The sequence below is a fragment of the Thauera phenolivorans genome, from assembly GCF_001696715.1.
Lineage (GTDB): Bacteria > Pseudomonadota > Gammaproteobacteria > Burkholderiales > Rhodocyclaceae > Thauera > Thauera phenolivorans.
Genome location: NZ_MBFM01000005.1, coordinates 218,307 through 275,338 on the forward strand (window position 1 = coordinate 218,307; position 57,032 = coordinate 275,338).

The 57,032-nt window shown below is 71.5% G+C and carries 46 protein-coding genes (1 of these 46 only partly in view); 30 read left to right on the plus strand and 16 right to left on the minus strand.

Annotated features, from left to right (window positions below; genetic code table 11):
- The 3 genes from BB334_RS14100 to BB334_RS14110 form a co-directional block, all read left to right on the plus strand.
- Window positions 1-959: phospholipase D-like domain-containing protein (locus tag BB334_RS14100; RefSeq protein ID WP_232756744.1), on the plus strand; the 959-nt coding region annotated here is incomplete at its 5' end.
- A gap of 101 nt (window positions 960-1,060) precedes the next feature.
- Window positions 1,061-1,270 (plus strand): hypothetical protein, encoded by a 210-nt coding sequence (locus BB334_RS14105; protein ID WP_068809134.1) that lies wholly within the window; start codon window positions 1,061-1,063, stop codon window positions 1,268-1,270.
- Between the two features lie 95 nt (window positions 1,271-1,365).
- Window positions 1,366-2,466 carry a metal-dependent hydrolase gene (locus tag BB334_RS14110; RefSeq protein ID WP_068809135.1) on the plus strand — a complete coding sequence of 367 codons (1,101 nt, stop codon included), beginning with the start codon at window positions 1,366-1,368 and terminating at the stop codon, window positions 2,464-2,466.
- 9 nt (window positions 2,467-2,475) lie between these two features.
- On the opposite strand, the gene BB334_RS14115 is transcribed toward BB334_RS14110, so the two are convergent.
- Entirely contained in the window at window positions 2,476-3,147 is a 672-nt protein-coding gene (locus BB334_RS14115; RefSeq protein WP_068809136.1) for a DsbA family oxidoreductase, read from the minus strand.
- A 197-nt stretch (window positions 3,148-3,344) separates the two neighbouring features.
- On the opposite strand from BB334_RS14115, the gene BB334_RS14120 reads away from it, so the two are divergent.
- Window positions 3,345-3,908 (plus strand): phasin family protein, encoded by a 564-nt coding sequence (locus tag BB334_RS14120; RefSeq protein ID WP_068809137.1) that lies wholly within the window; start codon window positions 3,345-3,347, stop codon window positions 3,906-3,908.
- Between the two features lie 120 nt (window positions 3,909-4,028).
- Here the strand turns inward: BB334_RS14120 and BB334_RS14125 are convergent, their stop codons facing one another.
- Window positions 4,029-4,940, minus strand: a complete 912-nt coding sequence (locus BB334_RS14125) for a J domain-containing protein (RefSeq protein ID WP_068809138.1) — start codon at window positions 4,938-4,940, stop codon at window positions 4,029-4,031.
- Window positions 4,941-5,119: 179 nt separating this feature from the next.
- On the opposite strand from BB334_RS14125, the gene BB334_RS14130 reads away from it, so the two are divergent.
- From BB334_RS14130 to BB334_RS14160, 7 genes are all read left to right on the plus strand, one after another.
- Window positions 5,120-7,546 (plus strand): Lon protease family protein, encoded by a 2,427-nt coding sequence (locus tag BB334_RS14130; RefSeq protein WP_068809139.1) that lies wholly within the window; start codon window positions 5,120-5,122, stop codon window positions 7,544-7,546.
- A 93-nt stretch (window positions 7,547-7,639) separates the two neighbouring features.
- Window positions 7,640-8,194, plus strand: a complete 555-nt coding sequence (locus tag BB334_RS14135; protein ID WP_068809140.1) for a protein disulfide oxidoreductase — start codon at window positions 7,640-7,642, stop codon at window positions 8,192-8,194.
- Window positions 8,195-8,204: 10 nt separating this feature from the next.
- A complete protein-coding gene (locus tag BB334_RS14140) occupies window positions 8,205-9,107 on the plus strand; it encodes an alpha/beta hydrolase (RefSeq protein WP_068809141.1) in 903 nt (300 codons plus the stop codon).
- A gap of 81 nt (window positions 9,108-9,188) precedes the next feature.
- Complete coding sequence (locus tag BB334_RS14145; protein WP_068809142.1) at window positions 9,189-10,220, plus strand: DctP family TRAP transporter solute-binding subunit; 1,032 nt, start codon at window positions 9,189-9,191, stop codon at window positions 10,218-10,220.
- A 203-nt stretch (window positions 10,221-10,423) separates the two neighbouring features.
- Window positions 10,424-10,909, plus strand: coding sequence for a TRAP transporter small permease (locus tag BB334_RS14150; protein ID WP_068809143.1), 486 nt, complete (start codon window positions 10,424-10,426; stop codon window positions 10,907-10,909).
- Window positions 10,906-12,189 carry a TRAP transporter large permease gene (locus BB334_RS14155; RefSeq protein WP_068809144.1) on the plus strand — a complete coding sequence of 428 codons (1,284 nt, stop codon included), beginning with the start codon at window positions 10,906-10,908 and terminating at the stop codon, window positions 12,187-12,189. Before BB334_RS14150 ends, BB334_RS14155 begins: the two co-directional genes overlap by 4 nt.
- 130 nt (window positions 12,190-12,319) lie before the next feature.
- Entirely contained in the window at window positions 12,320-13,063 is a 744-nt protein-coding gene (locus BB334_RS14160; protein WP_158014416.1) for a YXWGXW repeat-containing protein, read from the plus strand.
- Between the two features lie 11 nt (window positions 13,064-13,074).
- On the opposite strand, the gene BB334_RS14165 is transcribed toward BB334_RS14160, so the two are convergent.
- The gene (locus tag BB334_RS14165; protein ID WP_068809146.1) at window positions 13,075-13,692 is read right to left on the minus strand and encodes a TetR/AcrR family transcriptional regulator; all 618 of its coding nucleotides are present in this window, start codon (window positions 13,690-13,692) and stop codon (window positions 13,075-13,077) included.
- 186 nt (window positions 13,693-13,878) lie between these two features.
- On the opposite strand from BB334_RS14165, the gene BB334_RS14170 reads away from it, so the two are divergent.
- The 4 genes from BB334_RS14170 to BB334_RS14185 are packed head-to-tail and all read left to right on the plus strand — an operon-like array spanning window position 13,879 to window position 20,814.
- On the plus strand, window positions 13,879-15,072 hold the full coding sequence (locus tag BB334_RS14170; protein ID WP_068809147.1) for an efflux RND transporter periplasmic adaptor subunit: 1,194 nt from the start codon (window positions 13,879-13,881) through the stop codon (window positions 15,070-15,072).
- 11 nt (window positions 15,073-15,083) lie between these two features.
- Window positions 15,084-18,245: an efflux RND transporter permease subunit gene (locus BB334_RS14175; protein WP_068809148.1), complete on the plus strand. Its 3,162-nt coding sequence runs from the start codon at window positions 15,084-15,086 to the stop codon at window positions 18,243-18,245.
- Window positions 18,245-19,654 carry an AdeC/AdeK/OprM family multidrug efflux complex outer membrane factor gene (gene adeC / locus BB334_RS14180; protein WP_068809149.1) on the plus strand — a complete coding sequence of 470 codons (1,410 nt, stop codon included), beginning with the start codon at window positions 18,245-18,247 and terminating at the stop codon, window positions 19,652-19,654. The genes BB334_RS14175 and adeC overlap by 1 nt, the downstream gene beginning before the upstream one ends.
- Before the next feature lie 26 nt (window positions 19,655-19,680).
- Window positions 19,681-20,814 carry a CobW family GTP-binding protein gene (locus tag BB334_RS14185; protein ID WP_068809150.1) on the plus strand — a complete coding sequence of 378 codons (1,134 nt, stop codon included), beginning with the start codon at window positions 19,681-19,683 and terminating at the stop codon, window positions 20,812-20,814.
- On the opposite strand, the gene BB334_RS14190 is transcribed toward BB334_RS14185, so the two are convergent.
- The 5 genes from BB334_RS14190 to BB334_RS14210 form a co-directional block, all read right to left on the minus strand.
- Window positions 20,811-21,782: an NAD(P)H-dependent flavin oxidoreductase gene (locus tag BB334_RS14190; RefSeq protein ID WP_068809151.1), complete on the minus strand. Its 972-nt coding sequence runs from the start codon at window positions 21,780-21,782 to the stop codon at window positions 20,811-20,813. The two genes, BB334_RS14185 and BB334_RS14190, sit on opposite strands and share 4 nt — an antisense overlap.
- Before the next feature lie 280 nt (window positions 21,783-22,062).
- Window positions 22,063-22,503, minus strand: a complete 441-nt coding sequence (locus BB334_RS14195) for a CBS domain-containing protein (RefSeq protein ID WP_068809152.1) — start codon at window positions 22,501-22,503, stop codon at window positions 22,063-22,065.
- 82 nt (window positions 22,504-22,585) lie between these two features.
- Window positions 22,586-23,590, minus strand: a complete 1,005-nt coding sequence (locus tag BB334_RS14200; RefSeq protein WP_068809153.1) for an adenosine deaminase — start codon at window positions 23,588-23,590, stop codon at window positions 22,586-22,588.
- Between the two features lie 89 nt (window positions 23,591-23,679).
- Window positions 23,680-24,945, minus strand: a complete 1,266-nt coding sequence (locus BB334_RS14205; RefSeq protein WP_088179196.1) for a surface lipoprotein assembly modifier — start codon at window positions 24,943-24,945, stop codon at window positions 23,680-23,682.
- A gap of 5 nt (window positions 24,946-24,950) precedes the next feature.
- Window positions 24,951-25,895, minus strand: a complete 945-nt coding sequence (locus tag BB334_RS14210; protein WP_158014418.1) for a transferrin-binding protein-like solute binding protein — start codon at window positions 25,893-25,895, stop codon at window positions 24,951-24,953.
- A 304-nt stretch (window positions 25,896-26,199) separates the two neighbouring features.
- Here BB334_RS14210 and BB334_RS14215 point away from each other — a divergent pair, with 304 nt between their 5' ends.
- Both BB334_RS14215 and BB334_RS14220 read left to right on the plus strand, forming a co-directional pair.
- Entirely contained in the window at window positions 26,200-27,660 is a 1,461-nt protein-coding gene (locus tag BB334_RS14215; RefSeq protein WP_068809156.1) for a DUF2868 domain-containing protein, read from the plus strand.
- Window positions 27,657-29,042 carry a GTPase/DUF3482 domain-containing protein gene (locus BB334_RS14220; protein ID WP_068809157.1) on the plus strand — a complete coding sequence of 462 codons (1,386 nt, stop codon included), beginning with the start codon at window positions 27,657-27,659 and terminating at the stop codon, window positions 29,040-29,042. Before BB334_RS14215 ends, BB334_RS14220 begins: the two co-directional genes overlap by 4 nt.
- A gap of 54 nt (window positions 29,043-29,096) precedes the next feature.
- Here BB334_RS14220 and BB334_RS14225 read toward each other — a convergent pair whose 3' ends face one another.
- Entirely contained in the window at window positions 29,097-30,803 is a 1,707-nt protein-coding gene (locus tag BB334_RS14225) for an ATP-binding domain-containing protein (RefSeq protein WP_068809158.1), read from the minus strand.
- Window positions 30,804-31,030: 227 nt separating this feature from the next.
- On the opposite strand from BB334_RS14225, the gene BB334_RS14230 reads away from it, so the two are divergent.
- The 11 genes from BB334_RS14230 to BB334_RS14280 all read left to right on the plus strand — a co-directional run bounded on the left by BB334_RS14230 (window position 31,031) and on the right by BB334_RS14280 (window position 39,805).
- Window positions 31,031-31,456, plus strand: coding sequence for a CBS domain-containing protein (locus BB334_RS14230; protein ID WP_068809159.1), 426 nt, complete (start codon window positions 31,031-31,033; stop codon window positions 31,454-31,456).
- Window positions 31,457-31,490: 34 nt separating this feature from the next.
- A complete protein-coding gene (locus tag BB334_RS18830) occupies window positions 31,491-31,895 on the plus strand; it encodes a septal ring lytic transglycosylase RlpA family protein (protein WP_068809160.1) in 405 nt (134 codons plus the stop codon).
- Between the two features lie 263 nt (window positions 31,896-32,158).
- Complete coding sequence (locus tag BB334_RS14240; RefSeq protein WP_068809161.1) at window positions 32,159-32,479, plus strand: SEL1-like repeat protein; 321 nt, start codon at window positions 32,159-32,161, stop codon at window positions 32,477-32,479.
- A 138-nt stretch (window positions 32,480-32,617) separates the two neighbouring features.
- Window positions 32,618-33,061, plus strand: coding sequence for a YaiI/YqxD family protein (locus tag BB334_RS14245; protein WP_068809162.1), 444 nt, complete (start codon window positions 32,618-32,620; stop codon window positions 33,059-33,061).
- On the plus strand, window positions 33,058-34,083 hold the full coding sequence (locus BB334_RS14250; protein WP_068809163.1) for an extracellular catalytic domain type 1 short-chain-length polyhydroxyalkanoate depolymerase: 1,026 nt from the start codon (window positions 33,058-33,060) through the stop codon (window positions 34,081-34,083). The genes BB334_RS14245 and BB334_RS14250 overlap by 4 nt, the downstream gene beginning before the upstream one ends.
- Before the next feature lie 11 nt (window positions 34,084-34,094).
- A complete protein-coding gene (modB, locus tag BB334_RS14255; RefSeq protein WP_068809164.1) occupies window positions 34,095-34,772 on the plus strand; it encodes a molybdate ABC transporter permease subunit in 678 nt (225 codons plus the stop codon).
- A gap of 1 nt (window position 34,773) precedes the next feature.
- The gene (modC, locus tag BB334_RS14260) at window positions 34,774-35,856 is read left to right on the plus strand and encodes a molybdenum ABC transporter ATP-binding protein (RefSeq protein WP_068809165.1); all 1,083 of its coding nucleotides are present in this window, start codon (window positions 34,774-34,776) and stop codon (window positions 35,854-35,856) included.
- 76 nt (window positions 35,857-35,932) lie between these two features.
- Window positions 35,933-36,832 carry an LOG family protein gene (locus BB334_RS14265; RefSeq protein WP_068809166.1) on the plus strand — a complete coding sequence of 300 codons (900 nt, stop codon included), beginning with the start codon at window positions 35,933-35,935 and terminating at the stop codon, window positions 36,830-36,832.
- Window positions 36,833-37,001: 169 nt separating this feature from the next.
- Window positions 37,002-38,012 (plus strand): TRAP transporter substrate-binding protein, encoded by a 1,011-nt coding sequence (locus tag BB334_RS14270; RefSeq protein WP_068809167.1) that lies wholly within the window; start codon window positions 37,002-37,004, stop codon window positions 38,010-38,012.
- A gap of 3 nt (window positions 38,013-38,015) precedes the next feature.
- Window positions 38,016-38,543, plus strand: a complete 528-nt coding sequence (locus BB334_RS14275) for a TRAP transporter small permease (RefSeq protein WP_068809168.1) — start codon at window positions 38,016-38,018, stop codon at window positions 38,541-38,543.
- Window positions 38,540-39,805 (plus strand): TRAP transporter large permease, encoded by a 1,266-nt coding sequence (locus tag BB334_RS14280; protein ID WP_068809169.1) that lies wholly within the window; start codon window positions 38,540-38,542, stop codon window positions 39,803-39,805. Before BB334_RS14275 ends, BB334_RS14280 begins: the two co-directional genes overlap by 4 nt.
- A gap of 86 nt (window positions 39,806-39,891) precedes the next feature.
- Here BB334_RS14280 and BB334_RS14285 read toward each other — a convergent pair whose 3' ends face one another.
- The 5 genes from BB334_RS14285 to BB334_RS14305 form a co-directional block, all read right to left on the minus strand.
- Complete coding sequence (locus BB334_RS14285) at window positions 39,892-45,441, minus strand: CHAT domain-containing protein (RefSeq protein ID WP_068809170.1); 5,550 nt, start codon at window positions 45,439-45,441, stop codon at window positions 39,892-39,894.
- 25 nt (window positions 45,442-45,466) lie between these two features.
- Entirely contained in the window at window positions 45,467-46,261 is a 795-nt protein-coding gene (locus BB334_RS14290; RefSeq protein WP_068809171.1) for a caspase family protein, read from the minus strand.
- 103 nt (window positions 46,262-46,364) lie between these two features.
- A complete protein-coding gene (locus tag BB334_RS14295; protein ID WP_068809172.1) occupies window positions 46,365-46,931 on the minus strand; it encodes a hypothetical protein in 567 nt (188 codons plus the stop codon).
- Window positions 46,932-46,973: 42 nt separating this feature from the next.
- Entirely contained in the window at window positions 46,974-47,777 is an 804-nt protein-coding gene (locus BB334_RS14300; RefSeq protein WP_068809173.1) for an alpha/beta fold hydrolase, read from the minus strand.
- A 72-nt stretch (window positions 47,778-47,849) separates the two neighbouring features.
- Window positions 47,850-48,809 (minus strand): AraC family transcriptional regulator, encoded by a 960-nt coding sequence (locus BB334_RS14305; protein ID WP_068809174.1) that lies wholly within the window; start codon window positions 48,807-48,809, stop codon window positions 47,850-47,852.
- Between the two features lie 162 nt (window positions 48,810-48,971).
- Between BB334_RS14305 and BB334_RS14310 the strand changes: the two genes are divergently transcribed.
- Complete coding sequence (locus BB334_RS14310) at window positions 48,972-50,300, plus strand: tetratricopeptide repeat protein (RefSeq protein ID WP_068809175.1); 1,329 nt, start codon at window positions 48,972-48,974, stop codon at window positions 50,298-50,300.
- An 82-nt stretch (window positions 50,301-50,382) separates the two neighbouring features.
- Window positions 50,383-52,473, plus strand: a complete 2,091-nt coding sequence (locus tag BB334_RS14315; protein ID WP_068809176.1) for an ATP-dependent helicase — start codon at window positions 50,383-50,385, stop codon at window positions 52,471-52,473.
- A 9-nt stretch (window positions 52,474-52,482) separates the two neighbouring features.
- On the opposite strand, the gene BB334_RS14320 is transcribed toward BB334_RS14315, so the two are convergent.
- Both BB334_RS14320 and BB334_RS14325 read right to left on the minus strand, forming a co-directional pair.
- On the minus strand, window positions 52,483-55,371 hold the full coding sequence (locus BB334_RS14320; protein ID WP_232756745.1) for an AMP-binding protein: 2,889 nt from the start codon (window positions 55,369-55,371) through the stop codon (window positions 52,483-52,485).
- A gap of 23 nt (window positions 55,372-55,394) precedes the next feature.
- On the minus strand, window positions 55,395-57,032 hold the 3' portion of the coding sequence (locus BB334_RS14325) for an EAL domain-containing protein (RefSeq protein ID WP_068809178.1). 1,029 nt of this gene lie beyond the right edge of the window; only the last 1,638 of its 2,667 coding nucleotides appear in the window; the start codon falls outside the window, past its right edge — the gene reads right to left on this strand; it ends in the stop codon at window positions 55,395-55,397.

A 57,032-nucleotide genomic window follows, 5' to 3' on the forward strand; every position in this document is an offset into this window, starting at 1 on the left:
ACAGCGTCGGCTCCTTCGCCACTCCGGCCGCCTTCTTCGACGAGCTGCGCGAAGGCGGCATCGAAGCCTGCGAGTTCAATCCGGTCAGCCCCCTGCGCCGCGCCACCGGAATTCTGCGCGTCAACAATCGCGATCACCGCAAGCTGCTGGCGATCGACGACCGCGTCGCCTTCACCGGCGGCGTCAATATCAGCAGCGTGTACTCCTCCGCCTCTTTCGGGTCGCGGGCCAGCAAGCTGAGATCACCCGAAGAGGACGGCTGGCGCGACACCCATGTGCGCATCGAGGGCCCGGCGGTGCGCCGCTTCATCGAGCTTTTCCAGGACACCTGGCGGCGCCAGGCCTGCGAGGGCGAACTCGCGGCCCTGCCCGATATCGACCCCGACTCGCTGAAGCCGCCGGAACAGGGCGAGCGCCTGGTCGCCGTCATCGAGAGTACCGCCGAGGAGGACTCGGGTCGCTTCCGGCGCGCCTTCCTGGGCGCGATCGAAGGCGCGACCGATTCGGTGCACATCACCATGGCCTATTTCGTCCCCGATCCCGGGATGCTCGCCGCTCTGACGCGGGCCGCGCAGCGCGGCGTCGAGGTGGTTCTCGTGCTGCCCGGGCGCAGCGACTCGTGGCTCACCCTGCACGCCGGCCAGTCGCACTACGACGAGCTGCTCCTGGCCGGGGTACGGATCCACGAGAAGCGCGACGCCCTGCTGCACGCGAAGACCGCGGTGATCGACGGCGTATGGTCGACCGTGGGCTCGTCAAATCTCGACTGGCGCAGCTTCGTGCACAACGACGAGGTGAATGCGGTGATCCTCGGGCGCGAGTTCGGCGCCGCGATGGAGCGTCTGTTCGCGCACGACGTCGAGCAGGCGGAGGCGGTCGATCCCGACGCCTGGGCGCAGCGCCCTGCCGGCCCTCGTCTGAAGGAGTGGCTCGCGCGGCGTTTCGAGTACTGGTTGTGAGCCGTGCGCGGGCAGCCGCGCGCAGACTTTTTCCTTGCACTGCAGCATGGTGCGTCTATGATGGTTCGGATCCGGCCTCCCGGCCGTAGCGAGGTTACCCGATGAGCAATCCCTGGATGAAAAGCAACCCCTTCATGAGCATGTGGCTGAGCGGCTTCAACGCGATGCTCGGTGCGTCGCGCGGAATCATGACCGCCGAGGCCAACCGGCAGGCGACCGCAATGATGAACGAGAGCATCAAGATGATGACCGACTTCTGGACGGCGATGCTGGTGCCGCCGGGCATGGGCGGCTCGCGCCGCCGCCGTTGAACACGGCGTCGCGCGCGCTGAAGTCGGTCTCGCGCGACGCACCTCAGATATAGGCGCGGCGGAACCGCAGCGCGGGCGGCGTGTTCTCAGTCCGCATGGATACGCTCACCCACGCCCTCTCCGGTGCCCTCGTCGGCCGTCTGCTGGCGCCGCGCCGGAGCGCCGCCGCCACGCCCGCCGTCGTTCCGCCTGCCGCTTGGCAGGCGGTGGCGACCGGCGCCGTCGCGGCGACCTTTCCCGACCTCGACTTCATCCTCGGTTACGTTTCCGAGCTCGCCTACCTGCGCGGCCACCGCGGCGTGACCCATTCGATCGTGCTGCTGCCGATCTGGGGCCTGCTGCTGGCGGCGCTGATGTCGAGGCTCTTCGCGCGCGACCGGACGACCCTTGCCGGGCACGGCTTCGGCGCCTTCTATCTGCTGGCCTGCGCCGCGCTGGCGATCCACATCGCCGGCGACCTGATCACCCAGTTCGGCACGATGATCCTCGCGCCCTTTTCCGATCGGCGCTTCGGTCTGGGCACCACCTTCATCATCGACCTGCCGTTCACCGGCATCATCCTCGCCGGCCTCGCGGCGAGCGTGCTCTGGCGCCACAGCCGGGTGCCGGCCGCGATTGCGCTGGTCGCGCTCGCGGGCTGGGTGGGCGTGGGGGCGGTGGGCCGCGGCGAGGCCATCGAGGCCGCGCACGCCTACGCCGCCGCGCACGGCATCGACGCGGTCGCGGTGGACGCCGCGCCGCGCCCGGCCTCGCCCTTCAACTGGACGGCGATCGTGTTCGACGGCGAGCGCTATCACTACGCCCACATCAACACCCGTCGCAGCGAGCCGCTGGTGGCCGCGCCGGACGACAGCTTCATCCGCCGCTTCTCCGCGCCCTACCAGCCGGTGGCGATGACGCGCTGGGAGGTGCAGGCGCAGTTCGGCGAGGGCGACGCGGGCGAGCTGGCGCGCAGCGTGTGGACGGCGGAGGACTTCGCCTTCTACCGCTGGTTCGCGATGTTTCCGCTGCTCGACCATGTCGACAACGGGAGCGAGCGCGTCTGCGCCGGCTTTCGCGATCTGCGCTTCGAGATGCCCGGTCGCGACGAGCTGCCCTTCCGCTACGGCCTGTGCAGCGAGGCGCGGACGGCCGGCGCCGGCTGGCGGCTGTACGAGCGGGTCAGCGGCGGCCGGCGCTGGATCGACGTAGACTGAGCGCGGCGCTCAGTCGGCGGGCGCGGCCTCGAGCGACTGCAGGAGCGCCGCGCCGAGCACGGCGACCGACTGGGCACCGGGCACTGCGAGCTTGCGGTTGAAGATGAAGAAGGGCACCCCCTCGATGCCCTGGCGGCGCAGCTGCTCGGCCATCCGCCGCACGTTGGCGGCGTCGTCGTCGCCGGCCTCGAGCTGGACGAGCACCGCGTCGCGGCGGTCGCCGCAGGCGGCGGCGATCTCGGCCAGCGTCTCGTTGTCGCCGATGTCGCGACCTTCCTGGAAGTGGGCGGCGAACAGCGCGCTGGCGAGCGCCTGTACCTTCTCGGGCGCCTGGCCGAGCGCCTGCGCGCGGTACATCAGGCGGTGCGCCTTGAGGGTGTTGGGGCGGGTGCGGATGCGCTCGAAGGCGAACCGGACGCCATCGGGTGCGGCGGCCTCGGAAAGCTGCGCGTGCAGCGCGTCCACCTTCGCCGGTCCGCCGAACTTCGCCTCCAAGAACCCGCGGTAGGGTTCGCCGGCGCTCGGCGTGTCGGGGTTCAGGAAGAAGGGCAGCCAGTTGATCCGCGGCACGACCTCGGGGCGATCGGCCTTCAACGCGGCGAGCGCCTTTTCCAGGCGGACCTTGCCCAGAAAGCACCACGGGCAAACGAAATCCGAAACGAGATCGATGTCGAGAATCATGGGGCAGGCGCGCGGTGATCGGGTAGGGACGACAAGGCTAGCGGATTTTTTGCGCATTGCACAAAAAAATGCTTGACGCACCGAAACGATGCTGTAGGATGCGCATCAATGCTGCAACGCAACAAAGGCGGGCCAGAGCCGGACGCCACCCTGCAGCGCACCCTTTCTATCATCCCATTCAATCGAGGATATTCATCATGACCAACTTCATCGCCCCCGAGCAGTTCATCGCCGCCCAGAAGGCCAACGTCGAGACCCTGCTGGGCCTGACCAATGCCAACTTCGCCCGTGTCGAGCGCCTGGTTGCCCTGAACCTGAACACTGCCCGTTCGGTGCTGGAAGACAGCGTCGCCAACACCAAGGCCCTGCTCGCCGCCAAGGACGCGCAGACCGCGCTGAACCTGCAGGCCGGCTTCGCCCAGCCGATGGTCGACAAGGCCGTGGCCTACGGCCGCAGCGTGTATGAGATCGCCGCCGAAGGCCAGCAGGAATTCGCCAAGCTGGTCGAAACCCAGGTCGCCGAGCTGAACAAGTCGATCAACGAAGTCGTCGAGAAGGCCGCCAAGTCCGCTCCGGCCGGCTCCGAAGCCGCCTTCGCCGCCGTCAAGTCGGCCATCGCCGTCGCCAACGACGCGTACGCCAACGTGACCAAGGTTGCGAAGCAGACCGCCGAGACCGCCGAAGCCAACATGACCGCCGCGACCGAAGCTGCCGTCAAGGCCGTCAGCGCCCCGAAGGCTGCCGCCAAGAAGGCTGCGTAATCGAAGGCGCCATGCGCTGAATCGAAGTACGCTGCACCGCGAGAACGCCGCCCGGACCTGGTCCGGGCGGCGTTCTCGCGTTTGCGCGCCGCCCGCGCGCACTGCAGGCGGGGCGGCCGATCAGTCCGCGCTGCCCCCGAGCGCCGCGATCTGCGCCCGCAACTGCGCGCATTCCGCTTCGAAGCTTTCGCGCGCGCTGCGGAACACGGTGTCGTCGTCGCCGGCCTGCAGGACCTCGCGGTAGTGGTCGCTGAGCTGAAGCGTCTGCACCGCGAGGATCAGGTCGGCGACCTCGATCTGCAGCCTGCTCACCCGATGGCGCAGGCGGTCGCCCACGGCATCGGCGGCCGGCATCGGCGCAGCCGGGACCGACTGCGCGTCGAGCTCGGCGAGCACCCGACGCAGGGCGGCGAGATCGTGCGTACGGTAGGCCTGCTGGACATGCAGGAAGGCGGTGTTGGCCGCCTGGCGCTCCGCTTCCCCGACGCGGTCGGGATGGCAGCGCATGACCGCCGCGCGATACAGCCGGCGAAGTTCGTGCTGCGCCTCCTCGTCCAGCTCGGGCGGCGGTGCGGCGGTGTCGGCCGTCGTCTGCCGATAGGCCTCGAACTCCGCGTCGGCCGCCTGCGCCCGCTCGCGATCGGTGGCCGCATTCGAGCGCGTCGCCAACAGACGCAGGTACTCCCGGCGCAGGCGCAGACATTCGCCGAGCAGCTCACCCAGCGCCCGGTACTGCCGGCGCTCGAAGTCGTGCACACGCGCTTCCATGTCCGCGAGGCGGGCGGCGAGGTCCTCCTGCTGGCCTTCCAGTTGGGCGGCGCGCCTCAGCAGGGGCTCGAGTTCGGGGTCTGGCACGGCGGCCAGCGGCCCGGCGGTGCGCGAATGCGGTCCGGGTTCGCTCGCGCGTGACTCGACAGCGGCCGTCGGCAGCTCGACTGCGGGCGCCGGCGGCCCGCTGGCGACGAGCGGCCCGCGCCCGAGGACCGCGGCGGCCAGGGTGCGCATGCGGGAGATGATGTCGTTCAGTTTCATCCGGGTTCTCTGGGAAATCGCCACCGCTGTGGCACCGGGATCGGCGCAGCCCGGCGGATAGTGCGCTGCAGCAAGGATACCCGAGCCAGGTCGCCGCCGCTTGGTGCGGCCGGCCCGCGGCTTGGCCCGCCCCTGGCGGAGGACTATGCTTGGCGGCAACAACGACAACAGGCTCCGCCATGTCCTCGCCCCTTCCGCTCTCGTCCGAGGCGCTGTACACCGCCTGCAATCCAGCCGATCTCGGTTTCGACAGCAGCGAGGAGGTCGCTCCGCCCGACGCCGACGCGATTCACCCGCGCGCACTCGAAGCGCTCCGCCTCGGCCTAGATATCCCGCACAAGGGTTACAACCTCTTCGTCCTCGGCGACAGCGGCAGCGGCCGCCACGCGATCACCCGGCAACTCCTCGAGACCGAGCGCCACAGGGACAGCCCGCCGGCGGACTGGTGTCATGTGCACAACTTCGTCGATCCCTTCCGCCCGGCGCTGCTGCGCCTGCCCTGCGGCCGCGGCGCACGCCTGCGCGACGACATGCAGCGTTTCGTCGACGAACTGATGACCGCGATCACCACGGTGTTCGAGAGCGACGACTACCGCGCCCGCATCGAGGCGATGCAGCAGGAGGAGAAGGAGCGCGAGGAGCGCGCGCTGCAGCGGCTCGGCCAGGACGCCTCGGAGCTCGGCGTCGCGCTGCTGCGCACGCCGCACGGCTTCGCCTTCGTGCCGGTAAAGGGTGAGGACGGGACCCTGACGCCGAAGGAGTTCGAGGCGCTGCCCGCGGAGCGCCAGGAGGAGCTCGGCCGTCACATCAAGCAGCTGCACGACCGCATGCACGCGCTGATGAACGAGTTTCCGCGCTGGCGTCGCGAGCTGCAGGCGCGCATCAAGGCCGCCGGTAGCGAGGCGCTGCGCGTCACCGTGACCCAGCTCACCGACGAGCTGCGCGAGCGCTACGCCGATCTCCCGGCGGTGGTCGCCTTCCTCGACGCGGTCACCCAGGACGTCATCGACAGCGGCGAGCAGCTGCGCGAATCGAGCCGTGCCGACGAGGACAGCGAGACGGTGCTCTACAAGGGCACGATCTCGGTGCAGCGTTACCTGATCAACCTGCTGGTGGAGAACGCACCCGAGGCGGGCCGGCCGGTGGTGTACGAGGACCATCCGACGCTGCAGAACCTGGTGGGACGGGTCGATCACATGGTGCACATGGGCACCCTGGTGAGCAACTTCACCCTGATCCGCGCCGGGGCGCTGCAACGCGCCAACGGCGGCTTCCTGATCCTCGACGCGCTCAAGGTGATCGCCCAGCCCTACGCGTGGGAAGGGCTCAAGCGCACCCTGCAGGCGGGCGAGGTCAGGATCGAGTCGCTCGCCGAGCTGATCGGCCTGTCGAGCACGCTGCAGCTCGAGCCCGAGCCGGTGCCGCTCGAGCTCAAGGTGGTGCTGATCGGCGAGCGCCTGGTCTACTACCTGCTGTGCCGGCTCGACCCCGAGTTCGAAGCACTGTTCAAGATCGGCGCCGACTTCGAGAGCGAGCTGCCGCGCAATCCGGCCAACACCGCGAGCTACGCGCGCCTGCTCGCGGGCCTCGCGCGCCAGGAGGGCCTGCGCCCGCTGGAGGCGCCTGCGGTGGCGCGGATGATCGAGCATGCGGCGCGGCTCGCGGGCGACGCCGAGCAGCTCAGCACCCGCACCCGGCCGCTGGAGGACCTGCTGCAGGAGGCGGACCACTTCGCCGCCGCGGCCGGCGCGGCGCGGATCGGGCGGGCGCAAGTCGAGACCGCACTCGCCGCCCGGCGGCGCCGCCACGACCGCATTCGCGAGCGCTTCCAGCGCGAGATCCTGCGCGGCCAGCTGCTGGTCGACACCGAGGGCAGCCAGACCGGCCAGATCAACGGCCTCGCGGTGGTGGCGCTCGGCGACAGCAGCTTCGCCCATCCGGTGCGGATCACCGCCACCGTGCGCATGGGCGAGGGCGAGGTGGTCGACATCGAGCGCGAGGTGGCGCTCGGCGGACCGATCCACTCCAAGGGGGTGCTGATCCTCTCCGCCTTCCTCAGCGCGCGCTTCGGCGCCCGCCTGCCGCTGTCACTGAAGGCGAGCCTGGTGTTCGAGCAGTCCTATGGCGGCGTCGAGGGCGACAGCGCTTCGCTCGCCGAGGCGGTCGCCCTGCTGTCGGCGCTCTCGGGGGTGCCGATCCGCCAGGGGCTCGCGGTCACCGGCTCGGTGAACCAGTTCGGTGTGGTGCAGGCGGTTGGCGGCATCAACGAGAAGATCGAGGGCTTCTTCGACATCTGCGCCCGACGCGGACTGAGCGGCGAGCAGGGCGTGCTGATCCCCGCCGCCAACGTCTGCCACCTGATGCTGCGCGCGGACGTGCGTGAAGCGGCGTCTGCGGGGCGCTTCCGCATCTGGGCGATACGCAGCGTGGACGAGGCGATCGAACTGCTCACCGGCGAGCCGGCCGGCGCGCCCGATGCCGACGGTCTCATGGCGCCGGGTTCGGTCAATGGCCGTGCCGCCGCGCGCCTCGCCGAACTCGCCCGCGCACGCCAGGAATTCGCCCACCCGCGCCAGGCCGGTGCAGGGCCGGACGCCGGACGATAGTGGGGGCCGGTTGCGCGCGGCCAGGATCTTTTTGCGCGGCGGGCGGGTCTTTCCTCCTTCATCCACTTTCGGCCGCAGCACGGCCCGCCGCCCATGACCTCTGAAGATCCTGCTTCCAGCGCTCCCGTCCCGTCCCCGAAAAAGCCGCGCTGGCGCCGCTGGGCGGTGGAGATCGGCGTCTTCCTGCTCGTCCTGCTCGCGATCCAGTGGTGGCAGGCGCGCGACGTACCGGCCGGGCCGGCGCCGGCGTTCGAGGCGCAGCTCGCCGATGGCGGCCGCACCAGCCTCGCCGCCTGGCGCGGCGCGCACCCCGGTGGACCCACCGCGATCTATTTCTGGGCCGACTGGTGTCCGATCTGCAAGGCGCAGGAGGGCAGCGTCGACAGCGTCGCCGACGACTGGCCGGTGCTGACGGTGGCGATGCAGTCGGGCGAGGCCGAGACCGTGTCACGCGTGCTCGCCGAGCGCGGGCTCGACTGGCCGACGGTGGTCGACGCCGACGGCGCCCTGGCGTCGCGCTACGGCCTGCATGGCGTGCCTGCGCTGGTGGTGCTCGACGCCGATGGCGACATCCGTTCGGTGTCGCTCGGCTACACCACCGGCTTCGGCCTGCGCGCGCGGCTGTGGTGGGCGGGCCTGATTTCGTGAGGAGCGGCGCATGGGCGCACCGGGACTGATCGCCGCCTTCACCGCCGGCGCCGCCACGCTCGCCGGCGGGCGGGCGCTGGTCCACTGGGGGATCCGCAAGGGGCTGGCGGCGCCGCGTCTGCCGCACCACACCGATCCGGGCGTGCTCGGGCTGGGCTTCGAGACGCTGCGCATCGCCACCGAGAATGGAAAGACCCTCCATGCGTGGTTCATTCCGGCGCCGAACGCCGCCGCGCTCAGCCCCGCGGTGATCGTGATGCACGGCTGGGGCGGCAATGCGGCGCTGATGCTGGGGCTCGCGCGCCCGCTGCACGAGGCGGGGTATGCCGCGCTGTTCGTCGATGCGCGCTGTCACGGCGCGAGCGACGACGATGCCTTCGCCTCGCTGCCACGCTTCGCCGAGGACGTCGAGCACGCCTTCGGCTGGCTGTCGGGCCGTGCCGGGGTCGATCCGCAGCGCATCGCACTGCTCGGCCACTCGGTGGGTGCGGGGGCAGTGCTGTTCGCGGCCTCGCGCACGCCACGGGTGGCGGCGGTGGTCAGCGTGGCGGCGTTCTCGCACCCGGCGGCGATGATGCGACGCTGGCTGGCGGCCAAGCGCATCCCGGAGAAGCCGGTCGGCCGCTACATCCTCGGCTACGTCGAGAAGACCATCGGTCACCGCTTCGACGACATCGCGCCGCTCGCCACCATTTCGCGCATCCGCCGTCCGGTGTTGCTGGTGCATGGCGAGGATGACGTGGTGGTGCCGATCGCGGAGGCTGAGCAGATCTTCGCCGCCCGCGGCGACACGCCGGTCGAGCGGATGACAGTGTCGGGCGATCACGAGTCCTTCGCCGATCTCGAGCACCACATGGGGCTGCTGGTCGATTTCCTGAATCGCGCGCTGGCCGCGGGGCGCCCTGGTTTGTAGAATCGGGCCTCCTTCCCACCCTCCGGAACGCACGCAGCGCGCGAGCTCGCCGGAATCACCCGCACACGACGGAGACGCCTCATGCAGAAACGCCGCTTCACCGCCCTCATCGCCGGCCTCGCCGCCTCGGCCGCGCTCGGCTTCTCGATGCCGGCCTCGGCCCAGCAGTACAAGGACGAATACAAGCTCTCCACCGTGCTCGGCGAAGCCTTCCCGTGGGGCTGGGGTGCCAAGCGCTGGGCCGACCTGGTCGCCGAGAAGACCGAAGGTCGCATCAAGATCAAGGTCTATCCAGGCACCTCGCTGGTGTCGGGCGACCAGACCAAGGAATTCACCGCGCTGCGCCAGGGCATCATCGACATGGCGGTGGGCTCGACCATCAACTGGTCGCCGCAGGTCAAGGAGCTCAACCTGTTCGCGCTGCCCTTCCTGATGCCGGACCACAAGGCGATCGACGCGCTGACGCAGGGCCGCGTCGGCACGAAGATGTTCGAGATCCTCGCCGAGCGCGACGTGGTGCCGCTGGCCTGGGGCGAGAACGGCTTCCGCGAGGTTTCCAACTCGAAGAAGCCGATCCGCACGCCGGACGACGTCAAGGGCATGAAGATGCGCGTGGTGGGCTCGCCGCTGTTCCTCGCCACCTTCAACGCGCTCGGCGCCAACCCCACGCAGATGAGCTGGGCCGACGCCCAGCCGGCGATGGCGACCGGCGCGGTCGACGGCCAGGAGAACCCGCTCGCGGTGTTCAACGCCGCCAAGCTGCACACCGTCGGCCAGAAGCACCTGACGCTGTGGGGCTACGTCGCCGATCCGCTGATCTTCGTGGTCAACGAGAAGGTGTGGAAGAGCTGGACGCCGGCCGACCAGCAGGCGGTGCGCGAGGCGGCGCTGCAGGCGGGCGAGGAGGAGATCGCCCGCGCCCGCGCCGGCATCTCTGCCGACGACGACAGTCTGCTGAAGGCGATCGCGGCCAACGGGGTCGAGGTCGTGAGCCTCACCGACGCCGAGCGTGACGCCTTCCGTCAGGCCACCGCCGGGGTCTACAAGGAGTGGGCCGAGAAGGTCGGCGGCGCGCTGGTGAAACAGGCCGAGGAAGACATCGCGGCGCGCTGAGCCTGGCTGGCGCGCACGCCGCGCCGGGATGCAGCGACCACCGCGCTTACGGCGGTGACGCGGCGATCGCCGCTGCGACCGTGGCAATGACGTTCGTTGCCGCCGGCCTCGAGCCACTGGCTTTTCCCCACTTCCCCCGGGCAGCGCCGCGAGCGGCCTGCCCGGTTTCGTTTTTCATCGAGCAAACGACAAAGAGCTTCAAGATGAGCACCGAACCGCTGCCGCCGGCAGTCGAGGCCGACGCGCCCCTTACCGTGGAACAGATCCTCAACGGGATCGCGATGGGCCTGATCGTACTGATCACCTTCGGCAACGTGCTGGCGCGCTACTTCACCTCGCAGTCCTTCGCCGCCACCGAGGAGTTCTCGATCGCGCTGCTGATCGTGGTGTCCTTCCTCGGCTCTTCCGCGGCCTTCGCCTTCGACCGCCACATCCGCGTGGGCTTCTTCGTCGACCGCATGCCGCCGCGCTGGCGGCGCGCCGCCGAGTGGCTGTCGTTCGCGGTCACCGCCAGCCTGTTCGCCTTCATCGCCTTCTACGCCGCGCGCCTGACCTTCGACCAGTACCGCTTCGAGGAGACCTCGCCCGCGCTCGGCGTGCCGCAGTGGTGGTACACGGTGTGGATGCCGGTGCTGTCGGTGGCGCTGGTGCTGCGCCTGATCGCCACCCGGCTGCGGAGGCGGACATGATCGGCGCGACCCTGATCGGCCTCTTCCTGCTCGCGCTGATCGCGGGCCTGCCGCTGGCGGTGGCGCTCGGCGTGGCGAGCGTGGCGGTGCTGGCGATGGCCGGCTTCGACCAGCTCGCGGTGCCCACCAACATCTACGCCGGCATCGCCAAGTATCCGCTGCTGGCGATCCCGATGTTCATCCTCGCCGGCATGATCTTCGAGCGTTCCGGGGTGGCGGTGCGCCTGGTGCGCTTCGTCACCGCGATCGTCGGCGAATGGACTGGCTCACTCGCGGTGGTGGCGGTACTGGTGTCGATGCTGCTGGGCGGCATCTCGGGCTCCGGTCCGGCCGACGCCGCGGCGGTGGCGGCGGTGATGCTGCCGTCGATGATCAAGCGCGGCTATCCCAAGGGCTTTTCCGCCGGCCTGATCGCGGCGTCGGGCTCGACCGCGATCGTCATCCCACCCTCGGTCGCCTTCATCGTGTATAGCGTGATGGTGCCGGCCGCGACCGTGCCGGCGCTGTTCGCCGCCGGCCTGTTCCCGGGTATCGTGGCCGCCGCCTGCCTGCTGTTGCCGGCGATCCTGATCAGCCGGCGGCACGGCTTCGGCCGCGACTACAAGGCGGAGCGCCCGCCGCTCGGAAGGACCTTCGTCGACGCGATCTGGGGCCTGATGGCGCCGGTGATCATCCTCGGCGGCCTGCGCACCGGCCTGTTCACCCCGACCGAGGCCGCGGTGATCGCGGTCGCCTACGGCATCTTCGTCGGCATGGCCGTGTATCGCACGATCGGCCTCAAGGATCTGTTCCGCATCCTGATCGACGCCGGCGAGCTGGCGGCGGTGGTGCTGATGATCATCGGCATCGCCTCGGTGTTCGCCTGGGCGGGCAATACGCTCGGCATCTTCGATGCGGCCGCGGCGACCCTGGTCGGCCTCCACTCGAGCGAATGGCTGATGCTGCTCTCGATCAACCTGCTGCTGCTGGTCGCCGGCATGTTCCTCGACGCGATCTCGGTGTTCCTGATCCTGCTGCCACTGCTGGTGCCGATCGCGATCGCGATGGACTGGGATCTGGTGTGGTTCGGGGTGATGATGACGATCAACCTCGCGATCGGCCAGTTCACTCCGCCGATGGCGATCTCGCTGATGATCACCTCGCGCATGGCCGGCATCGGCATGGAAGAGACCTTCCGCTGGGTGGTGTGGCTGGTGCTCGCGATGGCTGCCGGGCTGACCCTGATGATCGTGTTCCCGCCGCTCGCGCTGTGGCTGCCGGGGCGGCTCGGCTACCTGTAGTCGGTGAGCTTACAAGTCATTACCGGAGGTAACAGCCTTCTACATGCGGCCGCTCTATGGTGGCGGGGCGTGGGCGGATTCCGCCGCGCGCTCCGCCCGCGAGCCCGGCGGGCCGCATGAGGCCATGGCCATGAAAACGAAACCCGACCCCCGCGCCTGGCGCTTCCTCCTGGTCGCCTCGCTCGCGCTCGGCGGCTGTGTCGTCGCGCCGGTGGACGACGGCTACTACGAGGACGAGGTGGTCGTCGTCACGCCGCCGGCGCGCATCGAGTACCGCGGCTATCCGCCGCTGGCCGGCTACATCTGGATCGACGGCTTCTGGCGCTGGAGCGGCTACCGCCATGACTGGGTGCCCGGCTACTGGGCGCCGCCGCATCATCGCCATTTCCGCCCGCCGGTGCGGCGTGCCTATCCGGAGCCGCGGCACTTCGAGCGTGATCGCGGCCGCGACCGTGACCGCAGTCATGGTTGGACCGGGGGGGATGACCGGCGCCGCGACAGTGCGCGCGATCGCGACGCGCGCCGCGAGCCGGGACTCGCTCGGCCGCGCCAGGCGTCGAGGACGCCGCCGCGCGCGGCGCAGCGCGAGCGCCTCCGTCCCGAGCGTCGCGAGCAGCTCAGGCCGCAGCCGCGCCCCGGTTTCGGCGAGCGCATGCGCGACAACGCCGGCGCGGCGGTGCCCCGGGCGGTCCAGTCGAGGGAGCGCAGGCCGAATCCCGCCACGCTTCGCGAGCGCATCGATGCGCGCCGGCGCGCAACCGGGGGCGAACCGCGTGTCGGGCGTGCGACCGGCGAGGCGCGACCGCAGCGTGGCGATGGCGATCCGCGCGCACGACCATCGTGGCCGCGGCAGGAGCGCGACGGCGGCGGCTGAGCCGGGAGCGCTCAGGCCGGCTGGTCGAGCAGGTCGCGGATGGCGGCCTGGAACACCCTGCCGAGACGTTTGCGGTCGAGGCCGGGGTTGCGGATCGCGCGCACCAGCAGGCCGTCGAACATCGCCGCGAGCGCTTCGGCGAGCATCGCGAGGTGGGCCTCGTCATCCGCGCGGCCATCCTTCGTGCGGACGTGGCGCAGCGTTTCGATCAGGCTGGCGCGGCAGGCCTCGTCGGCGCGGCGTACGATCTCCGCCACCTGCGGGTTGCGCGCCGCTTCGGCGACGATCTCGACCTTGAGCCCGGCAGCGAGCGGATCGAGGTTGTCCCGGATGCCGTCGACGGCGCGGGCGACCATCGCTTCGCGCACGTCGCAGGCGGCGCGCAGTTCGGCGGTCAACGCGAGCAGGTATTCGAGGTCGCGCGCGACGATCGCCTCGATGATCGCTTCCTTGTTGTCGAAATAGTGGTAGATATGACCGGCACTCATGCCCGCCGTCTTGGAGATCAGCGAGATGCTGGCGCCGTGGAAACCGTGTCGGCGGAAGCAGTCGACCGCGGCGCACAGGATCTGCTCGCGGCGCGCTTCGGCGCGCGGCTGTTCGACGACGGGGGAGGAGGGAGCGGACATCGGTTCTGGGGCGAAGGAAGTCGGTGATGCGTAGTGAAAATCTTGCGGCGCAACAAACGCTAGCATAGAATGAACGTTCAATCTAGAACGTTCGTTCGGACGATACAACCCGCTTCTGCCATCGGGGATGCGGCCGCAACCATGGCTGCATCCCCGATGGCGGTTCAAATCCGCGAGAGGCAATTCATGCAGATCAACGGCTCCCTGTTGTCCAACCCGCTGGGTCTCGCCCTGGCGAGCGTCCTCGTTCTGGCCGCCTGCGGCGGCGAGCAGCAGCCCGCCGGGCCGGCGGCCGCGCCCCCGCCGACGGTCACCGTGCTCGAGGTGCAGACCGAGTCCGTGCCGCTGGTGACCGAGCTGCCCGGGCGGACCGCGCCCTATCTGATCGCCGAGGTGCGCCCCCAGGTCACCGGCATCGTCCAGCAGCGCGCCTTCACCGAAGGCAGCGCGGTCAAGACCGGCGAGCTGCTCTACCGCATCGACCCGGCGACCTACCAGGCGGCCTACGACAGCGCCAAAGCCACGGTGGCGCGCGCCGAGGCCAACCTCTACGCGGCCCGGGTGAAGGCCGAGCGCTACGCCGGCCTGGTGAAGATCGAGGCGGTCAGCAAGCAGGCCAACGACGACGCCGCGGCCGCGCTGAAACAGGCCCAGGCCGAGGTGAGCGCGGCGAAGGCGGCGCTCGACAGGGCGAAGATCGACCTCGGCTACACCCGCGTGAGCGCGCCGATCGCCGGCCGCATCGGCCGCTCGGCGGTGACGCAGGGCGCGCTGGTGACCGCCAACCAGGCCGCGCCGCTGGCGACCGTGCAGCAGCTCGATCCGATCTATGTCGACCTCACCCAGTCGAGCACCGAGATGCTCGGCCTCCGCCGCCAGCTCGAGAGCGGCAGCCTCACCCGCGTCGGCGGCGATTCGGTGCCGGTCAAGCTGGTGCTCGAGGACGGCAGCGAATACGGGCACGAGGGCAAGCTGGCCTTCTCCGAGGTGACGGTCGACGAGGCCACCGGCAGCGTCACCCTGCGCGCGCTCTTCCCCAATCCGGACGGCGAGCTGTTGCCGGGCATGTATGTCCGCGCCCGTCTGGCTCAGGGGGTCAATGACGCTGCCATCCTGGTGCCGCACGCGGCGGTGAGCCGCGATCAGCGCGGCAGGCCCTTCGTGATGGTGGTCGACGCCGAGAACAAGGTCGAGAACCGCAACATCGAGACCGGTCAGGCGCTCGGCACCGACTGGGTGGTCAGCGGCGGCCTCGCCGCCGGCGAGCGCGTCATCCTCGACGGGCTGCAGAAGGTCAGGCCGGGCGCGCAGGTACAGGTCGAGCCCGCGGGCACGCCGCCCGCGGCCGCCCCCGCCGCAGACGCCGCCGCGGCCGAGTGAGGTAGCCCATCATGGCCCGTTTCTTCATCGACCGTCCCATTTTCGCCTGGGTCATCTCGATCGTCATCATGCTGTTCGGCGCGCTGTCGATCATGACCCTGCCGGTGTCGCAGTATCCCGCGATCGCGCCGCCCGCCGTCGTCATCAACGCCACCTATCCCGGCGCCTCGGCAAAGACGGTGGAAGACTCCGTCACCCAGATCATCGAGCAGAAGATGACCGGCCTCGACGGCCTGCTGTACATGAAGTCGTCCTCCGACTCCTACGGCCGCGGCTCGATCACGCTCACCTTCGACGCCGGCACCGACCCCGACATCGCCCAGGTGCAGGTGCAGAACAAGCTCCAGCTGGCGATGCCGCTGCTGCCGCAGGCGGTGCAGCAGCAGGGCGTGCAGGTGGCCAAGTCGACCGCCAACTTCCTGATGGTGCTCGGCTTCGTCTCCGCTGACGGCAGCATGGCGCGCGAAGACCTCTCCGACTTCCTCGTCTCCAACGTGCAGGACACCCTGTCGCGCGTCACCGGCGTCGGCGAGGTCCAGGTGTTCGGCTCGCAGTACGCGATGCGGATCTGGCTCGATCCCGCCAAGCTGACCAATTTCGGCCTCACCCCGGGCGACGTCCGCGCCGCGCTGATGGCGCAGAACGCCCAGGTGTCGGCCGGCCAGCTCGGCGGCACGCCGGCGGTGGCGGGGCAGGGCTTTACCGCCTCGATCACCGCGCAGAGCCGGCTGCAGACGGTGGAGCAGTTCGGCCAGATCCTGCTGCGCACCTCGACCCAGGGTGGCGAGGTCCAGCTCGAGGACGTCGCCCGCATCGAGCTCGGCACCGAGAACTACGGCTTCCTCAGCCGCTTCAACGGCAAGCCGGCCTCGGGCATGGGCATCAAGCTCGCCTCGGGCGCGAACGCGCTCGAGACCGCCGACGCGGTGCGCGCCAAGCTCGAGGAGATGAAGCCCTACTTCCCGCCCGGGCTCGAGGTCGTGGTGCCCTTCGACACCACGCCCTTCGTCAAGCTCTCGATCGAGGGCGTGGTCAAGACCCTGATCGAGGCGGTCATCCTGGTGTTCCTGGTGATGTACCTGTTCCTGCAGAACTTCCGCGCCACGATCATCCCCACGATCGCGGTGCCGGTGGTGCTGCTCGGCACCTTCGGCGTGATGGCCGCGCTCGGCTTCACGATCAACACCCTGACCATGTTCGGCCTCGTGCTGGCGATCGGCCTGTTGGTCGACGACGCGATCGTGGTGGTGGAGAACGTCGAGCGGGTCATGAGCGAGGAGGGGCTCTCGCCCAAGGAGGCGACCAAGAAGTCGATGGACCAGATCACCGGCGCGCTGGTCGGCATCGGCCTCGTGCTGTCGGCGGTGTTCATCCCGATGGCGTTCTTCGGCGGCTCCACCGGCGTCATCTACCGCCAGTTCTCGATCACGATCGCGGCGGCGATGGCGCTGTCGGTGCTGGTGGCGATCATTTTCACCCCGGCGCTGTGCGCGACCATGCTCAAGCCGGTGCAGAAGGGCCACGAGCACGGCGAAGGCGGCCTGTTCGGGCGCTTCTTCCACTGGTTCAACATCAAGTTCGCCAACGGCACCCGCCGCTACGAGTCGGCGGTGGGCAAGATCCTGCACCGCAGCCTGCGCTTCCTGGTGATCTACGTCGCCATCGTGGGCGTGCTCGCGATCCTGTTCGCGCGCATGCCGACCTCCTTCCTGCCCGAAGAGGATCAGGGCGTGATGTTCACCCAGATCACCCTGCCTGCGGGCGCCACCCAGGAGCGCACCATCGAGGTGCTGGAGAAGGTCGAGCGCCACTTCCTCGAGAACGAGAAGGAGTCGGTCAAGTCGCTGTTCACCGTGGCCGGCTTCAGCTTCGGCGGCACCGGCCAGAACGTCGGCATCGGCTTCGTCGATCTGCGCGAATGGGACGAGCGTCCCGACGCGGACCAGCACGTGAAGTCGGTGGCCGGACGCGCGATGGCCGCATTCAGCCAGATCCGCGAGGCGATGGTGTTCGCCTTCGTGCCGCCGGCGGTGCTCGAGCTCGGTACCGCGAGCGGCTTCAACGTCATGATGCAGGACCGCGCCGGCCTCGGCCACGAGGCCCTGACCGCCGCGCGCAACCAGTTCCTCGGCCTCGCCGCGCAGGACGAGCGCCTGGTGGGCGTGCGCCCCAACGGCCAGGACGACGTGCCCGAGTACGAGCTCGACATCGACCACGCCAAGGCGGGCGCGCTCGGGGTGTCGGTGAGCGACATCAACGAGACCCTGTCGACCGCCTGGGGCGGCAGCTACATCAACGACTTCATCGACCGCGGCCGCATCAAGAAGGTGTACCTGCAGGCCGAGGCGTCGGCGCGAATGAGCCCGGAAGACCTCAACAAGTGGTACGTGCGCAACAACCAGGGCGAGATGGTGCCGCTGTCGGCCTTCACCACCGCACGCTGGACCTTCGGTTCGCCGCGTCTCGAGCGCTACAACGGCCAGCCGGCGATCGAACTCCTCGGCCAGCCCGCGCCCGGCCTGTCCTCGGGCGACGCGATGGCTGCGGTCGAGGAGATCATGGCCCAGCTGCCCGCCGGCATCGGCTATGAATGGACCGGCACCTCGTACGAGGAGCGCCGTTCCGGCTCGCAGGCGCCGGCGCTGTACGCGCTCTCGCTGCTGGTGGTGTTCCTCTGCCTGGCAGCGCTGTACGAGAGCTGGTCGGTGCCCTTCGCGGTGATGATGGTGGTGCCGCTCGGCGTGCTCGGCGCGATCCTCGCCGCCACCGGCCGCGGACTGTCGAACGACGTGTATTTCCAGGTCGGCCTGCTCGCCACCGTCGGCCTGTCGTCGAAGAACGCGATCCTGATCGTCGAGTTCGCCAAGGACCTGATGGAGAAGGAGGGCAAGGACCTGATCACCGCCACCCTCGAGGCGGTGCGCATGCGACTGCGCCCGATCCTGATGACCTCGATGGCGTTCGGCCTCGGCGTGGTGCCGCTGGCGATCGCCACCGGCGCCGGCTCGGGCAGCCAGAACGCGATCGGCACCGGCGTGCTCGGCGGCACCATCGCGAGTACCGTGCTCGGCATCTTCTTCATCCCGCTCTTCTACGTGGCGATCATCCGCATGTTCAACAGGAAGCAGGACAAGGCCGCCACGCCCGCTCCCGCCCCGCAGGAGGCCAAGTGATGACCCGACTCCGCAACCTGGCGCTCACCCTCGCCGCCGCGCTCACCGGCGCCTGCTCGACGATGGCGCCCGACTACCAGCGCCCCGTGGCGCCGGTGCCGGCGACCTTCCCCGGCGAGGTGCCGACCGAGGCCTCGGCGGTGGCGCCGCTCGCCGACACCATCGCCTGGGGCGACTATTTCGCCGACGAGCGCCTGCGCGAGCTGATCGGGCTCGCCCTCGACAACAACCGCGACCTGCGCGTGGCCGCGCTCAACATCGAGCGCGCGCGCGCCCAGTACCGCATCCAGCGCGCCGACCTCTACCCCGCGGTCGGCGCCGGCGGGGGCCAGAGCGCGCAGCGCCTGCCGGCCGACCTCAGCCCCACCGGCGAGTCGACGGTCAACCGCCAGTACAGCGCCACTCTCGGCGTGTCGGCCTGGGAGCTCGACTTCTTCGGCCGCATCCGCAGCCTCAACGAGCAGGCGCTGCAGCTCTACCTCGGCACCGAGGAGGCGCGTCGCGCCGCCCAGGTCAGCCTGGTGGCGGAAGTGGCGAACGCCTGGCTGACGCTCGCCGCCGATCGCGAGCGCATGGCGCTGGCGCAGAACACCTACGACACGCGCAGGAAGTCGTACGAGCTCATCGGGCGCAGCTTCGAGGCGGGCGCGGTGTCGGCGCTCGACCTGCGCCAGGCCGAGACGCAGATGGAGAGCGCGCGCGGCGACGTCGCGCTGTTCGCCGCGCTCGTCGCGCAGGACGAGAACGCGCTCGCGCTGCTCGCCGGGATGCCGGTGCCCGAGCGCCTGCTGCCGGCGAAGCTGACCGATTCGCTCACCGCGGTGCAGGCGCTGCCCGCCGGCGTGCCCTCCGAGGTGTTGATGCGCCGCCCCGACATCCTGCAGGCCGAGCGCCAGCTGCGCGCGGCCAACGCCAGCATCGGCGCCGCGCGTGCGGCCTTCTTCCCGGCGATCACGCTGACCGGCGCCGCCGGCACCGCGAGCGCGGCGCTCGACGGCCTGTTCGACGGCGGCTCGGGCACCTGGAGCTTCATGCCGCAGATCCGCCTGCCGATCTTCGAGGCCGGCCGCCTGCACGCCAGCCTCGACGTCGCCGAGATCCAGCGCGAGGTCAATGTCGCCGAGTACGAGAAGTCGATTCAGTCCGCCTTCCGCGAGGTCGCCGACGCGCTCGCCGATCGCGCCACGCTCGCCGAGCGTCTCGACGCCCGCCAGCGCATGATGGCGGCGAGCCGCGAGACCTATCGTCTCTCGGACGCGCGCTACAAGGGCGGCATCGACAGTTTCCTGGCGGTGCTCGATGCCCAGCGCACGCTGTATGCTGCCGAGCAGGAACTGATCGCGGTGCGTCTGGCCGACGCCGCCAACCGCGTCGCGCTCTACCGCGCGCTCGGGGGTGGCTGGCAGTAGGCGCGCGCCGCAGCGCGGAGAGGGCGATGACGCAGGACGCGACGATCGACCGCCGGATCCCGGTGACGCTGCTCACCGGCTTCCTCGGCGCGGGCAAGACGACCTTGCTCAACCACCTGCTGCGCCTGCCCGAAATGGCGAACGCGGCGGTACTGATCAACGAGTTGGGCGACGTCGGCGTAGACCACCATCTTGTCGATCGGGTGGACGACGCCCTCGTCGTGCTCGACTCCGGCTGCATCTGCTGCAGCGTGCAGGGCGACCTGGTGAAGGCGCTCAAGTCGCTGTTCATGCGCGCGCTGCGGCGCGAGATCCCCGCGCCGGCGCGGATCCTGATCGAGACCACCGGGCTGGCCGATCCCGCGCCGGTGATCTTCACCCTGATGGAAGAGGCCTTCATCGCCGAGCGCTACCGCTGCGACGGCGTGCTCACCGCGGTCGACGCCACCCTCGGCCTGTCTCAGCTCGGCACCCATGCCGAGGCGCTGCGCCAGGTGGCGATGGCCGACCGCCTGCTCATCACCAAATGCGATCTCGCCGACGCGGCCACGCGCGCCGCGCTCGCCGAGCGTCTCGCCGAGCTCAACCCGGGCGCGCCGCAGTTCGAGGTGGCACGCGGAGAGGTCTCACCCGACGCGGTGTTCGGCTGCGGCCTCTACGATGCCGCCGGCAAGACCGCCGACGTCGCCGCCTGGCTGGGCGAGGAGCGGGTGCGCGCCGCCCAGGCGCGTGCCGCCGAACGGAATGCGCCGCCCGCCTGGCGCACCCCCGGAAAGCGCCCGGCAGTGGCCATTCCGGCGGCGCCCGCCCGCCACGACGCCAGCGTACACAGCTTCGTGCTGAGCTTCGACGAGCCGTTGCACTGGTTCGACTTCAGCGACGCGCTCGGCCTGCTGCTGCAGATCCACGGCGCCCGCATCCTGCGCATCAAGGGCCTGCTCAACGTCGCCGGCGACCCCCTGCCGCGGGTGCTGCAATGCGTGCAGCACGTCGTCTATCCGGCGACCAGCCTGCCCGCCTGGCCCGACCGTCCGCCCTACGACGACCGCCGCAGTCGGCTCGTCTTCATCGTGCGCGACCTGCCCGAGGAAAAGGTGAGGGCGATGCTCGACAGCCTGCTGCAGCCCCCTCCGCCGCCCGTCGTGCCGCCGCAGCCCTAGGCGGCGCACAAGGCCCGGCGCGCCGCCTCGTATTCCGCACGCAGGCGGGCGACGCACTCGGCCACGGTCGGCACGTCGCGGATCGCGCCCACGCCCTGGCCGGCGCTCCAGATGTCGCGCCACGCCTTCGCCTTGGCATCGCCGCCGCTGCCGCTGCCGAAATCCATCTTCGACTTGTCGGCCGCGGGCAGCTTGTCGGGATCGTAGCCGGCGGCGGCCACGCTCGGCTTCAGGTAGTTGCCCGGCACGCCGGAGAACAGCGAGGAGTACACGATGTCGTCCGCCGCGGTGTCGACCAGCATCTGCTTGTAGGCGGGCGGGGCCTCCGCCTCCGCGGTGGCGATGAAGCGCGTACCCATGTAGGCGAAGTCCGCGCCCATCGCCTGCGCGGCGAGGATCGAGCGGCCGGAGGAGATCGCCCCCGCGAGCGCCACCGGGCCGTCGAAGATCCGCCGCACTTCGGGCAGCAGGGCGAAGGGGCTGAGCGTGCCCGCATGGCCACCGGCGCCCGCGCACACCAGGATCAGGCCGTCGACGCCCTGCGCGATCGCCTTCTCCGCATGGCGGATGTTGGTCACGTCGTGGAACACCAGGCCACCGTAGCTGTGCGCCGCGTCGACCACGTCCTTCGACACCTGCAGGCTGGTGATGATCAGCGGCACGCGGTGGCGCACGCACGTCTCCACGTCCCGCGCGAGGCGGTCGTTGGAGGAGTGACAGATCTGGTTGACCGCGAAGGGCGCCACCCGTTGCCCGGGGTGCTCGGTGGCGAAGCGCTCGAGCTCGTCGCGGATTTCGTCCAGCCACTCGTCGAGCAGTTCGGCGGGGCGGGCGTTGAGCGCCGGAAAGGCGCCGATGATGCCGCTCTTGCATTGCGCCGCGACCAGCCGCGGGTGGGAGACGAGGAACATCGGCGAGGCGATGACCGGCAGCGACATGCGCGCCAGCAGGTTTTCGGTGACTTTCATGGCTCGGTTCTGCGCTTCGGCACGGGACGGTAAGGTGACGCCACTTTACCGCACCCGCTCCGCCGAAGGCACCGTAGGCGGCCTGCGCCAAGAGCGATAGCAGACGTCATCTCCGAGACGACCGCCGTTATCGCGCACAGGGGTGCGCTCCTACAGTGCCTTCGACGAACGCCCCCCTGTAGGAGCCCTGCCCCCAGGGCGATCGCGGCCATCATCGCCGGGAAAGCCGCCGGTATCGCGCACAGGGGTGCGCTCCTACGAGCGGTGCAGGGGCGCGCGTTCAGCCCTTGACGTCGGCGATGTAGCGCTCGAGCTGATCGATCGTGAATTCCTGTTCGGAAATGATGTCCTTGACCACGTCGCCGATCGAGATCAGCCCGAGCAGCCGTCCCTCGCTCATGATCGGCAGGTGGCGGAAGCGGTGTTCGGTCATCAGCGCCATGCAGCGGTCGCGGTCTTCCTCGGGCGCCACGCTCAGCACCGGCGTGGTCATCACCTCGCGCACCGTCGTTTCCCTGGAGGAACGCGCCCTGAGGATGATCTTGCGCGCATAGTCGCGCTCGCTGACGATGCCGAGCACCTGTTCGCCGTCCATCACCACCAGCGCGCCGATGTTGTGCTCGGCCATGCGGTGGACCGCTTCGTACACCGTCTCGTCCGGCCCGATCGTGTGGATGAACTGGCTGGCCTTGTGCTGGAAGATATAGGCTGCGCTCTTCATGGTCTGCCTCGCTCCGGCCCTCACCGCGGCCCGATAAGTCCAGCATAGTCCGCAGGCTCGGGCCCTGCCAGCCGGCGCCTGCTCAGTCCGGCAGCGTCGCGAGCCGCCGCAGCCAGGGCGCGCGCTCGGCCTCGGTCACGAAGGCGGCCTCCAGGCTGTTGCGCGCGATGCGTTTGAGCTCGCCGCGGCTGAGCCCGAGCGCCTCGGCGGTGTCGATGTAGTTCTGTGCGATGTAGCCGCCGAAATAGGCGGGGTCGTCGGAGTTGATCGTCACCTTGAGCCCGGCGTCGAGCAGTGCCTTCAGATTGTGCGCGGCGAGGTTGGGGAACACGCGCAGCTTCACGTTCGACAGCGGGCACACCGTCAGCGGCACCTGTTCGCGCGCGAGCCGCGCCAGCAGTGCGGGATCCTCCGCGGCGCGCACGCCGTGGTCGATGCGCTCCACGCCCAGCAGCTCGAGTGCCTCGACGATGTAGGCGGGCGGGCCTTCCTCGCCGGCGTGGGCGACGAGGTGGAGGCCGAGCTCGCGGCAGCGCGCGAACAGTCGGACGAATTTCGCGGGCGGATGGCCCTTCTCCGAGGAATCGAGGCCGACGCCGTGGAGGCGCGCCAGATGCGGCTGCGCCGCCTCCAGGGCGGCGAAGCCCTCGTCCTCGCTGAGGTGGCGCAGGAAGCACAGGATCAGCCGCGAGCTGATGCCGTAGCGGGCCTGTGCCGCGCGACAGGCGCGCTCCAGGCCGTCGAGCACGGTCTCGAAGGCGACGCCGCGCGCGGTGTGGGTCTGGGGGTCGAAGAAGAGCTCGGCGTGCACTACGCCGTCGGCATGGGCGCGGGCGAAGTAGGCCATCGCGAGCTCGAAGAAGTCCTGCTCGTGGCAGAGCGCGGCGGCGCCGGCGTAGTAGAGGTCGAGGAAGCTCTGCAGGTCGCTGAAGGCGTAGGCGGCGCGGGTCTCCTCCACGCTCTTCCAGGGCAGGGCGATGCGGTTGCGCGCGGCGAGCGCGAACATCAGCTCGGGCTCGAGCGTGCCCTCGATGTGCAGATGCAGTTCGGCCTTGGGCAGGGCGCGGACGAAGGTGTCGAGGTCCATCTCGGGCTCCGTGGTCGGGTGCACCGATTGTAGGCCGGGCCCGCGCCGCGTGGCCGCCGGATCAGAACCTGCCGCTCAGAACTCGCCGCTCAGAACTCGCCGCTCAGGCCGAGCCGCATGTAGCCGCGCCGGTAGGCGTAGAAGTCGATGTTCGAGCGGCGATCGATGACGCCGACGTGCAGCCGCGGCGACAGCTTCCAGATCCGCAGCTTGCGGTTGAGCAGGTCGAATTCGAGCCGGGTTTCGGTGTCGCGCCGGGTCTCGCGGAAGAAGGGGTCGGGCGCCTGGTAGCGGCCCTGGCCGGCCTGCACCCTCACGCCGGTGATCCAGCCGCCGCCCCATTCGTCCACCCGGCGCAGGCCGAGCTGGCCGAGGCGGAAGGCGTAGGCGTCCTCCTTCGCCCCGTTGTCGACATAGTCGAGGTTCATCTCCCAGCGGCTGTCGGGCTTGGCGGCGTAGATGAAGGTGGCGGCGGCGACACGCTGCCAGCCGTCGCGGTAGGGATGGGCCGGATAGTCGAGCCGCATGCCCGACAGGGCGAGCTTCATCGACAGGTCGGGGCGCAGCACGCGGAAGTCCGACAGCGTCCAGTTCGCGCCGTCGTAGAGGCGCTCGTTCTGGTAGCGCGCCCAGTGGTGGCCGAGCTCCACGGTGAAGGTGTGGTCGGCGAACTTGAAGTGGCGGCCGGCCGAGGCCTGCATATAGCTGAAGTCGAGCGTCTTGCCGTCGTGCTCGAGATGGTCGACCACGCCGCGCACGAACCACAGCGAATGGTTCGGGATCGGCACCCGGCCGTCGAGCACCACCCGCACCCCGGTCGAGCTTTTCTCGCGCGCGTCGGCGTTGAGCCGGTAGCGCACGCCGTCGATCTCCACCTCATCGACCGAGGTGGCCTGGTTGGCGTTGCTGTCGAACACGATATCGATCGAGGCGGTGAGGCTGGGCAGCTCCTCGCGGATGCGCGACAGCACGCCGAGCACGGTGCGGCGCACGCCGTCCGGCAGCTCGTGGGCGAGCACCTGCTCGAAGTTGTAGCGCGCGCCGTCGTAGTCCTTCGCCAGCATCAGCACCCGGCCCAGCTCCAGCCGTGGCCGCAGCAGCCGCGGGTCCTGCGACAGCATGCGGCGGAAGGCGTCCGCGGCCTCGAGGTAGCGGCCGAGCTCGGCGAGCAGCATGCCGCGCGTGAACTGGGTCTGCAGGTCGGTCGGGTCGAGGAAGAGCCGCGCCTCCACGGCCTTGAGCTCGGCGGCGAAGTCGATCGCCGGCTGCGGGGCGGCCTGCGCCCATGCGGCGGGCGCGAGCAGGAGGGCGAGGCACAAAAAAGCGGCCCCCAAGGGGCCGCGTCGTTCGCGCATGCGGCTTACTGCTTCTTCGCGCCGTAGGCGAACTGGATCGACTCGACGCCGCTGCCGGCCTGCACCGTGCCGACGCCGCCGAGTTCATCGGCGTTCGGGCCGTAGAAGCGGCCCGTGGTCTCGCCGGACATGCTGCCCGCAGTCACCGTGCCGGAGAAGGCATTGGCGCCCGGCGTGATGTCGAGGGTGCCGCTCAGCCCGAGCGAAGCGCTGACGTCCTGCGGCGTCCCGGCCGCGAGATCGGCCTCGTTCAGGATCAGGGTCCTGGTGGTGCTCAGCCCGATCGTGCGCGCGTCGAAATTCGCCGTCGCGACGAGGTCGGAGTAGAGGACGTGGTCAACGCCGTCGGCCCTGACGTACTGCCCGCCGAGGATGCCCCTGTAGGTGGCGGTGCCGGTGCTCGGGATCGCCGCGACAGGGGTGACTGTGCCGAAGCTCACCACGCCGCTGGTGCCGGTGCCGGTCTCGGCGCCGGGTTCCCACACCCCGAAGGACTGGTAGTTCCAGCCGAGGGCCTTGAGCGCGTTCCCCGAGGGTACGAGGGCGATCTGCGTGTCGTTCTCGGCGAAGGCCAGCAGTTCGGTGACGCCGGACGGTCCGATGCGGTTGAATTCCACCGCGCCGCTGCCGGTATCGAGGGCGACCTTCACGATCTCCCCCGTCTTCATGAATCCGAGCGTCGAATCGCCGATGACGCTAGGGTCCGTGGCCGGACGGATCGCGGTGAATACCTTGTTCGTGGTGTCGAAGTCGTAGGTGATCGACTCGGTTTCCGTCGGTCCGCTGATGGTCACGTCGGCAGGTGCGGTGACGATCGGCTCAGCGTCGGGAATCAGGCTCTCCTGCACCGGCGAGGGGGCGGCGGCACCGCCGCCGCCACCACCACCGCAGGCAGCCAGTGCGGCAACGAGCGGCAGGAACAACAGGGAAGCTGCTGGACGTGCATTCATTTTCATCGTTCTGGCCCTCTGGGCGAAAAGTCCTCGTAGGTTGAGCATTCTAAGAGGAAACGTATGCGGATCAGGTGACGGGAGTGTAACAGGGGCGGACGTTTCCGCGCGCCGTGGAACAGAAGCGCTCCGTCCGATCCTGAGTACCATGCGGACGGCACAGGGGCCGTGACGTGTGCCGCACCGGCGGCGTTCTTCTGCCGGCCGCAGCGGCGCGGATGGGTCGTCACGGCCTGCGCGTGGGCGCTGTGTTCCGCGCCGCCGATTGTTATCCTCTCCGTGTTTCCCACTTCGGCGACGGCTCTTGACCCCGACCTCCCCGCTTTCCCCGCTCGAAGCCCGCTGGCTGGCCGAAGTCGTGCGCCGGCACGAGGACCGCAACGGCCTGCTCGAGGATTCCGCCGCACTGCTCGCGGCACGCGCAGCGCCGCCCGAACTGGGCGAACGCATCCTGCGCCGGGCGGACGTGGTCGGCGAGCGCGAGGGCTGGCGCGAGGCGATCCGGCGCTGGCACGGCCGCGCCCGGCTCGCCCTGCTGGCGGCGGCGGTGCTCGCGCTGGTGTTCGGATTCGGCGCCGCGGCGGGCGTGCTCGGCGACGGCAGCCGGCCGGTGAATGTGGTGTGGGCGCTCGGCGGCCTGCTCGGCGTGCATCTCGCCAGCCTGCTGCTGTGGCTGCTCGGCATGCTGCTCGCCGGCCGCAGCCGCGGCGCCTCGTTGCAGATCGGCGGCCTGCTCGGGCGGCTGTGGCTGCGCCTGGTGGCGGCGCTCGACCGCTCGCCGGCAGCCGAGGGCCTGCCCGCCGCGCTCGGCCATCTGCTCGGACGCTCGCGCCTCGCCACCTGGGGCCTGGGCGCGATCACCCACGGTTTGTGGACCCTCGCGCTCGCCGGCGCCGCGGGCGGCGTGCTGCTGCTGCTCGCCACCCGCAGCTACGGCTTCGTGTGGGAGACGACGATTCTGCCGGACGAGGCCTTCGTGCGCCTCACCGCGGCGCTCGGCGCGCTGCCCGCGCTGTTCGGCTTTCCGGTGCCGGACGCCGTCACGGTCGCCGCCAGCGGCAGCGCGGCGGCGCCGGGCGGGATGCTCGCCGAGGTCGGCCGGCGTGCCTGGGCGGGCTGGCTGCTTGGCGCGCTGCTCGCCTACGGGGTGCTGCCCCGCCTGCTGCTGGCCACCGGCTGCGCCCTGCTGTGGTGGCGCGGCGTGCGCACGCTCGCGCTCGACCTCGCGCTGCCCGGCTATGCGCGGCTGCGCCCGCGCCTGCTGCCCGACAGCGAGCGCATCGGCGTGCGCGACCCGGCGCCGCGGGTGATGCCGCGACCCGGCCGCCACGGCCCGCACCCGACCGGCGGCGAGGAGGCGGCGCTGGTGGCGATCGAGCTCGGCGCCGACCTGCCCTGGCCACCGCCCGCCGCCGACGAGGAGGCGATGGCGATCGCTGCCGCCGACGCCGGCCGGCTCGACAGCCGCGAGCAGCGCCGCGGCGTGCTCGAGCGCTTCGCCGAGCGTCCGCCCCATCGCCTGCTGGTGGCGATCGATGCGCGCGCCACGCCCGACCGCGGCAGCCTCGGACTGGTCGCCGAGCTTGCCGACCGCGCGGTGGAAACCCGCGTCTGGGCACTCGGCGAGCAGGCGCTGCGCGCCGAGCGCCTCGCCCTGTGGCAGCACGGCCTCGCCGGCCTCGGCTTCACCCCCGAGGCGCTGATCACCGACGCCGCCGCGGCGCGCGCCTGGCTGCTGCGGCCGGGCCCGGAGACTCGCTCATGAACGACATCCTGCGGGTGGCCGTGGTCGGCCACACCAACACCGGCAAGACCTCGCTGTTGCGCACGCTCGCGCGCGACGCCGGCTTCGGCGAGGTGTCGGACTCGGCCGGCACCACCCGCCACGTCGAAGGCCTGCGCCTGATGGCCGACGGCAGCGCCGCGGTCGAGCTCTACGACACGCCGGGGATGGAGGATGCGATCGCGCTCCTCGAGTTCGTCGAGGGCCTGGTCGAGCCCGGCGAGCGGGTGGACGGGCCGGAGCGCGTCAGCCGCTTTCTCGACACCCTGCAGGCGGGGGCGCGATTCGAGCAGGAGGCGAAGGTGCTGCGCCAGATGCTGGCCAGCGACGCCGCGCTCTACGTGGTCGATGCGCGCGACCCGGTGCTGCCCAAGCACCGCGACGAGCTCGCGCTGCTCGCCGACTGCGGCCGTCCGCTGCTGCCGGTGCTGAACTTCATCGCGTCGCCCGAGGCGCGCGCCGACGAGTGGCGTGCCGCGCTCGCCCGCCTCGGCCTGCATGCGGTGGTCGTGTTCGACACCGTCGCCCCGGCGCTCGACGGCGAGCGCCAGCTCTTCGACACCCTCGCCACCCTGATCCATGCCCACCGCCCGGCGCTCGAGCGCCTCAACGCCGCGCGTGCGCGCGAGGCCGGCGAGCGCCGTGACGCCGCCCGCCGCCTGGTCGCCGAGCTGCTGGTCGAGCTCGCCGCCCGTCGTGACCGCGTCGAGGGCGATTCCGAGCACGCGCTGCGCGCCGCGGTCGAGCGCATGCGCGAGGCGGCGCGCGTGCGCGAGCAGGCCTGCGTCGATGCCCTGCTGCGGCTGTACCGCTTCCGCCCCGACGACGCGCGCACCGAGGCGCTGCCGCTCTCCGACGGGCGCTGGGAGGACGACCTCTTCAATCCCGAGACCCTGCGCGAGATGGGCGTGCGGCTGTCGTCCGGCATGGCCGCGGGCGCCGCTGCCGGGGTCGGCATCGACCTCATGACCGGCGGCCTCACTCTCGGCGCCGCCGCCGCGCTCGGTGCACTCGCCGGCGGCCTGTGGCAGACCTTCGGCCACTACGGCGAGCGGCTCGCGGCGAAGCTGCGCGGCCAGCGCGAGCTCACGGTGGACGATGCGATCCTGCGCGTGGTCGCGCTGCGCCAGCGGCGCCTGCTCGCCGCGCTCGAAGGCCGGGGCCACGCGGCGATGGCGCCGATCGAGTTGGGCGACGATGACGTCAGCGTCGGCACCGATGCGGCCACCCGGCGCTGGCGCGAGGGCCGCCTGCCCGCCGCGCTGGCGAAGGCGCGCGCCCATCCCGAGTGGGCCCGCGCCGGCGACGACGGCGACCGCGAGGAGGCGGTGGCCGAGCTCGCCGAGGCGTTGGCCACCCACTGAAATAGCGGCGGTCGTACCGGCGGCGCGGTTGCTATCGCCCTGGGGGCAGGGCTCCTACACGGTGTTCGGCGACGCGGTGCTCGGCGACGAGGCAGCGGGCGCGGGATGCAGCAACGCCGCGCTGCGCGCCGAGGCGACGAAGATCAGCTTCATCGTCGCCCGCGTGGCGCCGACGAAGAGCTTGCGCATCGCCAGCTCGTCGAGGGTCTCGAAGTCGATCTCGGTGAAGATCACGCACGGCGCGGACTGGCCCTTGAAGCGGTACACCGAGTCGATCAGCAACTCCCCGGGCGAATGCTCGGGCTCGCCGAGCAGGTCGTAGCGGCCGGTGAAGGCGCGCAGCCGGTGCGGGCCGAGGCGGTCGAGTGGGGTGAAGCGCGAATGCTCGCGGCCGCGGAAGGTCAGGATGACGATCATCTCGCGCCGGAAGCCGAGCCCGATCGCGCGCGTGATCGCGCGCTTGGTGGCGTCGAGCATGCCCGCCTCGTCCTGCCATTCGAGGACCTCCGGTTGGCTGTCGGTGACCGGACTGCCGGCGCGAACCGGCGCGGGCAGCGGCAGGCGTGCGTTGAGCAGGGCGAGCACGTCGGCCGGCGTGCGGTAGTTGGTGTCGGCGCCGAGCCCGACCCAGCCCGGCAGCGCCACCGGCGGGCGGCCGTAGAGGTTCTGCAGCGGATCTTCCAGCCACCAGGCGCGGCCACCCTCGGCGAGCAGGGCGAGGAGCGCGTCGCGCCATGGTTCGGCGAAGTCCTGGCCCTCGTCGACGATGATCTCATCGAAGCGCCAGGCGGGCTCGGGCTGGGCGGCGACCAGTTCGGCGAACTCGGTTTCCATGCGGCGGAAGGCGCCGGGCGCGCCGTAGGCCGGGCGGCGGCCGGCGGCGCGCAGGCGGCGGTCGCAGAGCTGGTGATAGGTCGCGACCTCGCCGCCGGACGGCACGATCAGCGCGAAATGGTCGGCCAGCGGGCGGTTGTAGCAGACGTAGAGCGGGCGCCGCCCGGCGGCGAGGGCGTCGGCGTAGGCGGCGAGCGCGAGCTGGGTCTTGCCGCTGCCGGCGGTTGCGGTGACCCGCAGCCGGTGCGGGCTCATCGTGATCCGTCGCGCCCATTCCGCCAGCCCGCCCGACAACCGGGTGGTGAGCGCATTCGCCTCGCCGGCGAGCGCCTGCACGTCGGGCACGAGCTCGAGCAGGTCGGCGAAGAAGCGGTGCACCGCCTGGCGGCGGGTGGCGTCGAGGACCGGCTCGCCGTCGTCGTCGCGGGTCAGCGCACGCACGACCGCCACCAGGTGCTCGCGCTGTTGCGCATCGACGATGCGGCTCGGGTCGAGGCCGGCGGTGCCGGGCTGGCGCACGGTGTAGTCGGGGCAGTGGAAGACGATGTCGACCGCCGGTTCGTGCGGCGCGAGCAGGGGGCGCAGGCGGGCGCGCAAGGCCTCGGCGCTGCGCGCGAGCTCGACGCTGATGCGGCGTGCGCGGTGGCCGCTGCCCTGGCCGTGGGCGCGCACCAGCCCCTCCGCACCTTCGTCGAGGAAGCCCGAGTGCTGTTCGATCAGCAGCACCCGGCCGCCCGGACCGACGACCGCGAAGGAGATCTCGCCGAAGATCGCGTGCGCGCCCTCCGCCCGCGTCCAGTGCAGGCCGTGGTAGATCGCGAACTCGTCCGGCAGGCCGTCGGCGAGCCGGGCGAGGGTGGCGAGCTCGCGCGCGCGCGCACCGGTCGCGGGCAGCTGGCGCCAGCCGGCGGGGTGGGTCAGGGCCATGGCGGTGCTCCTCGGGCGAGCGTTGGAAGTTCCGGCAAGCGCGGATCGGAACGACTAGATTGAAAGAGGTGGAAGCGTGAATTGATGCCTTGACGAGGTCGGGGTTCCTCCTTCCCGGACAGGTAGGGATCCTTCCGAAGGGGAAGGACGAACCTGCGGCCGGCTCATCCGCGCGCTGCGTCCACGGAATGAATATTAACGATAGCGCGCTGCGCTGGGAGGGAGCCATGACCAACCGTTGCCTCGGACTGATCATCAAGGATCAGGATCCATTGACCCTGCCGCTCGAAGCGAGCGTGCAGCAGGCTTGCGAGCGGATGTGGGAGCGGCGCGTCGGCGCGGTGCTGGTCACCGACGACAAGGGCATACTGGCCGGGATCTTCACCGGGCGCGACGCGGTGAAGATGCTTGCCGAGGGCGGCCATCCGGGCGAGGTCCGGCTTGCCGCGGCGATGACGGCCGAGCCGGACACGATCGACTGTTTGTGCACCGCGATCGATGCGCTGCGTATGATGAGCGATGGCGGCTACCGTCACCTGCCCTGTGTCGATGAGCAGGGGCGGATCAGGGGCATCGTCTCGCGCGGTGATTTCCAGGGCCTCGAGCTCGACCGGCTCGAGGAGGAAACGACGCTGTGGGAGCGGATCTGCTGAACCGGCCGCCTTCCCGCAATCGCCGGAGCAAACCGTGAAAGCAACGCGCTCGATCCTCGCCCTTGCCGCCGCCATCGCCCTGCTGGGGCTGGCGCCTGCCGCCATTCCGACCGCGGCGGCCCAGGCCGTCGTGGGCGGGCAGTCCGCCGCCGAAGCCGGTCGCCTCGCCTGGTACGGTAACAAGTTCGCCGGCCGGCGCACCGCCAGCGGCGAGCGTTTCGATCCGAACGCGCTGACGATGGCGCACAAGACGCTGCCCTTCGGCACCCGGGTGAAGGTGACCAACCTCGACAACGAGCGCAGCGTGGTGGTGCGGGTCAACGATCGCGGTCCGACCCAGCCCGACCGCGTGGGCGATGTGTCGCACGCCGCGGCAAAACGGCTCGGCATGCTGCGCGCGGGCGTGGTCGATGCCCGGCTGGAGGTGGTCGACCGCTAGCGGGAAGCGGGGCCCTACGCCGGGCGGGTGAAAGCGCACCCCGGCCATAGCGCGCCGTGATTTCTGCCCATCCTGGGGCTTCGGAAACATCATCGGTCGTCTTGCGGCGCGGTGCTAAAAAGAAGCTGTAGGGACATTGCGTATGACTTGCATTCGCCTGTCCGACAAAGGGCGAAGCCTGAGCGCGCCAGACTTCCTTGCCGTGCAATGCGGCGCAGGGACCAGCGGTCGAAGCCCGCGGTCCCTGCGGGAGGGAGATCATCATGACCACCCGATTCCTCGGAATCATCGCCGCGGCGACGCTGTTCGCGTCCGCCGGGCCGGCGAGCGCTTTGTGCCAGTCGGCCGAGCTCGATGCGGCGATTGACGACCACCGTTACGACGAAGCCCTGACCAGGGTGAGACAGCTTGCGGACGCCGGTGTCCCCGACTGCCAGCGTGCCGCCGGCCTGATGCTGCGGTACGGCGAACGCCTCTACGGCAGCGAGATTCATGCCGATCCGGTGCAGGCGCGTCGCTACCTCGAGATGGCCGCGAAGCAGGGCGACGCCTTTGCCGTCCGGCTGCTGGCGCGGCGCGAATAGGCGCTCCCTTGCGCGTGCCGATCGGCTAAGCTTGCGGGCATGTCGCTGATCCCGCCCGTTCCCGTCACTTCGTACCCGATTCCGATCCCGTCCTTCGTTTTCCGCCCGAGGGGCGGCTGAATGGAGGCGCCGCCCCGAATGCAGATCTGGGTCGACGCTGACGCCTGCCCCGCGGTGATCAAGGACATGCTGTTCCGTGCCGCCGCGCGCACCGAGCGGATGCTGACCCTGGTCGCCAATCAGCCGCTGCGCGCGCCGGCCTCGCCCTGGGTGCGCGCGGTGCAGGTGCCGCAGGGCTTCGACGAGGCCGACCGCTACATCGCCGAGCGCGTCGGCGCGGGCGATCTGGTGATCACCGCCGACATCCCGCTCGCCGCCGAGGTGGTCGCGCGCGATGCGCATGCGCTCAGCCCGCGCGGCGAGCTCTTCGGCACGGAAAACATCCGCGAGCTGCTCGACATGCGCAACTTCATGGATACCCTGCGCGCCACCGGGGTCGATACCGGCGGCCCGGCGGCGTTCAGCGCGGCCGACGGCAAGGCCTTCGCCAGCCGGCTCGACGCCTTCCTGCGCAGCCGATGAGTCGCCGCAAGTCCCCGCTCGGCGCCGCCTTCCAGCGCGCGATGCGTTCGATGACGCGGGCGACCGTGCGCGCCGGCTCGAAGGCGGTCAACAAGGCGATGAACGACGCGGTGAAGGCGGCGGTGGCGCAGACGACGCCGCCGCCCGGCGCGGGCGACTGGATCGCCGGGCAGGCGGTCGGCCCGGGCGGGCTGCGGCGCTGGTTCCTGTTCCGTCCCCAGGGGGTGTCGAACACGGAGCGCCTGCCGCTGCTGGTGATGCTGCACGGCTGCGGCCAGACCGCGCGCAGTTTCGCGCTCAGCACGCGAATGAACCGCATCGCCGCGCGCGAGCGCTTCCTGGTGCTCTATCCCGAGCAGGACCGCATGGTGAACCCGCAGGGCTGCTGGGACTGGTACGGCACCGGCAGCGGCAAGGCGCACGCCGAGGCAGGAACGCTGATGGCGGCGATCGACCAGATCTGCCTGCTTTACCCGGTCGAACGCGAGGCGGTCGCGCTCGCTGGCATCTCGGCCGGCGCCAGCATGGCGGCGCTGCTCGCCGCCGAACACCCCGAGCGCTTTCGCGCCCTGGTGATGCATTCCGGCGTGGCGCCCGGCGCGGCGCGCTCCTCCGCCTCCGCGCTGTCGGCGATGCGCGGCCGGCGCGAGCCCGGGCTGGCGAGGATCGGGGTGCACCCGCTGCCGCCGCTGCTGGTGATCCACGGCAGCCGGGACCTGGTGGTGGCGCCGAGCAACGGCGAAGCGGCGGTGCATCTCTGGGCCGCCGCCTGCGCCGGGCGCGCGGGCGAGCCGCGCCGGGTACAGCGCGGCCAGCGCCACGCGACGATGGTCACCGATTTCCGCGCCGGAGGCCGTGTCGTCGCCAGCCTGCACGAGGTCGAGGGCCTCGGCCACGCCTGGAGCGGCGGCGACGGCCGCCAGCACTTCAGCGACCCGGAGGGGCCCGACGCCTCGCGCCTGGCCTGGGCCTTCTTCGCCCGCCAGCTGCGCGCGCGCGCCGGCCGGCGCGGCACGAACTGAGCGCTGTACCGATGCTCGACGCGACCGACCTCGGCGCGATCCGCCTCACCCTCGAGCTGGCGGCGGTCAGCACCGCGATCCTGCTCGTGATCGGCACCCCGCTCGCATGGTGGCTGGCGACCACCCGCTCGCGCTGGAAGGCGGTGCTCGGCGCCCTGGTGGCGCTGCCGCTGGTGCTGCCGCCGACCGTGCTCGGCTTCTACCTGCTGGTGGCGATGGGGCCGCAGGGTCCGATCGGGCGGCTCACCGGCGCGCTCGGCCTCGGCACGCTGGCCTTTTCCTTCGCCGGCCTGGTGGTCGGCTCGGTCATCTACTCGCTGCCCTTCGTGGTGCAGCCGCTGCGCCAGGCCTTCGAGGCGATCGGCCGCCGTCCGCTCGAGGTCGCCGCCACCCTGCGCGCCGGGCCGTGGGACCGCTTCGTGTCGGTGGTGCTGCCGCTCGCGCGCCCCGGCTTCCTCACCGCGACGGTGCTCGGCTTCGCCCACACCGTCGGCGAGTTCGGCGTGGTGCTGATGATCGGCGGCAACATCCCCGACCGCACCCGGGTGGTTTCGGTGCAGATCTACGACCACGTCGAGGCGCTCGAGTATGCGCGCGCGCACTGGCTCGCCGGCGGCATGGTGGCCTTCTCCTTCCTCGTGCTGCTGCTGCTTTATTCCGGCCGCCGCAGCCGGCCGGACTGGACCTGAGATGGGCGAGGGCATCGAGGCGCGCTTCCGCCTGCCGCTCGGCGATTTCGCGCTCGAGGTCGCGCTCGAGCTGCCGGGCCGCGGCGTGAGCGCGCTGTTCGGCCATTCAGGTTCGGGCAAGACCACCCTGCTGCGCTGCATCGCCGGGCTGGAGCGCGCGCCGCAGGCGCGCCTGGTGGTCAATGGCGAGTGCTGGCAGGACTCCGCGCGCGGCATCTTCCTGCCCACCCACCGGCGCGAGATCGGCTACGTGTTCCAGGAGGCGAGCCTCTTTCCCCACCTTTCGGTGCGGCGCAACCTCGAGTTCGGCGAGCGCCGGATCGCCGTCGCCGCGCGCCGGGTGTCGCTGCCCCAGGCCTGCGCCCTGCTCGGCATCGAGCACCTGCTCGAGCGCATGCCCGACGGCCTGTCGGGCGGCGAGCGCCAGCGCGTCGCGATCGCGCGCGCGCTGCTCACGAGTCCGCGCCTGCTGCTGATGGACGAGCCGATGGCCGCGCTCGACGCCGCGCGCAAGGCCGAAATCCTGCCCTACCTCGAGCGCCTGCACGACGAGCTGGAGATTCCGCTGCTCTACGTCAGTCATTCGATCGAAGAGGTGGTGCGCCTCGCCGACCACCTGGTGCTGCTCGCCGACGGGCGCGTGATGGCGCACGGCGAGCTGCGCGCCATGCTCGCCCGGCTCGACCTGCCGATCGCCTTCGCCGAGGACGCCGGCGTCGTGGTCGACGCGGTGGTCGCCGGTCACGACGAGGCTTACCACCTCACCCGGCTCGCCTTTCCCGGCGGCGAGGTGGTGGTGACGCGCCAGCCCGCCGAGGCCGGGCGCCGGCTGCGCTTCCGCATCCATGCGCGCGACGTCAGCCTCGCCGACCACCGGGTCGAGGGCAGCAGCATCGTCAACCTGCTGCCGGTGACGATCACCGAGATCGTCGGCGCCGACAGCCCGGCCCACGTGCTGGTCGGGATGGACGCGGGCGGCACCCCGCTGGTGGCGCGCATCACCCGGCGCTCCTGCGACCAGCTGGTGGTGCGCCCGGGGCGGCGGATGTGGGCGCAGATCAAGTCGGTGGCGCTGCTCGGCTGACGCGCGCACGCTCATCGCCATCGTCATCGGGAGATGCGATCATCCGGGACATCATTTCTTCCGGAGCAACGCCCGCATGAACGATCCCCGCCGCCTGCGCGCCCGCAACTTCCCTTCCGCCCAGGACGAGGTCGAGGCCGCCCAGCCCCATTCGCCCTACGACCGTCCCGGCAGCTCCTTCCGCATGGCCTTCGCCGACAGCGACTTCCTGCTGCGCGACGAGTTGCGCCCGGTGCGTCTGCAGCTCGAGCTGCTCAAGGCCGAGCTGGTCCAGCAGGAGCAGGGGGTGGATTCCACCGTGGTGGTGTTCGGCAGCGCGCGCTTCAAGTCGCCCGAGGTCGCCGCCGCGATGCTCGAGGACGCGGTCGCCGGCGGCGACGAGACCGCCATCCGGCGCGCGCAGCAGATGGTGAAGAACGCGCGCTGGTACGAGGAGGCGCGCCGCTTCGGCGAGCTGGTGACGCAGGAGCAGGACGCGCTCGGCGAGCCGGTGATCGTCGCCACCGGCGGCGGCCCCGGCATCATGGAGGCGGGCAACCGCGGCGCCCACGAAGCCGGCGGGCGCAGCATGGGGATGAGCATCTTCCTGCCCTTCGAGGAGGCGCCCAACCCCTACATCACCCCCGAGCTGTGCTTCCAGTTCCACTATTTCGCCATCCGCAAGATGCACTTCCTGATGCGCGCGGTGGCGCTGGTGAGCTTCCCCGGCGGCCTGGGCACGCTCGACGAGCTGTTCGAGGTGCTGACCCTCACCCAGACGGGCAAGATCCGCCGCCGCCCGATCATCCTCATCGGGCGCGACTTCTGGCAGCGGCTGATCGACTTCGAGGTGTTGGTCGAACACGGCGTGATCAGCCCGGCGGATGTGAATCTGTTCCATTACGCCGAGACCGCGGAGGAGGCCTGGGACGCGATCAAGGCCGCCTACAGCGGCGACAACCCGTCGCTGACGGCGCGCCAGCTGAGGGGGAATTGAGCGCGTACCGGGAAGCGACCGCGGGCGACCCAAGGGCAGCCGCCGCGCCGTGGGGCGCCAAGCGCCGGCCCCGCGCCGCTGCGGAGCCGCTGGGGGTTCATGTTATTTTGCAGCACCGTCATTCGCGGCGCGGGATACCGATCCCAGACACTCGAAGGAGAATTACTGCATGAAGAAAATTTCCGCAGGACTTGCGGCGCTTGGGCTGTCCGTCGGCGTCATGTTCGGCGCCTCGCAGGCGGCGGCTGCGCCCGAAGCGTTCGCCGACATGAAGCCGGTCACCCTCAAGCTCGCCCACGTGGTGAACGAGCGCGACGGCTTCCACCTCTCGGCGGTGCGCTTCAAGGAAGTCGTCGAAGCGGGCAGTGGCGGCAAGCTCACCGTCGAGCTGTTCCCGAACGCGGTGCTGGGTGACGAGCGCACCCTGCTCGAGGGCATGCAGATGGGGACGGTGGACATGGGTGTGATCACCAATGGCCCGGTCGCCAACTTCGTCGAGCAGATGGCGGTGTTCGAGCTGCCCTTCCTGTTCGCCACGCCCGAGGCGGCCTACAGGGTGCTCGATGGCGAGATCGGCCAGGAACTGCTCGGCAAGCTGGAAAGCGTCAACCTCAAGGGACTGGCCTACGCCGAGCGCGGCTTCCGCAACCTGACCAACAGCCAGCGCGCGGTGCACGTCCCGGCCGACATGAAGGGCCTGAAGGTCCGCGTGATGGAAAATCCGGTCTACATCGACACCTTCCGCGCCCTGGGCGCCAACGCCGTGCCGATGGCGTGGACCGAAGCACTGACCGCGATGCAGCAGGGCACGATCGATGGCCAGGAAAACCCGGTCAACGTGATCCACTCGTTCAAGCTGTCGGAGACGCAGAAGCACATGTCGCTGACGCGCCACACCTATGCGCCGGCGATCTTCGTCATGGGCCTCGACCGCTTCAAGCGCCTGCCGGAACCGGCGCAGGCGCTGGTCAAGGAAGCGGCGCAGGCGGCGGCGGAGCATGGGCGCCGGATGAATGCCGAGATGCAGGCCGAGCAGCTGGCCGAACTGCGCGCCGCGGGGATGGAGATCGACGAGTCGCCCGATGTCGCCGCCTTCCAGAAGGCGATCGAATCGGTGTACGCGAAGTACGAGTCGCGCTTCGGCGACTACCTGCCGCGGATCCGGGCCGCGCTGCAGTAAGACGTGTTCCGCCTTCTCAAACGCGCTGAAAGGCTGATCGACGCGATCGTCCAGCGAGCCGCCTTCGCGGCGCTCGCGGGGATGATCGCGGTGATCACGCTGCAGATCGTCTCGCGCGTGTTCTTCGACGCCGTGAGCTGGTCCGAGGAGCTGGCCCGCTACCTGCTGGTGTGGACCAGCTTCCTCGGCGCGGCGATGGCGTGGCAGCGCGGGCGGCACATCGCGGTGGACTTCGTCGTCGATGCCATGCCGGGGCGCTTGCGGCTGGCCGTCAAGGCCATGGCCATCGTGGTCTCGATCGCCTTCTTCGCGCTCATCATCCATTACGGGATCCGCTTCATGCAGATGCAGAGCTTCCAGGTCTCGGCCTCGCTGCGCATCCCGATCCGCTACGTGTTCGCGGTGATCCCGTTGACCGCGGTGCTGATGCTCTACTATTCCCTGCTCGACCTCATCGAGCTGTTCTCGGCTTCGGCCCGTCGCCAGGCCGAAGCCATCGAGGGCGGCGCCACGGCAGGTGACCTGCCATGACGCTGGTGCTGTTCGGGCTGTTCTTCCTGTTCCTGCTCGCCGGCGTGCCGGTGGCGGTGACGATCGGCGCGAGCACCGCGGTCGCGCTGTACGTCGAGGACGTCCCCCTGATGCTCGCGGCGCAGCGCATGTTCGCGGGCATCGACTCCTTTGCGCTGATTGCGGTCCCCTTCTTCATCCTGGCCGGCGACCTCATTGCGCAGGGCAAGGTGAGCGAGAAGCTGGTCGCGCTGGCCGATGCCGCGCTCGGCTTCCTCAAGGGCGGGCTGTCGGTGGTGTCGGTACTCGCCGGCATGTTCTTCGCTGCGATCTCCGGTTCCGGCGCGGCAACCACCGCGGCGGTCGCCGCCAGCCTGGTACCCGAGCTCAAGCGCAAGGGCTACGACGAGGCGTCCGCCGCGGCGCTGATCGCGGCCAGCGGCACCATCGGCGTGGTCATCCCGCCTTCGGTGCCGATGATCATCTATGCGGTCATCGCGGCGCAGTCGGTGTCGGACCTCTTCCTCAGCGGCTTCCTGCCCGGGGTGGCGATGGGTCTCGGTCTCATGGTGATCGCGGTGCGCGAGGCCTACCGGCGCAATTACCCCAAGGGCGCGCCGTTCTCCCTCGCCACCATCTGGCGAACCTTCAAGGGCGCGATCTGGGGGATGATGACGCCGGTCATCATCCTCGGCGGCATCTTCTCGGGGGTGTTCACGCCGAGCGAGGCCGCCGTGGTGGCGGTCAACTACGCGCTGGTGGTGTCGCTCTTCGTGTATCGCGACCTCGGTTTCCGCGATATCTACCGCATCATGCTGCGCTCGGTCATCACCACCGGCGTGATCATGTTCGTGATCGCCACCTCGGCGATCCTGAGCTGGGCGATGGCCAACTGGCAGATCCCGGGCATGATCGCCGACGGGGTGCTGTCGCTCTCGCAGAACGTGTACATCGTGCTGCTGCTGATCATGCTGCTCATCCTGCTCACCGGGGTGTTCATCGAGACCGCCGCGGCGCTGATCATCCTCACCCCGGTGTTCCTGCCGCTGGTGAACTCGCTGGGCATCGACCTGGTGCACTTCGGCCTGATCATCGTCGTCGGGCTCGCGATCGGCATGGTGACGCCGCCGGTGGCGATCAACCTCTACGTCGCATCCTCGGTCACCGAGCAGCCGCTCGAGCGCATCAGTCGCGCGGTGCTGCCCTACATCGGCGCCTTGCTCGTGGTGTTCGCGCTCGTCGTTTATGTGCCGGTGCTGCTGGGCTGGTCGGGGCTGCGATGAACGACGACCACGACCCGGCTCATGCCGTCGCCCACGCACATGCGGGTGCCGTGGTCGCGGGCTCGTCTGGCGCTGCGTCGCGCCGCTCATAGCGCGTCGCGAATCTCCATCAGCGCCTTGCGCAGCGCGGGCAGGTCGGTGTCGAGCAGGCCGATCAGGCAGTCCAGGTTCTCGATCACCGAGGCGCGTTCGCGCGGGCTGGCGCCGCGCGTGATCACCCTGCGGTAGGCGTCCCTGACGGCGGTGGCGATGTCGGCACAGTCGCGCGGCAGCGTGCTGCGGCGCGAGCGTCGGCCGGCGGCGGGCGCGTCGGCGACGCAGCGGGCGAGCAGGCGCACGAGTTCCAGGTCGGCCAGCGCGGCACCGTCCCAGAAATCCGGCTCCTCGGCGTAACGCTTGCGGAGGGCTTCGTTCAGACGGGCGATGTCCCCTTCGAGCTCTGCCCACGGTAGCGTGGGCCGATCGTCGTCCAGGCGCTGTGCGAGCAGCATCGCGCTCACCCAGTTGGTGAAGGGATAGGACTCGCGCCGACCGCCCTGCTCGTAGGCGCTGCGGTAGGCCTCGGCGCTGGCCTCGAGCGCCGCCAGCCGGGCGGCCGGGGTGTCGGCCGCGAGCGCGCGGCGCTTCCATGCGCTGCCGAGGAGGTCGAGACGCTCGGTGGTGGCGGCGCGCCGGCTCAGCAGCTCGAGGTCGGCGATGCCGAGTTGCATGAGCGCTTCACGTGCTGCGGCCTCGGCGGCGCTTTCGCGCGTGCCGCGTTCGCGCCGCGCGCGCCATTGCTCGGCGGCCCAGCGTACGCGGAAGTTGGCGAGCTGCTCGATGGCGCGCACCGGGCAGTTGCCCTTGCTCGCGCGCAAGGCGTTTTCCAGTTGCTTGATCGCGGATTCCCAGAAGCGCGCCTCGCCCCACGCGAAACCGAGCGCGGCGGCGACGTCCGCCCGCGCCAGCCATTGCGCGCGCTGCGCCTCGGGGATGCGCTCGAGCAGGCCGGCGATCCGTTCGGCGGTGGCCTCGTCGCGTCCGGCGGCCGCTTCGCTGCTCGCCTTCAGCCCCTGGGCGAGGTTGTCGAGCTCGACCACGAGCTCGACCGGCGCGCGCCAGGGCCGATGGCGGCGGACGGTCGGCGCGCGGTTGCGCACCAGGCTGAAGGCCGGGTCGCCGTAGCACTGGTAGGCGCCCCAGGTGTTGACGCCGGGGAAGCGCAGCCAGATGTCTTCGCGCGCGGCGCGCACCGCCTCGCCGAAGGGCTCGCCGTCGAGCATGCGGCGGTAGAAGGCCTCGGCGAAGGCGAGGGCGGCGCCGTCGTCCACCGCCCAGCCGGCGGCCACCACCGCGCGCACGCCCATGCGGATGAACTGCATGCCGAGGTTGGCGGCGAGCGCGCCGCGGTCGCTGTCGCCCGCCGACTGGCTCTTGCCGAGGTGGCAGCAGTTGATGAAGACGAGCTCGGGCACCCAGCGCATCTGCTCGATGTCGCCCGGGGTGAGGAAAGTGTCGCGGCCGATGATCATGCCGGAGACGAGCTGCGTCGGCTTCTCGTCGGTCGCGCCGCCGGGGCGGGCGGCCGGGGCCGGCAGCGGGTAGTCGTGCTCGCCGTGCCCGGCCAGGTGCAGGATGCGCCAGGCGTCGCGGTGCAGGTTCTCGATCACCGCCTCCGCCGGCTCGTCGATGCAGTCGCGCACCTGCCAGTCGCGTTCGGCGAGCAGGGCGGCGACCTTGTGCGCCTCGCTGCGCGCGCCGGGCAGGTCGTCGAAGCGGTCCCAGCCGCCGAGGTCGGGGTTGCCGACCACCAGCGCGCTGGTGCCCACCGCGTGCGCGGGCTGAGGGCGGAAGCTGGCGGTCTTGAGCTGGCGCACCAGGCCGGCATTGACCGCCGGCGGCCGGCCGTTGTCGTTCCAGCGGTCTTCGAGCAGCTCCCAGGGGTAGCGGGCGGAGCGGTCGTCGACCAGCAGTACGAGGTCGCCTTGCAGGCGGGCGGCCTCCTTCAGGCGCAGCGGCAGCAGCATCTCGTAGAGCGTGCGCGCCGCTTCCGGGTTGGCCCGGGCCGAGCGCGAGGCGGCGCGGATGAAGGCTTCGGCGAGCGCGAGCTGTCCACTGGCGAGGGTCTCTTCGGCGCGCGCACGATCGGTCGGGAAGATGAAGCGCAGGGCATTGCGCTGCCCCTTTTCCTCGATGATCTCCAGCCGGTGCCACCATTCGGGCGCCTCGTCGAAGCGCACCCGGGCGCGACCGGCGCGGCCGCTCTCGACCACCCCGGCCGGCCAGCGCACGCTGGCGGCGATCTCCTCGTTGCCGAGGATGGTGGACAGGGCTTCGGCGGCCCCCAGCGCGACGTCGGCGAACACCTCGATGAACTCGATGCGGTCGAGGCTGACCCTGCGGTCGAGCTCGCTCGCCACCAGGCGGGCGTTGGTCGCGAGCGCGGCGCGCAGGATCGCCTCGAGCGAGTCGCGCACCGTCAGTGCGCCCGCGCCGGTGCCCACCAGCAGGCAGGAGACCGAGGCGCGCCGGGGGCTGCCGGCGGGGCCGAAGCGCGCGTTGGGCCATTGCGATACCTGCAGGGCATAGTCGAGCAAGGCGGCGCGCACGCCGCTCTCGAGCAGGCCGGGGCTGAGTTCGCCCACCTGGCCGAGGCCGACCACGATCGCGCCGCCCGGTGGCGTGTCGCGGCGGCGGTTGAAGAACAGCGCGTTGGTGTCGAGCCGGCCGGGATAGATGCCGAGCTGCAGCCGGCGCGACAGTGCGCCGTCGAGCTGGCGGTCGAGCGTGCGCTCGGCGCTGACGATGGTGTCGCCGAGGTAGTGGCCGACCAGCACCGGGTGGCGCGCGTAGGAGAGGTCGCCGTGGCGGATGCGGACTTCGATCATCGGCACCGGCGGGCGCTGGTCGAGCGCGCGCGCGGCGATGCCGCCGCCGAAGCCGAGGCTGTGCAGGTCGCCTTCCGCCGGCAGGTGGTCGGCCGGCGGCAGCGGCGGCAGGAGAAAGGATTCCGCCGCCTCGCCGCCGGCGCGCAGGCGCGGCGGCGGGGTGGCGGGCAGGCGGCTGGTGGTGCCGAGCTGCAACAGCTCGAGATAGGCGGGGAAGGCCCGCTGCTGCACGCACAGGGCGTCGTGCGCGGTGTCCTCCACGTACCAGGTGCCCACCCGCTCGAGCCGGCCCGAGGCCCAGCTCACGGTGCCGTCGCCCGCGCCGCTGGCGACGAAGTCGAGCCGCTTGCGGCCGCTCAGCCAGCTCGTCTCGTCATAGTCCGCAAGCTGATAGCCGACCACGGTGGCGGGCTGGCTGCCGGCCACGCAGCACATGCGGTCGGGGTCGGGCGCGGCGGCGCGCAGCAGGCTCCAGGTGTCGTGCGCATCGCGCAGCGCGCCCGCGTCCGCCGGCTGCCAGCGCGCCTGGGTGGCGTCACGGATCAGCTGCCAGCGCGCGGGGTCGGCGAAGTCGGGGGCGTCGTCGGCGAAGGGCAGCAGCTCGAGCAGGCCGGGGTACGCGCGCACCAGGTCGACGATCTCGCTCGCGCTGCGGCTGAAGTCGAGCAGCGCCAGCCTGGCCTGGGCGGGGTTGAGGCCGGTGAGCCAGCGCAGCGCCTCCCAGGAGCCGTGGTTGGGCGTGCCGAGCATCAGCAGCCGGCTGCCGGGCAGGGCCGCGATGCGCTGCCACACCGCCGCGCCGCGGCCGCCGTCGGCGATCATCGCGCGCGCCACCAGGCCGCCCATCGAGTGCGCGACCAGATGCACCGCCTGGCCGGTGCGTTCGGCCTGCGGCAGCCACTGCTCGAGCGCCTCGGCGAGCTTCGCCGCCGCCTCGCGCACCGAGCGCCGCCAGTCGTAGGGGAAGACCTCGACGTGGTGGCTGTGGGCGAGGAACTCGAGCAGCGGGCCGTAGAATTCATCGAGCGGGCGGCCGACCGCGACCTCCGGGGCGTCGATCGCGATCTCGCCCAGCCCGCCGCGCAGCAGCGCGCGGTAGTCGAGCCAGACCGCCTTGCCCGCGGCGTGCAGCGCACTGCCCATCGCACCCGGCAGCAGCACCGCGAGCGGGCGCGGCGCGGCGCTGCGCTGGCTGCGCTCGACCGCCTCGCGCCAGCGCGGCGGGGCGTGGCTGGCCTCGCCGATCGGCAGGAAGCCGCCGTCCTCGTGATCGGCGCGGACGAGGCCGGCGAGCAGCCAGCCGACGCTGCGCTCGTTGCGGAAATAGCTGAAATGGTCGACCGCCTCGCCCTTGTCGGCGCGGAAGCGCGCGCCCTTGTCGGGCCGGCGCAGGCCGCCCGACATCGAGCCGGTGTTGACCACCAGGTCGTGCTCGGCGCCGTAGAACCAGTCGGCCACCAGCAGCTTGAGCTTCTGCCACAGTGAGCCGCCCTCGACGTCGCCGGCGATCGCGCTGAGGTCGGCGGTACTGAACAGCTCGGGATGGTGCAGCAGCCGGGTCAGCGCCGAGCCCGGCATCATCGCCTCCAGGCCGGGCAGGGTGCGCGGGTCGGTGCGCTCCTTGACCACCGCGAGCAGGAAATCGAGGCCGTCGGCGAAGAGGTCGAGGCCGGCGGCCTTGTCGGCGAGGAAGCCGAGCATCGACAGCCAGCGGTCGAGCCGCCCGGAGGCGAGCGTGGTGCCGCGCGCCGGGCAGGCGACGCGGACGAAGCGGGTGACGCGCAGCCGGCGGGCGACGAGCAACTCCAGCAGCTCGGCGAGTGCCGCACGGTCGCCGTCGTAGGCGGCGTCGCGCGCGGTCTCGTCCTCGGGCGCGAGCGGGAACAGGCCGAGCTGCTCGGCGATCGTGCGGTCGGCGGCGAACAGGGTCTTCAGGGTGAGCTCGTCGAGCAGCTCGAGCACCCGCTCGCACTGGCCGAGGCACAGCAGCTCGCCCACCAGGCCACCGCGCGAGTGGCTGACCAGGTGCAGCTCGGCGCCCGCCGGCAACCGCTGCACGAGCGCCAGCGCGTTGGCGATCGGGCTCTCGCTCAGGCTGCGGTGCTCGAAGGCGAAGGCGCGGGTCTCGTAGTCGCCATGCAGACGGCCGCGCGCCTCGCGGCCGGCGCGATTGTCGGCGCTCCACAGCTTGCCGAAGCTGCCCTCGCAGCTGGAGGCGGTGCCGTGCAGGAAGATCAGCAACGGCTTGTCGGCGGGCAGCGCGGCGTCCGCGGCGAGCGGCGAGAGGGCGAAGTCGCCGTCGAGCCGGCAGCGGTACAGACCGGGCTTGTGCGGGGCGAGCTGCTTCTCCTCGAACCATTTCGCGAGATTCTTCGCCGCCGCTTCCTCGAGGCTGACGCCGAAGAAGTCGAGCAGCCTGATGCCGAGCCCGAGCAGGCCGCGCTCGTCGGCTTCGGCGCGCCCCGCGGCGGACGGCCGCAGGGCGTCGAACTCCCAGGCCTCGCCGCCGTCGCGCGCCAGGCTGCGGCGGCCGTGCTCGCGCACCATGGCGTCTGCGCGGCTCCACAGCACGAAGCCGTTGTCGAGCTCGATGCGCACCACCTCGTCGGCGGCGACCTCGTGCTCGCCGGTGACGCCGTCGCGCGCCCGGCCCGGCCGCAGCCGGCGCCGGTGGGCGATCCGGACCCCGGTCCCGGCCGCGGTGGGAAAGTCGGGTGCCTGGGTCGAGCGCTCCAGCTCGCCGCGGATGCGGTAGCTGCGTGTGGCCATGGCGGGGCTCCGTTGCGAGGCCGGCTTACGCGAGCACCGGCACGCGTCGCGCGCTGCGGGTGCCGAAGATCTGCGGCTCCTGCGGCAGCCGGGTGGAGGGCAGGTAGCGGCGGATGGCGGCGAACCATTCCTCGTAGGTCTGCGGCTTGTCCTGTGCGAGCGTCTTCAGCGCGTAGAAGGAGAAGGCGCCGTTGGGGCGGCCGCCGAAGGCGGTGTCCCAGCTGAACTCCTCGTCGCGACAGCCGGCGAGCAGCAGATCGCCGCCGGCCTGGCGCAGGCCGCCGACCAGGGTCAGGCTGCTCGCGCGCGCCACGCGCGGCAGCGTGCCGGCCTTCATCCACGCCGCCGGCGGCAGGAAGCGGGCGCGCGGACCGCCGGGGTCGAGGTCGGCCTCGTCGCCGCGCGTCACCGAGCCGGAGTGACAGCTGTCGGAGATCAGCACCAGACGCACGCCGGCGGCGCGGGCGTCGAACAGGCGGTGAATGTCGTCGTCGAGCAGCGGCCCGGCGCTGGCGATGTCGTGCGGGCACAGGCCCTCGTCGCGCGCGTCGGGCTCGTCGCCGTCGGTGTCCTCCACCCAGGTGCCGTGGCCGGAGTAGGTGATCACCAGCGTGTCGCCCGTCCTCGCCGCGCCGATCAGCGAGGCGATCGCCTCCGTCATCGCCGCCAGGGTGGCCTCGTGGTCGAGCAGCTGGCGTACCTCGAAGCCGCGCTGCCGCAGCGCGGCGGCCCAGTCGTGGGCGTCGTTGACGCAGCCGGCGAGATCGCCGTCGGTGCCCGGATAGTCGTTGATGCCGATGCAGAGTGCGTTCTTCGCCATGGTGCCGGCCTCCCTTGCCTGCTTCCGCGAGACGTCCCGCGCGGCGGGCGCGCCATCCTCTTCAAGCTAGTTCACCGCGCGCGCTGGCGCCAGCCGCGCCGCCTCACAGGCGATGCGTGTCGATGTGGATGACGTGGCCGCCGCGGGCGCGCACCTCTCCCACCATGTGCGCGGTGCCGCCCGCGCCGTCGCCGCCCTGGCCGTCCCACAGGCAGAGCAGCCACACGCGCTCGCCGCCGTGGGCCAGCGCAGTGTCGAGCAGGCAGCGGTTGCAGCGCTCGAACGGATTGTCGCCGGGCGGGGCGGGCGGCATCGCGTGCGGCGGCGTGTCGAGCCGGGCCGCGACCGCCCGGTAGCGCGCCACCCAGCGTTCGCCGTCGCGCACCGGGCGCACCGAGCGCGCGATGAACTCGTTCTCGGCGAAGGGCTGCACCAGCTGCAGCGGCAGGCCGCGCGCCTGCGCCGCCTCGGCGAACAGCAGGTCGCCGCCGGCCGCGCCCTGGGTCAGGCCGAGGTCGGCGGGGCCGGCATCGAGCGCGTCGAGCGCGGCGGCGATCCGCTGCGCGGCAGCCGTCTCGAGCGCGGGCGGAAAGCGCGGCCGGGCGCGACCGGGGGCGTCGGGCATGTGGCCGCTGAAGAGGATGACGTGGCGGGGGGTCGGGTCTTTCATCCGTTCATCGCGACAGAAACCCCGTGCCTGCGGGCTGCCCGCTCAGGGCAAGGGGCTCAGGAAGGACCGCACCAATTCGACGACCTCCGCCTCCCGCTCCCGATGCGGAACGTGGCGCGTATCGGCCATCAGCGCGAGCCGGACCGGTCCGCCGCTCAGCTCGGCGATCAGCTCCGGGTGCTTGCGGGAGCCGTATTCATCATCGAGGCCGTGGATCGCGAGGGCCGGGCAGTTCACCTGCGGCAGCACGGTTCGCAGCGACCAGCCGGCGAAGGCCGGATCCAGCCAGGACTCGATCCAGGCGTCGAGCACCCACCGCGCCTTGTCGCCATGGTATTTGCCGAGGCGCTCGAGCTGGACCGGGTCCCTGAAGAACACCCGCGCCTCTTCCAGGCCGCGGACGGTGCGGTCCTCGAGGAAGCTCTGGGCCGACTCGGTGATCAGCGCCACGCAGGCCTCGCCGAGGTGGGCGGCAAGGTTCACCGCCATGCCGCCGCCCACGCTGTGGCCGAAGACGACGAAGCGCTCGAGCCCGAAGTGGCGTCTGACAGCGGCAAAGCCGGCCTCCGCTTCGCTGGCGATGAAATCCAGCGCCAGCGTGTCCGGGTGCGGGTCGGACCTGCCGAAGCCGAGCCGGTCGTAGGCGATGACCCGGCGGCCGGTCGCTTCGCACAGCGCCGCGGGAAAGCTGCGCCACAGTTCGACGCTGCCGAGCGAGTCGTGCAGGAGCACGATCGGCGCCAGCGCGGAGGACGCGGCCGGCGTCCAGCCGCGGGCGAAGAGGCGGCCGTCGGGGGAGTCGACCCAGGTGTCCTGAATCGTGGGCTGGTGGGTTTCGTCGTTCATGGGTGGAAGTGTGACCGGTAGATTACGGGAAATGGGAGTGTGGCTGCATTCCACCCTGCGTTAACGTGAACGTCAACATTCGGGATTGCCCCGCCGCCAGGCCGCCGGGGTGGTGCCGAAGGCGCGTCTGAACGCGCGGCAGAAGGCCGCTTCCGAGGCGTAGCCGACCGCCTCGGCGATGCGCGCGATGGCGGCGGGGCTGTCGCGCAGGCGCAGCGCGGCGAGCTGCAGGCGCCAGTTCGCGAGGTAGTGCATCGGCGGCACGCCGAGCAGGGCGGTGAAGCGTGCGGCGAAGGCGGAGCGCGACAGGCCCGCTTCGCGCGCCAGCGCCTCGGTGGTCCAGGGGTGGTCCGGGCGCGCGTGGAGCAGCGCGAGCGCGCGGCCGACGATGCGGTCCTGCAGGCCGGCGAGCCAGCCGGTGTGGCCGGGCGGCAGCTTCGCCAGATAGCGGCGCACCGCCTCGATGAACAGCAGCTCGGCGAGCTTGCCGAGCACCGCGGCCGAGCCGGCGCCGCCACGCGCGAACTCCGCCGCGGCATGGTGGAAGCTGCTCTCGATCCAGGCGCCGGCGGCACTGTCCCCGACCGCCAGCCGCAGCAGCGGCGGCAGGCTGGCGAGCAGCGGATTGTGCGGGGCGGCGCAGGCGAGGAAGCCGCACACCACGCGGCACGGTTCACCGCCGCCACCGAGGCGCAGCGCGGCCGGCGCCCCGTCGCACGCCGCCTGCATGCGGTCGCCGATGCTGACCGGCGGCAGGCCGGGCGCGCTCGAGAGCAGGTGCGGCGGATTGCGCGGCAGCATCACGATCTCGCCCGCGGCCAGCGGCTGCGGCGGCCCGTCGTCCACCGCGACGAACAGCCGGCCGGCGACGATGTAGTGGAAGGCGATCAGCTGTGCCGGGAAGTCGCCCTGGCCGTCGAGGTCCGCCGGCTCGACCTGCGACACGAAGCTCCAGGGCGCGCTGAATTCGGCGTCGAGGAAGACCCCGCCCGCCAGCCGCACCGCGGCGAACGCCTGCGACAGCGCGTCCATCGATCCCTCCATCGGCAAAGCCGGCGCCGCGGTCAAGTATTCCGGCGCCGGGGGCCTGTCGGCTCGTCCCCCACACAACTAACTTAGCACTGCGAACCGTCGCCGGCCGGGCCGGCGGGCGGCACGCCCACGACGACATTCCCAACCCCGAGGAGACGAAAGATGAACATCCGCGACGATCTCGGCCTGCCGCTCACCGGCGCCGACGCCGATGCGCTCGCCGACTACCGGCACGCGCTGCGCCAGTTCCAGTGCTACATCGAAGACCCGGTGGCGAGCGTCGATGCCGCGCTCGCCCGCCGCCCCGACTTCGTCATGGCGCACGTGCTGAAGGCCTGGCTGCACCTGCTCGGCACCGAGCCGGCGGCGATCGCGGTCGCACGCGACTGCCATGCCGCCGCCGCCCGTCTGCCGGCGAGCGCGCGCGAGCGCGGCCACCTCGCGGCGATCGGCGCTCTGCTCGAGGGCCGCTGGCGGCGCGCCGGCCGCATCCTCGAGGACGTCGCCATCGACCACCCGGCCGACGTGCTGGCGCTGCAGGCCGGTCATCTGGTCGACTTCTACGTCGGCGACGCGCGCATGCTGCGCGACCGCATCGCGCGCGCGCTGCCCGCCTGGTCGACGTCGATGGCGGGGCATCACGCCCTGCTCGGCATGCACGCCTTCGGCCTCGAGGAGACCGGCGACTACGCGCGCGCCGAGGCGCAGGGCCGCATCGCGGTCGAGCGCGAGCCGCGCGACGGCTGGGCCTGGCATGCGGTGACCCACGTGATGGAGATGCAGGGCCGCGAGCGCGAGGGTATCGCCTGGCTGCGCGCCGACCCGGCGGGGTGGTCCGCCGACAGCTTCTTCCAGGTGCACAACTGGTGGCACCTGGCGCTGTTCCACCTCGAGCTCGGCGAGATCGACGAGGTGCTCGCGCTGTTCGACGGCCCGATCCACGGCGCGCGCTCGACCGTCGCGCTCGACCTGGTCGACGCCGCCTCGCTGCTGTGGCGGCTGCAGCTGCGCGGCACGGACCTCGGCGTACGCTGGCAGACGGTGGCCGACGGCTGGACGCCGCTCGCCGGCGCGGGCAACTACGCCTTCAACGACCTGCATGCCGCGATGGCCTTCGTCGGCGCCGGCCGGGCCGACGCGCTCGAGGCGGTGATCAGCGCCCAGCAGGCGGCGATGGCGGGCGAGGGCGACAACGCCGCCTTCACCCGCGCGGTCGGCCATCCGCTGGTGCTCGCGATCCGCGACTTCGGCGCCGGGCGCTACGCCGAGTGCGCCGAGCGCATCCGCGACGTGCGCGGCATCGCCCACCGCTTCGGCGGCAGCCATGCCCAGCGCAGCGTGCTCGACCTCACCCTGCTCGAGGCCGCCCTGCGCGGCGGGCAGCAGGCGCTGGCGCGCGCGCTCGCCGCCGAGCGCCTGGCGCTGCGGCCGCACAGCCCGCTCAGCCGGCTGTTCCTCGAGCGGGCGCGGCCGCTGGCGGCAGCCGCCTGAGGCGCGCCCGCGCGCGGGCGAGCGGTGCGCAGGCCCGCCCGCCCCCTATGCGCGAGGCGGCCGCCTGAATACAATTACAGGCATGCCGCCCGCCGCAACCGCTTCCCCGCCGTCCGTCCCCGACCCGCTCGCCGGCCTCAACGCCGCCCAGCGCGAGGCGGCCGCCTATGGGGTCTTCGAGGCCGGCGGCGCCGGGCCGCTGCTGGTGATCGCCGGCGCCGGCACCGGCAAGACCAACACCCTCGCCCATCGCGTGGCGCGTCTGATCGCGGACGGTGCCGACCCGGGGCGCATCCTGCTGCTCACCTTCTCGCGCCGTGCCGCCGACGAGATGGGGCGGCGGGTGCGGCGCATCCTCGCGCAGGCGGCGGCCGGCCGGCCCGGGCTGGCGCGGGCCGAGCTGCGCTGGTCGGGCACCTTCCACGCGATCGGCGCCCGCCTGCTGCGCGACTACGCCGGCCGCATCGGGCTCGACCCCGGCTTCACCATCCACGACCGCGAGGATTCCGCCGACCTCATGAACCTCGTGCGGCACGAGCTCGGCTTCTCGGCCACCAAGCGGCGCTTTCCGCAGAAGGGCAGCTGCCTGGCGATCTACTCGGCGGCGGTCAACACCCGCGCGCCGCTCGCCGAGGTGCTGCAGGCCGGCTTTCCGTGGTGTGCCGAATGGGAGGACGAGCTCAGGCGCCTGTTCCGCGCCTACGTCGAGGCCAAGCAGGCGCAGCAGGTGCTCGACTACGACGACCTGCTGCTGTACTGGGCGCAGATGGTGGCCGAGCCCGAGCTCGGCGCCGAGATCGGCGGCCTGTTCGACCACGTGCTGGTCGACGAGTACCAGGACACCAACCAGCTGCAGGCGGCGATCCTGCTGGCGATGAAACCCGAGGGTCGCGGCCTCACCGTGGTCGGCGACGACGCCCAGTCGATCTACGCCTTCCGCGGCGCGACGGTGCGCAACATCCTCGATTTCCCCGCCGCCTTCGCGCCGCCGGCGAAGGTGGTGAAGCTCGAGCAGAACTACCGCTCGACGCGGCCGATCCTGCAGGCGGCCAACGCGGTGATCGCGCTCGCCGCCGAGGGCTTCGACAAGGCGCTGTGGTCCGAGCGCGAATCCGCCCAGCGCCCGCGCATCGTGTCGGTCAAGGACGACGCCGACCAGGCGACCTTTGTCGTCGATACGGTGCTGGCGCTGCGCGAGGAGGGGCTCAGGCTCAAGCAGCAGGCGGTGCTGTTCCGCGCCTCGGCGCACAGCGCCCGGCTGGAGATGGAGCTCACCCGGCGCAACGTCCCCTTCGTGAAGTACGGCGGCCTGAAGTTCCTCGAGGCCGCCCACGTCAAGGACGTGCTCGCGCTGCTGCGCTGGGCGGAGAATCCGCGCGACCGCATCGCCGGCTTTCGCGCCCTGCAGTTGCTCGCCGGCATCGGCCCCCGCACCGCCGGCCGTGCGCTCGACAACGCATGCGCCGCCTCGCCGGGCTGCCTGCTGCTCGCCGAGCAGCCCGTGCCGGAGGCCGCCCGCGCCGGCTGGCGCGAGTTCGCCGCGCTGATCGAGGCGCTCGGCGCGCGCCCGGCCTGGCCGGCGGATTTCGAGCTCGCCTGCCGCTGGTACGAGGCGCAGATGCCGCGGCTGTACGACGACTTCGCGGTGCGCGTGCTCGACGTCCAGCAGCTCGCCCGCATCGCCGCCACCAGCCCGAGCCGCGAGCGCTTCCTCACCGAACTCACCCTCGACCCGCCTTCGGCCACCAGCGGCGAGGCCGGCATGCCGCTGCTCGACGAGGATTACCTGATCCTGTCGACCATGCATTCGGCCAAGGGCCAGGAGTGGAACGCGGTGAGCGTGCTGAACGTGGTCGACGGCTGCATTCCGTCCGACGTCGCCACCCGCAACAGCGCCGAGATCGAGGAGGAGCGCCGCCTGCTCTACGTGGCGATGACGCGGGCGAAGGACAGCCTCGACCTGATCGTGCCGCAGCGCTTCTACGTCACCCAGCAGGCCGGCTTCGGCGACCGCCACGTGTATGCCGGACGGACGCGCTTCATCCCCAACCGCCTGCTCGGCCATTTCGAGCAGCTCGGCTGGCCGCCCCCGCCGCCCGAGTTGCAGGGCACGCCGGGCTCGCGCCAGGCCGCGATCGACCTCGCCGCGAAGATGCGCGACATGTGGCGCTGAGCCGCGCATTCAGCGCGCGTTGTCGGCCCCGCCGTCCCGGCTCGGTCCGGTTTCGCCGCCCTGGCGGTCTTCGGTCCCGGTTGCGCTCGCATCCGGCTCGCCGCAATGCGCCAGGATCGCCGCCCGGACCTCGTCGCGCAGCGCGAGCACGGCGTTCCAGTCCTCGCCGGCGGGGTCAATCGGTGCGCACACGGTCACCGCGAGTGGGCCGCGCCGAGCCCGCCAGTGGGCGCCGCGCAGCACCGTGCGGCTGCCGGCGATCGCCACCGGCACCAGCGGCAGTCCGAGGCGGGCGGCGATGCGGAAGGCGCCCAGGCGGAAGGCCTGCAGGCCGGGTTCGTCGCGGAAGGTGCCTTCGGCGAAGAACAGCAGCGGCGGCGGCCGGGTGGCGAAGGCGGCGAGCGCCTCGAGGTCTTCCACCCCCTGGGAGGCGTCGAAGCGCTCGACGAAGCGCGCGCTCATGCGTTCGAACAGCCGCCGCAGCAGTGGCCGCCGGGCGAGTTCGACCTTGGCGACGAAGCTCACCGGCTGGGGCAGGGCGGCGGCGAGCACGAAGCCGTCCACATAGCTGGCGTGGTTGGCGACCAGCACGCAGGGTCCCTGCGGCAGCCGCTCCAGCCCCGCCACCCGCAGCGGGCAGCCGCACAGGCGGGCGAACAGGCGGGCGAGCCGATGGAGCACGGCCCAGCGCCGCCCCAGCCCGGGCACGCTGAAGATCACCAGCACCGCGAACGGTGTGAGCAGATAGAAGACCGCCCAGACCCACAGGTCGTAGGGCCGCAGCGGGCGTACCGGCCGCAGGCGGCCGCCGAGGCTGCTCGCGGCCAGCCGCAGCAGCTGCAGCCAGGGCGGCCGGGCGGACGCGCCGAGTGTGCCCTGCGCCCAAGCCTCGCGGATCGCCGCGCGGCGGATCTTGCCGCTCGAGGTCTTCAGCACCGCATGCGGCGGCGCCAGCACCACCACGTCGGGCGGCAGGCCGAGTTCGTCGGCGGCGAGGGCGACGATGCGCTGCTCGAGCGCGTCGCGAGCCGTCGGGTCGCGCTCGCGCGTCTCGGCCACCACCACCAGGCGCTCGTCGGCCGCCTCGCCGCCCGCCCCGGCGCCGAAGGCGGCGACGCAGCCGCGGCGCACGCCGGGCAGTTCGCCGATCGCGCGTTCGAGGTCGTAGGGATAGAAGTTGCGCCCGCCGCGGATGATCAGATCCTTGCTGCGGCCGGTGAGGTGGAGCTCGCCGTCGGCGAGGTAGGCGTGGTCGCCGGTACGCAGCCAGTCGTCGTGGAACAGCGCGGCGCTCGCCGCCGGGTTGCGGTGGTAGCCGCGGGTGGCGGAGGGTCCGCGGAACTCGAGCTCGCCGACATGGCGCTCGGGCAGCGGCCGGCCGGCGGCGTCGACCACGCGCAGTTCGTGGCCGGGCAGGGGCGGGCCGCAGGACACGAAGCGCAGCGCGCGCGCATCGTCCTCGGCGGCGGGCAGGGCGACGCCCTCGCGCTGGAAGCGCTCGCGCTCGACGCGGTCGATGCGCGTGCCACGACCGGGCGGCGGTACCGCGAGACCGACGGTGGCCTCGGCGAGGCCGTAGGCCGGGGTCAGGGTTTCCGGGCGCAGGCCGTAGCGGGCGAAGGCGGCGGCGAAGCGCGCCGCCGTGTCGGGGTCGATCGGCTCGGCGCCGTTGGCCGCGAGTCGCCACGTGCTCAGGTCGAGGCCGTCGAGCGGCAGGTCGGCGAGCCGCTTCACGCACAGCTCGTAGGCGAAGTTGGGGGCGGCGGCGACGGTGCCGCGATGATGGTGGATCGCCCACAGCCAGCGCTCCGGCCGTGCGAGGAAGTCGAGCGGTGACATCAGTACCAGCGGGCAGGCGTGATACAGGCTGCCGAGCCAGGCGACGATCAGCCCCATGTCATGGTAGAGCGGCAGCCAGCTGACGCAGACGTCGGTGGAGGACAGGCCGATCGTGCCGCCCCAGGCGCGGATGTTGGCGAGCAGGTTGGCGTGGCTCAGTTCGACGCCTTTGGGGTCGCCCGTCGAGCCCGAGGTGTACTGGATCAGCGCGAGTCCGTTCGGAGCGGCCGCCGGCGGCGGTGCCTGGACGACGGGGCCGGCGGCGGTGAGCTCGGCGGGAGCCGCCACACCGCGCAGCGTCGGCGCCAGCCCGGCGAGCAGGCCGGCCAGGCGGCGCACCCGCGCATCGGCGATCAGCAGCGGCGCATCGCAATTGCGCAGGATGCCGGCCTGGCGTCGCAGGTGGTCCTCGAGCTGGGCGGGACGCGCCGGCGGGTAGATCGGGACCGGGATCGCGCCCGCATACAGGATGCCGAAGAAGCAGCGGAAGAAATCGAGCCCGGAGGGCAGCATCAGGGTGACGCAGTCGCCCGCCTGCACGCCGCGCGCCGCGAGCGCCGCAGCGATCCGTCGCGCGCCTTCGGCGAGCTCGGCGTAGCTCAGATGTTCGAGGGCGTCCTCGTCACGGTAGAAGCTGAGGTGGCGGCGCTCGGGATGGCGTGCGAGGTGCCACTCGAGCACCTCGGGCAGGCTGGTGGCGAGCTCGGGCTCGCCGCCGGCAGCCTCGGGGACGGCCAGCCGCTCCGCCAGCGCGGCGGCTTCCGGGGTGGCGGCGCCGGCGCGGGCGAGCGCGGCAAGCAGCTGGCGCGGCGTCTCGGCACTGCCCAGGGTGTCGTTCGGCAGGTGCAGGCCGAATTCGCGCTCGAGGCGGGCGAGCAGTTCGACCCGCGCGAGGCTGTCGAGGCCGAGCTCGCGATCGAGCGTGCTGTCGAGCCGCGCGCGTGGCACCCGGCCCGGCCACAGTTCGCGCACGAGCGTGTCGACCAGCGCCAGCACGCGATCTGCCGCGGGCGGCAGGCGGCTCGTCGAAGGGGCTGAGTCCGGCTGCTCGCGGGACACGGCGCGGTCCGGTTGGCGCGCGCTCAGGCCGCGCTGCCGGTGAGGCGGGCCGGCTCGGCGGCGGGTGGGCCGGCGCGCAGCAACGCCTCGAATTCTTCGACCGGCAGCGGGCGGGCGAACAGGAAGCCCTGGAACACGCGGCAGCCCTGCGCCTCGAGGATGGCCTGCTGCGCGGGCGTCTCGACGCCCTCGGCGACGACGTTCAGCTCGAGCGCAGAGGCGAGTGCGACGATGGTCTTCACGATCGCCAGGCTGCCGCTGTCCTCGGGTAGCCCATGGACGAAGGACTGGTCGATCTTCAGCTCGTCGAGCGGGAGTCGCAGCAGGTTGGAAAGCGAGGAGTAGCCGGTGCCGAAATCGTCGATCGAGAAGCGGATGCCGTGCGCGAGCAGCCGACGCATCACCACGATCGCTTCCTCCATGTCGCTCAGCACCAGGGATTCGGTCAGCTCGACGACGATGCTTCGCGCCGGCGCGCCGCTGTGGTGGATCGCCTTCAAGGTCTCCTCGGCGAAGCCGGGCTGGTAGAGCTGGCTGGCGCTGACGTTGAGCGAGACCGTGAGCCCCGCGGTGTCGGGCTCGCGCGCCCAGCGCGCGAGCTGGGCACAGACCGCCTCGATCACCAGCCTGCCCAGCGTACGCATCAGGCCGGCGCGCTCGGCCACCGGCAGGAAGTCTTCGGGCGACACCGGCTCGCCGCCCGGGCGCACCCAGCGGACCACCGCCTCGGCGCCGACGATGCGGCGTTCGCGGTCGAACTGGGGCTGGTAGTACATCGTGAATTGCCCCGCGGCGAGACCGGCGCGGAGATCGTCTTCCAGCTGCAGCCGCGCCCGCACCGCATCGTGCATCAGCGGATCGAAGAAGCGCAGCGTGTTCTTGCCTACCCGCTTCGATTCGTACATCGACAGGTCGGCGCGCTGCATCAGGTCCTTGGCGGTGCAGGTCTCGCGCTGGAACATGACGATGCCGATGCTGGCGCCGATCTGTCGCGTGCATTCGCCGAGCACGTAGGGCTGGTTGAGGCGCTCGAGCGCGGTGCGCGCGACGCGCTCGGCCTGCGCCGCCGCCTCGTCGGGCGCGTGCGCCAGATGCTCGAGCAGCAGCACGAACTCGTCGCCGCCGAGGCGGGCGACGGTGTCGGTCTGGCGCACCGTCTCGCGCAGCCGGCGCCCGGTCTGCTGCAGCAGCAGGTCGCCGTGGTGGTGGCCGAGCAGATCGTTGACGTTCTTGAAATCGTCGAGGTCGATGAACATCAGTGCGCCGTGCGCGCCCGTGCGCCGGCTCGCGGTCAGCGCCGCCTCGAGACGCTCGCCGAGCAGCCGGCGGTTGGGCAGCGAGGTGAGGTGATCGTAGAAGGCGAGGGTGTGGATCTCGGCCTCGGCGGCCTTGTTCAGGGTGATGTCGGTGAATGCGCCGACATAGTGGGTGAGGGCGCCCTGGGCGTCGCGCACGCTGCTGACCGCGAGCCGCTCCGGGAAGACCTCGCCGTTGCGGCGGCGGCTCCAGATCTCGCCCTCCCAGGCGCCGCGCAGGTCCAGCCTGGACTTGATCGCACGGAAGAAGGCGGGGCCGTGGCGGCCGGAGGCGAGCATGGCGGTCTTGCGGCCGATCACCTCTTCGGGGGCATAGCCGGTGATCTGGCTGAAGGCCTTGTTGAC

What these genes read in the sequence shown, in the direction of transcription:
- BB334_RS14105 (WP_068809134.1), top strand. Translation starts at nt 1,061, where the DNA reads ATGAGCAATCCCTGGATGAAAAGCAACCCCTTCATGAGCATGTGGCTG.
- BB334_RS14110 (WP_068809135.1), top strand. Translation starts at nt 1,366, where the DNA reads ATGGATACGCTCACCCACGCCCTCTCCGGTGCCCTCGTCGGCCGTCTG.
- BB334_RS14115 (WP_068809136.1), bottom strand. Translation starts at nt 3,147, where the DNA reads ATGATTCTCGACATCGATCTCGTTTCGGATTTCGTTTGCCCGTGGTGC.
- BB334_RS14120 (WP_068809137.1), top strand. Translation starts at nt 3,345, where the DNA reads ATGACCAACTTCATCGCCCCCGAGCAGTTCATCGCCGCCCAGAAGGCC.
- BB334_RS14125 (WP_068809138.1), bottom strand. Translation starts at nt 4,940, where the DNA reads ATGAAACTGAACGACATCATCTCCCGCATGCGCACCCTGGCCGCCGCG.
- BB334_RS14130 (WP_068809139.1), top strand. Translation starts at nt 5,120, where the DNA reads ATGTCCTCGCCCCTTCCGCTCTCGTCCGAGGCGCTGTACACCGCCTGC.
- BB334_RS14135 (WP_068809140.1), top strand. Translation starts at nt 7,640, where the DNA reads ATGACCTCTGAAGATCCTGCTTCCAGCGCTCCCGTCCCGTCCCCGAAA.
- BB334_RS14140 (WP_068809141.1), top strand. Translation starts at nt 8,205, where the DNA reads ATGGGCGCACCGGGACTGATCGCCGCCTTCACCGCCGGCGCCGCCACG.
- BB334_RS14145 (WP_068809142.1), top strand. Translation starts at nt 9,189, where the DNA reads ATGCAGAAACGCCGCTTCACCGCCCTCATCGCCGGCCTCGCCGCCTCG.
- BB334_RS14150 (WP_068809143.1), top strand. Translation starts at nt 10,424, where the DNA reads ATGAGCACCGAACCGCTGCCGCCGGCAGTCGAGGCCGACGCGCCCCTT.
- BB334_RS14155 (WP_068809144.1), top strand. Translation starts at nt 10,906, where the DNA reads ATGATCGGCGCGACCCTGATCGGCCTCTTCCTGCTCGCGCTGATCGCG.
- BB334_RS14160 (WP_158014416.1), top strand. Translation starts at nt 12,320, where the DNA reads ATGAAAACGAAACCCGACCCCCGCGCCTGGCGCTTCCTCCTGGTCGCC.
- BB334_RS14165 (WP_068809146.1), bottom strand. Translation starts at nt 13,692, where the DNA reads ATGTCCGCTCCCTCCTCCCCCGTCGTCGAACAGCCGCGCGCCGAAGCG.
- BB334_RS14170 (WP_068809147.1), top strand. Translation starts at nt 13,879, where the DNA reads ATGCAGATCAACGGCTCCCTGTTGTCCAACCCGCTGGGTCTCGCCCTG.
- BB334_RS14175 (WP_068809148.1), top strand. Translation starts at nt 15,084, where the DNA reads ATGGCCCGTTTCTTCATCGACCGTCCCATTTTCGCCTGGGTCATCTCG.
- adeC (WP_068809149.1), top strand. Translation starts at nt 18,245, where the DNA reads ATGACCCGACTCCGCAACCTGGCGCTCACCCTCGCCGCCGCGCTCACC.
- BB334_RS14185 (WP_068809150.1), top strand. Translation starts at nt 19,681, where the DNA reads ATGACGCAGGACGCGACGATCGACCGCCGGATCCCGGTGACGCTGCTC.
- BB334_RS14190 (WP_068809151.1), bottom strand. Translation starts at nt 21,782, where the DNA reads ATGAAAGTCACCGAAAACCTGCTGGCGCGCATGTCGCTGCCGGTCATC.
- BB334_RS14195 (WP_068809152.1), bottom strand. Translation starts at nt 22,503, where the DNA reads ATGAAGAGCGCAGCCTATATCTTCCAGCACAAGGCCAGCCAGTTCATC.
- BB334_RS14200 (WP_068809153.1), bottom strand. Translation starts at nt 23,590, where the DNA reads ATGGACCTCGACACCTTCGTCCGCGCCCTGCCCAAGGCCGAACTGCAT.
- BB334_RS14205 (WP_088179196.1), bottom strand. Translation starts at nt 24,945, where the DNA reads ATGCGCGAACGACGCGGCCCCTTGGGGGCCGCTTTTTTGTGCCTCGCC.
- BB334_RS14210 (WP_158014418.1), bottom strand. Translation starts at nt 25,895, where the DNA reads ATGAATGCACGTCCAGCAGCTTCCCTGTTGTTCCTGCCGCTCGTTGCC.
- BB334_RS14220 (WP_068809157.1), top strand. Translation starts at nt 27,657, where the DNA reads ATGAACGACATCCTGCGGGTGGCCGTGGTCGGCCACACCAACACCGGC.
- BB334_RS14225 (WP_068809158.1), bottom strand. Translation starts at nt 30,803, where the DNA reads ATGGCCCTGACCCACCCCGCCGGCTGGCGCCAGCTGCCCGCGACCGGT.
- BB334_RS14230 (WP_068809159.1), top strand. Translation starts at nt 31,031, where the DNA reads ATGACCAACCGTTGCCTCGGACTGATCATCAAGGATCAGGATCCATTG.
- BB334_RS14240 (WP_068809161.1), top strand. Translation starts at nt 32,159, where the DNA reads ATGACCACCCGATTCCTCGGAATCATCGCCGCGGCGACGCTGTTCGCG.
- BB334_RS14245 (WP_068809162.1), top strand. Translation starts at nt 32,618, where the DNA reads ATGCAGATCTGGGTCGACGCTGACGCCTGCCCCGCGGTGATCAAGGAC.
- BB334_RS14250 (WP_068809163.1), top strand. Translation starts at nt 33,058, where the DNA reads ATGAGTCGCCGCAAGTCCCCGCTCGGCGCCGCCTTCCAGCGCGCGATG.
- modB (WP_068809164.1), top strand. Translation starts at nt 34,095, where the DNA reads ATGCTCGACGCGACCGACCTCGGCGCGATCCGCCTCACCCTCGAGCTG.
- modC (WP_068809165.1), top strand. Translation starts at nt 34,774, where the DNA reads ATGGGCGAGGGCATCGAGGCGCGCTTCCGCCTGCCGCTCGGCGATTTC.
- BB334_RS14265 (WP_068809166.1), top strand. Translation starts at nt 35,933, where the DNA reads ATGAACGATCCCCGCCGCCTGCGCGCCCGCAACTTCCCTTCCGCCCAG.
- BB334_RS14270 (WP_068809167.1), top strand. Translation starts at nt 37,002, where the DNA reads ATGAAGAAAATTTCCGCAGGACTTGCGGCGCTTGGGCTGTCCGTCGGC.
- BB334_RS14280 (WP_068809169.1), top strand. Translation starts at nt 38,540, where the DNA reads ATGACGCTGGTGCTGTTCGGGCTGTTCTTCCTGTTCCTGCTCGCCGGC.
- BB334_RS14285 (WP_068809170.1), bottom strand. Translation starts at nt 45,441, where the DNA reads ATGGCCACACGCAGCTACCGCATCCGCGGCGAGCTGGAGCGCTCGACC.
- BB334_RS14290 (WP_068809171.1), bottom strand. Translation starts at nt 46,261, where the DNA reads ATGGCGAAGAACGCACTCTGCATCGGCATCAACGACTATCCGGGCACC.
- BB334_RS14295 (WP_068809172.1), bottom strand. Translation starts at nt 46,931, where the DNA reads ATGAAAGACCCGACCCCCCGCCACGTCATCCTCTTCAGCGGCCACATG.
- BB334_RS14300 (WP_068809173.1), bottom strand. Translation starts at nt 47,777, where the DNA reads ATGAACGACGAAACCCACCAGCCCACGATTCAGGACACCTGGGTCGAC.
- BB334_RS14305 (WP_068809174.1), bottom strand. Translation starts at nt 48,809, where the DNA reads ATGGACGCGCTGTCGCAGGCGTTCGCCGCGGTGCGGCTGGCGGGCGGG.
- BB334_RS14310 (WP_068809175.1), top strand. Translation starts at nt 48,972, where the DNA reads ATGAACATCCGCGACGATCTCGGCCTGCCGCTCACCGGCGCCGACGCC.
- BB334_RS14315 (WP_068809176.1), top strand. Translation starts at nt 50,383, where the DNA reads ATGCCGCCCGCCGCAACCGCTTCCCCGCCGTCCGTCCCCGACCCGCTC.